55 protein-coding genes and 1 pseudogene (2 of these 56 running past the window's edge) are annotated in these 57671 nt (G+C 42.0%); 22 read left to right on the top strand and 34 right to left on the bottom strand.

From position 1 onward, the window contains the following. On the top strand, nt 1–465 hold the 3' portion of the coding sequence (locus ACLFKQ_RS19705) for a CHAD domain-containing protein (RefSeq protein WP_449001455.1). It extends 459 nt beyond the left edge of the window; 465 of the gene's 924 nt are visible here — the last part of the coding sequence; its start codon lies beyond the left edge, outside the window; it ends in the stop codon at nt 463–465. Here the strand turns inward: ACLFKQ_RS19705 and ACLFKQ_RS19700 are convergent. After that, a complete protein-coding gene (locus tag ACLFKQ_RS19700) occupies nt 458–1675 on the bottom strand; it encodes an NAD(P)/FAD-dependent oxidoreductase (protein WP_449001454.1) in 1218 nt (405 codons plus the stop codon). The two genes, ACLFKQ_RS19705 and ACLFKQ_RS19700, sit on opposite strands and share 8 nt — an antisense overlap. Before the next feature lie 328 nt (nt 1676–2003). Between ACLFKQ_RS19700 and ACLFKQ_RS19695 the strand changes: the two genes are divergently transcribed. Next, entirely contained in the window at nt 2004–2690 is a 687-nt protein-coding gene (locus tag ACLFKQ_RS19695) for a hypothetical protein (RefSeq protein ID WP_449001453.1), read from the top strand. A 47-nt stretch (nt 2691–2737) separates the two neighbouring features. On the opposite strand, the gene priA is transcribed toward ACLFKQ_RS19695, so the two are convergent. Beyond that, nucleotides 2738–5224 (bottom strand): primosomal protein N', encoded by a 2487-nt coding sequence (gene priA, locus ACLFKQ_RS19690; RefSeq protein WP_449001557.1) that lies wholly within the window; start codon nt 5222–5224, stop codon nt 2738–2740. Nucleotides 5225–6296: 1072 nt separating this feature from the next. Here priA and ACLFKQ_RS19685 point away from each other — a divergent pair. From ACLFKQ_RS19685 to ACLFKQ_RS19650, 8 genes are all read left to right on the top strand, one after another. Beyond that, nucleotides 6297–7412 carry an RNA polymerase sigma factor, RpoD/SigA family gene (locus ACLFKQ_RS19685; RefSeq protein WP_449001452.1) on the top strand — a complete coding sequence of 372 codons (1116 nt, stop codon included), beginning with the start codon at nt 6297–6299 and terminating at the stop codon, nt 7410–7412. Between the two features lie 138 nt (nt 7413–7550). Further along, nucleotides 7551–7754 carry a hypothetical protein gene (locus tag ACLFKQ_RS19680; RefSeq protein WP_449001451.1) on the top strand — a complete coding sequence of 68 codons (204 nt, stop codon included), beginning with the start codon at nt 7551–7553 and terminating at the stop codon, nt 7752–7754. A 400-nt stretch (nt 7755–8154) separates the two neighbouring features. After that, nucleotides 8155–8502, top strand: coding sequence for a rubredoxin (locus tag ACLFKQ_RS19675; RefSeq protein WP_449001450.1), 348 nt, complete (start codon nt 8155–8157; stop codon nt 8500–8502). 163 nt (nt 8503–8665) lie between these two features. Beyond that, nucleotides 8666–9670 (top strand): photosynthesis system II assembly factor Ycf48, encoded by a 1005-nt coding sequence (locus ACLFKQ_RS19670; RefSeq protein ID WP_449001449.1) that lies wholly within the window; start codon nt 8666–8668, stop codon nt 9668–9670. Between the two features lie 374 nt (nt 9671–10044). Then, the gene (psbE, locus tag ACLFKQ_RS19665) at nt 10045–10290 is read left to right on the top strand and encodes a cytochrome b559 subunit alpha (RefSeq protein ID WP_449001448.1); all 246 of its coding nucleotides are present in this window, start codon (nt 10045–10047) and stop codon (nt 10288–10290) included. A gap of 29 nt (nt 10291–10319) precedes the next feature. After that, the gene (psbF, locus tag ACLFKQ_RS19660; RefSeq protein ID WP_036477048.1) at nt 10320–10454 is read left to right on the top strand and encodes a cytochrome b559 subunit beta; all 135 of its coding nucleotides are present in this window, start codon (nt 10320–10322) and stop codon (nt 10452–10454) included. A gap of 12 nt (nt 10455–10466) precedes the next feature. After that, the gene (locus ACLFKQ_RS19655) at nt 10467–10586 is read left to right on the top strand and encodes a photosystem II reaction center protein L (protein ID WP_449001447.1); all 120 of its coding nucleotides are present in this window, start codon (nt 10467–10469) and stop codon (nt 10584–10586) included. Between the two features lie 59 nt (nt 10587–10645). After that, nucleotides 10646–10765 (top strand): photosystem II reaction center protein J, encoded by a 120-nt coding sequence (locus ACLFKQ_RS19650; RefSeq protein ID WP_449001446.1) that lies wholly within the window; start codon nt 10646–10648, stop codon nt 10763–10765. Nucleotides 10766–10874: 109 nt separating this feature from the next. On the opposite strand, the gene ACLFKQ_RS19645 is transcribed toward ACLFKQ_RS19650, so the two are convergent. Further along, nucleotides 10875–11351 (bottom strand): CRR6 family NdhI maturation factor, encoded by a 477-nt coding sequence (locus tag ACLFKQ_RS19645; protein WP_449001445.1) that lies wholly within the window; start codon nt 11349–11351, stop codon nt 10875–10877. Nucleotides 11352–11480: 129 nt separating this feature from the next. Here ACLFKQ_RS19645 and ACLFKQ_RS19640 point away from each other — a divergent pair, with 129 nt between their 5' ends. Continuing rightward, nucleotides 11481–11939 carry a Fur family transcriptional regulator gene (locus ACLFKQ_RS19640; RefSeq protein ID WP_449001444.1) on the top strand — a complete coding sequence of 153 codons (459 nt, stop codon included), beginning with the start codon at nt 11481–11483 and terminating at the stop codon, nt 11937–11939. 235 nt (nt 11940–12174) lie between these two features. Here ACLFKQ_RS19640 and ACLFKQ_RS19635 read toward each other — a convergent pair whose 3' ends face one another. Next, nucleotides 12175–13371 (bottom strand): HhoA/HhoB/HtrA family serine endopeptidase, encoded by a 1197-nt coding sequence (locus ACLFKQ_RS19635; RefSeq protein ID WP_449001443.1) that lies wholly within the window; start codon nt 13369–13371, stop codon nt 12175–12177. A 404-nt stretch (nt 13372–13775) separates the two neighbouring features. On the opposite strand from ACLFKQ_RS19635, the gene ACLFKQ_RS19630 reads away from it, so the two are divergent. Then, complete coding sequence (locus ACLFKQ_RS19630) at nt 13776–15197, top strand: hypothetical protein (protein WP_449001442.1); 1422 nt, start codon at nt 13776–13778, stop codon at nt 15195–15197. On the opposite strand, the pseudogene ACLFKQ_RS19625 reads toward ACLFKQ_RS19630, so the two are convergent. After that, nucleotides 15164–16434 (bottom strand): annotated as a pseudogene (locus ACLFKQ_RS19625) (IS701 family transposase). The gene ACLFKQ_RS19630 and the pseudogene ACLFKQ_RS19625 sit on opposite strands and share 34 nt — an antisense overlap. Nucleotides 16435–16512: 78 nt before the next feature. Between ACLFKQ_RS19625 and ACLFKQ_RS19620 the strand changes: the two are divergent. Next, entirely contained in the window at nt 16513–16884 is a 372-nt protein-coding gene (locus ACLFKQ_RS19620) for a hypothetical protein (protein WP_449001441.1), read from the top strand. Between the two features lie 116 nt (nt 16885–17000). Then, nucleotides 17001–18482, top strand: a complete 1482-nt coding sequence (locus ACLFKQ_RS19615; protein ID WP_449001440.1) for a translocation/assembly module TamB domain-containing protein — start codon at nt 17001–17003, stop codon at nt 18480–18482. A gap of 95 nt (nt 18483–18577) precedes the next feature. On the opposite strand, the gene ACLFKQ_RS19610 is transcribed toward ACLFKQ_RS19615, so the two are convergent. From ACLFKQ_RS19610 to ACLFKQ_RS19545, 14 genes are all read right to left on the bottom strand, one after another. Then, nucleotides 18578–19552 (bottom strand): DMT family transporter, encoded by a 975-nt coding sequence (locus ACLFKQ_RS19610; protein WP_449001439.1) that lies wholly within the window; start codon nt 19550–19552, stop codon nt 18578–18580. 130 nt (nt 19553–19682) lie between these two features. Beyond that, nucleotides 19683–20345, bottom strand: a complete 663-nt coding sequence (locus ACLFKQ_RS19605) for a Na(+)/H(+) antiporter subunit B (RefSeq protein WP_449001438.1) — start codon at nt 20343–20345, stop codon at nt 19683–19685. Next, nucleotides 20345–20959, bottom strand: coding sequence for a DUF4040 domain-containing protein (locus ACLFKQ_RS19600; protein ID WP_449001437.1), 615 nt, complete (start codon nt 20957–20959; stop codon nt 20345–20347). The genes ACLFKQ_RS19605 and ACLFKQ_RS19600 overlap by 1 nt, the downstream gene beginning before the upstream one ends. Next, the gene (locus tag ACLFKQ_RS19595; RefSeq protein WP_449001436.1) at nt 20949–21230 is read right to left on the bottom strand and encodes a monovalent cation/H(+) antiporter subunit G; all 282 of its coding nucleotides are present in this window, start codon (nt 21228–21230) and stop codon (nt 20949–20951) included. The genes ACLFKQ_RS19600 and ACLFKQ_RS19595 overlap by 11 nt, the downstream gene beginning before the upstream one ends. Next, nucleotides 21227–21478, bottom strand: coding sequence for a hypothetical protein (locus ACLFKQ_RS19590; protein ID WP_449001435.1), 252 nt, complete (start codon nt 21476–21478; stop codon nt 21227–21229). Before ACLFKQ_RS19590 ends, ACLFKQ_RS19595 begins: the two co-directional genes overlap by 4 nt. A 33-nt stretch (nt 21479–21511) precedes the next feature. Then, nucleotides 21512–21949: a Na+/H+ antiporter subunit E gene (locus tag ACLFKQ_RS19585; protein WP_449001434.1), complete on the bottom strand. Its 438-nt coding sequence runs from the start codon at nt 21947–21949 to the stop codon at nt 21512–21514. Then, the gene (locus ACLFKQ_RS19580) at nt 21922–23379 is read right to left on the bottom strand and encodes a cation:proton antiporter (RefSeq protein WP_449001433.1); all 1458 of its coding nucleotides are present in this window, start codon (nt 23377–23379) and stop codon (nt 21922–21924) included. The genes ACLFKQ_RS19585 and ACLFKQ_RS19580 overlap by 28 nt, the downstream gene beginning before the upstream one ends. Before the next feature lie 231 nt (nt 23380–23610). Continuing rightward, a complete protein-coding gene (locus ACLFKQ_RS19575; RefSeq protein ID WP_449001432.1) occupies nt 23611–25047 on the bottom strand; it encodes a cation:proton antiporter in 1437 nt (478 codons plus the stop codon). After that, entirely contained in the window at nt 25044–25379 is a 336-nt protein-coding gene (locus tag ACLFKQ_RS19570) for a cation:proton antiporter subunit C (RefSeq protein WP_449001431.1), read from the bottom strand. The genes ACLFKQ_RS19575 and ACLFKQ_RS19570 overlap by 4 nt, the downstream gene beginning before the upstream one ends. Nucleotides 25380–25424: 45 nt before the next feature. Beyond that, nucleotides 25425–25643, bottom strand: a complete 219-nt coding sequence (locus tag ACLFKQ_RS19565) for a hypothetical protein (RefSeq protein WP_449001430.1) — start codon at nt 25641–25643, stop codon at nt 25425–25427. 136 nt (nt 25644–25779) lie between these two features. After that, the gene (locus ACLFKQ_RS19560) at nt 25780–27186 is read right to left on the bottom strand and encodes a cation:proton antiporter (protein ID WP_449001429.1); all 1407 of its coding nucleotides are present in this window, start codon (nt 27184–27186) and stop codon (nt 25780–25782) included. 163 nt (nt 27187–27349) lie between these two features. After that, the gene (bicA, locus tag ACLFKQ_RS19555; protein WP_449001428.1) at nt 27350–29044 is read right to left on the bottom strand and encodes a bicarbonate transporter BicA; all 1695 of its coding nucleotides are present in this window, start codon (nt 29042–29044) and stop codon (nt 27350–27352) included. A 648-nt stretch (nt 29045–29692) separates the two neighbouring features. Next, entirely contained in the window at nt 29693–30310 is a 618-nt protein-coding gene (locus ACLFKQ_RS19550) for a nucleotidyltransferase family protein (RefSeq protein WP_449001427.1), read from the bottom strand. Beyond that, nucleotides 30294–31349: an XdhC family protein gene (locus ACLFKQ_RS19545; RefSeq protein ID WP_449001426.1), complete on the bottom strand. Its 1056-nt coding sequence runs from the start codon at nt 31347–31349 to the stop codon at nt 30294–30296. The genes ACLFKQ_RS19550 and ACLFKQ_RS19545 overlap by 17 nt, the downstream gene beginning before the upstream one ends. Before the next feature lie 379 nt (nt 31350–31728). Between ACLFKQ_RS19545 and sppA the strand changes: the two genes are divergently transcribed. Both sppA and ACLFKQ_RS19535 read left to right on the top strand, forming a co-directional pair. After that, on the top strand, nt 31729–32679 hold the full coding sequence (gene sppA, locus ACLFKQ_RS19540; RefSeq protein ID WP_449001425.1) for a signal peptide peptidase SppA: 951 nt from the start codon (nt 31729–31731) through the stop codon (nt 32677–32679). Between the two features lie 3 nt (nt 32680–32682). Next, the gene (locus ACLFKQ_RS19535) at nt 32683–33204 is read left to right on the top strand and encodes a Yip1 family protein (RefSeq protein ID WP_449001424.1); all 522 of its coding nucleotides are present in this window, start codon (nt 32683–32685) and stop codon (nt 33202–33204) included. A gap of 260 nt (nt 33205–33464) precedes the next feature. Here the strand turns inward: ACLFKQ_RS19535 and ACLFKQ_RS19530 are convergent, their stop codons facing one another. The 7 genes from ACLFKQ_RS19530 to ACLFKQ_RS19500 all read right to left on the bottom strand — a co-directional run bounded on the left by ACLFKQ_RS19530 (nt 33465) and on the right by ACLFKQ_RS19500 (nt 41453). Further along, on the bottom strand, nt 33465–34283 hold the full coding sequence (locus ACLFKQ_RS19530) for an ABC transporter ATP-binding protein (protein WP_449001423.1): 819 nt from the start codon (nt 34281–34283) through the stop codon (nt 33465–33467). A gap of 18 nt (nt 34284–34301) precedes the next feature. Beyond that, entirely contained in the window at nt 34302–35093 is a 792-nt protein-coding gene (locus ACLFKQ_RS19525; protein WP_449001556.1) for an ABC transporter permease, read from the bottom strand. A 141-nt stretch (nt 35094–35234) separates the two neighbouring features. Then, a complete protein-coding gene (locus tag ACLFKQ_RS19520) occupies nt 35235–36719 on the bottom strand; it encodes an ABC transporter substrate-binding protein (protein WP_449001555.1) in 1485 nt (494 codons plus the stop codon). A 624-nt stretch (nt 36720–37343) separates the two neighbouring features. Continuing rightward, nucleotides 37344–38375: an Mrp/NBP35 family ATP-binding protein gene (locus tag ACLFKQ_RS19515; protein ID WP_449001422.1), complete on the bottom strand. Its 1032-nt coding sequence runs from the start codon at nt 38373–38375 to the stop codon at nt 37344–37346. After that, nucleotides 38372–39340, bottom strand: coding sequence for a HEAT repeat domain-containing protein (locus ACLFKQ_RS19510; protein ID WP_449001554.1), 969 nt, complete (start codon nt 39338–39340; stop codon nt 38372–38374). The genes ACLFKQ_RS19515 and ACLFKQ_RS19510 overlap by 4 nt, the downstream gene beginning before the upstream one ends. Before the next feature lie 45 nt (nt 39341–39385). Next, the gene (locus ACLFKQ_RS19505; RefSeq protein ID WP_036479668.1) at nt 39386–39613 is read right to left on the bottom strand and encodes a 4Fe-4S dicluster domain-containing protein; all 228 of its coding nucleotides are present in this window, start codon (nt 39611–39613) and stop codon (nt 39386–39388) included. A gap of 130 nt (nt 39614–39743) precedes the next feature. Beyond that, nucleotides 39744–41453, bottom strand: a complete 1710-nt coding sequence (locus tag ACLFKQ_RS19500; RefSeq protein WP_449001421.1) for a fumarate reductase/succinate dehydrogenase flavoprotein subunit — start codon at nt 41451–41453, stop codon at nt 39744–39746. Between the two features lie 219 nt (nt 41454–41672). Here ACLFKQ_RS19500 and ACLFKQ_RS19495 point away from each other — a divergent pair, with 219 nt between their 5' ends. Then, nucleotides 41673–43610, top strand: a complete 1938-nt coding sequence (locus ACLFKQ_RS19495; protein WP_449001420.1) for a LysR family transcriptional regulator — start codon at nt 41673–41675, stop codon at nt 43608–43610. Between the two features lie 49 nt (nt 43611–43659). Here ACLFKQ_RS19495 and ACLFKQ_RS19490 read toward each other — a convergent pair whose 3' ends face one another. Beyond that, a complete protein-coding gene (locus ACLFKQ_RS19490; protein ID WP_449001419.1) occupies nt 43660–44676 on the bottom strand; it encodes a YeiH family protein in 1017 nt (338 codons plus the stop codon). A 123-nt stretch (nt 44677–44799) separates the two neighbouring features. Between ACLFKQ_RS19490 and ACLFKQ_RS19485 the strand changes: the two genes are divergently transcribed. Beyond that, complete coding sequence (locus tag ACLFKQ_RS19485; RefSeq protein ID WP_449001418.1) at nt 44800–45714, top strand: LysR substrate-binding domain-containing protein; 915 nt, start codon at nt 44800–44802, stop codon at nt 45712–45714. Between the two features lie 151 nt (nt 45715–45865). On the opposite strand, the gene ACLFKQ_RS19480 is transcribed toward ACLFKQ_RS19485, so the two are convergent. Further along, complete coding sequence (locus tag ACLFKQ_RS19480; RefSeq protein WP_449001417.1) at nt 45866–46333, bottom strand: DUF72 domain-containing protein; 468 nt, start codon at nt 46331–46333, stop codon at nt 45866–45868. Next, nucleotides 46305–46787 (bottom strand): ZIP family metal transporter, encoded by a 483-nt coding sequence (locus ACLFKQ_RS19475; protein WP_449001416.1) that lies wholly within the window; start codon nt 46785–46787, stop codon nt 46305–46307. Before ACLFKQ_RS19475 ends, ACLFKQ_RS19480 begins: the two co-directional genes overlap by 29 nt. Before the next feature lie 196 nt (nt 46788–46983). Here ACLFKQ_RS19475 and galT point away from each other — a divergent pair, with 196 nt between their 5' ends. Then, a complete protein-coding gene (gene galT, locus ACLFKQ_RS19470; protein WP_449001415.1) occupies nt 46984–47982 on the top strand; it encodes a galactose-1-phosphate uridylyltransferase in 999 nt (332 codons plus the stop codon). A gap of 124 nt (nt 47983–48106) precedes the next feature. Here the strand turns inward: galT and ligD are convergent, their stop codons facing one another. The 4 genes from ligD to ACLFKQ_RS19450 form a co-directional block, all read right to left on the bottom strand. Beyond that, nucleotides 48107–48391 (bottom strand): non-homologous end-joining DNA ligase LigD, encoded by a 285-nt coding sequence (gene ligD, locus ACLFKQ_RS19465; RefSeq protein WP_449001414.1) that lies wholly within the window; start codon nt 48389–48391, stop codon nt 48107–48109. 161 nt (nt 48392–48552) lie between these two features. Continuing rightward, a complete protein-coding gene (locus ACLFKQ_RS19460; protein WP_448998085.1) occupies nt 48553–49896 on the bottom strand; it encodes an IS701 family transposase in 1344 nt (447 codons plus the stop codon). Between the two features lie 73 nt (nt 49897–49969). Next, nucleotides 49970–52723: a molybdopterin-dependent oxidoreductase gene (locus tag ACLFKQ_RS19455; RefSeq protein WP_449001413.1), complete on the bottom strand. Its 2754-nt coding sequence runs from the start codon at nt 52721–52723 to the stop codon at nt 49970–49972. Nucleotides 52724–52804: 81 nt separating this feature from the next. After that, nucleotides 52805–53641 (bottom strand): FAD binding domain-containing protein, encoded by an 837-nt coding sequence (locus ACLFKQ_RS19450; RefSeq protein ID WP_449001412.1) that lies wholly within the window; start codon nt 53639–53641, stop codon nt 52805–52807. A gap of 148 nt (nt 53642–53789) precedes the next feature. Between ACLFKQ_RS19450 and ACLFKQ_RS19445 the strand changes: the two genes are divergently transcribed. The 3 genes from ACLFKQ_RS19445 (at nt 53790) to ACLFKQ_RS19435 (ending at nt 57231) form a co-directional block, all read left to right on the top strand. After that, the gene (locus ACLFKQ_RS19445; RefSeq protein ID WP_449001411.1) at nt 53790–55205 is read left to right on the top strand and encodes an NCS2 family permease; all 1416 of its coding nucleotides are present in this window, start codon (nt 53790–53792) and stop codon (nt 55203–55205) included. A 133-nt stretch (nt 55206–55338) separates the two neighbouring features. Then, a complete protein-coding gene (locus tag ACLFKQ_RS19440) occupies nt 55339–56364 on the top strand; it encodes an adenosine deaminase (RefSeq protein ID WP_449001410.1) in 1026 nt (341 codons plus the stop codon). 33 nt (nt 56365–56397) lie between these two features. Beyond that, nucleotides 56398–57231 carry an aldo/keto reductase gene (locus ACLFKQ_RS19435; RefSeq protein WP_449001409.1) on the top strand — a complete coding sequence of 278 codons (834 nt, stop codon included), beginning with the start codon at nt 56398–56400 and terminating at the stop codon, nt 57229–57231. Nucleotides 57232–57271: 40 nt separating this feature from the next. Here ACLFKQ_RS19435 and asnB read toward each other — a convergent pair whose 3' ends face one another. Then, nucleotides 57272–57671, bottom strand: partial view of an asparagine synthase (glutamine-hydrolyzing) gene (gene asnB / locus ACLFKQ_RS19430; protein WP_449001408.1) — the 3' end only. The gene runs 1610 nt beyond the window's last position; the window shows 400 of its 2010 coding nt (coding positions 1611–2010); its start codon lies off the right edge, out of view; its stop codon occupies nt 57272–57274.

The raw sequence follows: 57671 nt of genomic DNA, 5'->3' as shown, positions 1-57671 counted from the left end.
TCGTTAGATAATGACTGGTCGGTCTTAGGACAGGGTTTAGAACGCGTTTACCAACATGGTTATCAAGACTCTCACACCATCTTCAAACAACAGCCGACTGTAGAAAATTTACATGAATGGCGCAAACAAGTGAAATATCTTTGGTATCATCTCAAAATCGTGCGTCCCATTTGGTCGGATTTACTCAAACAATGGATCAAACAAAGCCATCAGCTAGCCGATTATTTGGGAGATGACCACGATCTCGCCGTACTGGCTCAGTTTATTGGCGATCGCGAGGAAAAATTAGCCAACAATACTGAAATTGCGGTGTTAACTTCCTTGATTAATCGTCGCCGAGAACAACTACAGCTATCGGCTAAATGGTTGGGACAAAGAATCTATGTCGAAAAACCCAAAACATTTGTGGCTCGCCTCGGTGATTACTGGCAGATTTGGCAACAGGAACTCCAGTCAGCTAGTTAGACCGATTGGCTGCCGCTAGCAATTCTACCAGAGGTTGAGTAATCCAACTCAAACCTACGGTTAGTTGATGTTTGAGAGTAGGCAGACGGGAGAGATAAAGTAAACGGCGGGTTATATAAGCTAGAGAGCCATCGAGCGTCAATCCTAAGCCACTTAAGGTAGCGTTATCCATACCGAGAGTCATCATTTCTCCCAAATTTTGATAGCGAAAATCTAATAAAGGTCGATCGGTAATCGATGCCCAAAGATTCCAGGCACAATAGTCCGATTGTTGAAAAGCCACCTGTGCGGTTGCGGGTAGGGGATTGCCTTCCTTATCGTAACACTCGACAATATCTCCCAAAGCATAAATATCGTCTCGTGCTGCCACTTGTAGAGTCGGTTTGATTTTTAGTAAACCGCGACTGTTTTTTTCTAGAGGAAGATTTTGAATTAATTCTCCTACCTGATTGCCGATAGTCCACATAACTATATCGGCAGGGATTGTATCTGTCTGTCCTTTATAGGTCAGGGAAACTGTATCGAACTCGACTTTAGCGATTTCCGTTTCTAAATCCAGCCAAACTTGGCGTTGTTCTAGAGCCTTAATAGCGGCTTCGCGGTTAAATTCGGTGCTGTCTTTGAGAATTTTATCGCCGCGATCGACAATTCTAATTCTGCCTTTGGCTCCCAGGCGATGGCTTATCTTACAAGCTAATTCTACTCCACTGTAGCCACCGCCCACGATGACCACGCGAATCTTATCGGGATCGAGTTCTTCTAATAATCTTAATTTTTCTTTGAGGCGATAGGCATCATCGATGGTGCGAAACGGAATAGCGTAATTCGCTGCCCCAGAAACTATTTCTGTTGGGGTTTTGCCTCCAGTAGAAATAACTAATTTATCGTAATCGATTTCGCGATCGGTATCTAGTTTTACCTGTTTGCTTTCGATGTCGATCTCCCTCACTGCAGCCTGCTGAAAGATAATTCCCGTATTTTCTAAAATTTCGGCAAATGGAGGGGCAATTTCCCAGGTTTGCATTTCATCGGTAATCAACTCATAGAGTAGAGGGGAAAAAAGAAAGCGATCGCTTTTATCGATCAGAGTTATTTCTGGTTTCGGTGCCGAGTCCCAAGGTAACTCACTAAGCCGTAGGGCGGTATACAAACCACCAAAGCCGCCGCCAATGATACAGATACGCGATCTTTCGGTCATAAAACTAGCCATCTTGAAGGGATGGAAAATTATTTGCTATTTTTACTCTGATTGTAGCGAATAGCTCAGATCTGTAGGGCAGGCAACGCCCGGCTTTCTAAAAAATCGTCGGTAGAATTGAAAAATTCGCTCTAATTGGCGATCGCTTGAAAACTAACTTCATTGGTTGTCAGCAGGTGCCATTGTCTTCTTCGTTTGATGAGATTTAGCTATTATGTGATGGAGAAAAGAATAAGAAGCAGTTAAAGATTTGACCGACGGTTAGAGATTACTCCGCTATCTGAGCGCGGAATCTACTTATTCTAAGGGTCGCTAGAACTAGCCAATAGGCAAAATAAATATGAATAGAAAATTGCTCCTCTGGTTGCTGTGGGCGAGTTTTGTCTATCTTCTGACACTCGCACCTCCTTTTCACTGGGAGGAAACCAAAGCACTAATCCTCAAGTTACTAACTTTCCAATGGAACGCGCTCAATCCAGTTATCTTTTCCTTGTTTTCTCTCGTGGGGGTTTGGATTCTCATTTACAGTTGCTTGTTGTTTTTTGATGGCAGAATGCAGTCAATTCCCTTTTGGCCGTTTGCGATAATTTCTTTGGGAACGGGTATTTTGGGGCTTCTTCCTTACTTAGCTTGGCGCGAACCCAAAACGGAGTTTAGCGGCGCCAAAGATATTTGGTTGCAAATATTAGATTCCCGTTGGACTGGAATCGGGTTACTGCTATTTACTCTTGGTTTACTTCTATATGCCGCGCTCGCTGGAGATTGGCAAGAATTTTGGTTGCTCTTTCAAAGCGATCGCTTTATTAACGGCATGAGCTTGGCTTTTTGTCTGTTTTACTTAGTGTTTCCCACTATCCTGGGCGACGACATGGCTCGCCGAGGTTATTTAAGCAATTCCCAGTTATATTGGCTAATCGCCCTGGTGCCTTTGTTAGGTCCTCTTGTCTACCTCTGTTGGCGACCTCCCTTAAGGGCAAGGGCTGAATCAACCAGTTTAGGGCTCGATTTTAGTTCCAAAAATACCTGAAAGCTTTGTTTTTTAAATATTGCAATTGTGGAGGATTAAAAATTTCTTTAATCCATATTTAGCGGATCGACATCGATAGTCATGCTGACAGACTTAGGACAAAGCGATCGCAATTGATTCAAATCTGGTAGATTTTCTTTGGCACCTAATTCTAGCTTGAGTAAAATTTGCCAGCGATAACGGCGCGCCACTCGCATGATACTAGCAGGTGCGGGACCTAAGATTACGCAATATCGTCCCAAGCGATGGCGACACGCCTCGGCTAAAATTTCGGCAGTCCTTCTTACTTCTGATTCGTCGAGACTGCTTAACTCGATCGAAATCAGATTGCCGTAGGGAGGATAATTTAACTCTGCTCGGTGTTGCAGTTCGGCATGACTAAATTTATGGTAGTCGTGGTTGGCTACGGCTTTGATTACGGGATGCTCTGGGGAATATGTTTGTAGGATAACTCGCCCTGGTTCGTCTCCTCTGCCCGCCCTACCTGCTACTTGAGTTAGGGTTTGAAAAGCTCTTTCGGCGGCGCGGTAATCGCTTCGATGTAATAAACCGTCAGCAGCTATTACTCCGACTAAGGTTACGCCCGCAATATCTAAGCCTTTAGTGAGCATTTGTGTACCTACCAACATATCTGCCTCTCGATTGATAAACCTAGCGAGCGCCTCACGATGGGCATTTTTGTTTCTAGTGGTATCGCTATCAAAACGAATTGCTCTAAGCTTGGGATACAGTTTGCCCAATTCCTGAGTTACTTTTTGGGTACCGCTACCAAAGTGTTTGAGATAGGGCGAACTACACTCGGGGCATTTGTCGGGCTGCAGACTGGTATAGTTACAGTAGTGACAGCGTAATAGTTTGACAGCACCTTCTGTGGCGTAGTGATAGGAAAGAGATACGTCACAGTTGGGACAATCAATAACGTACCCGCAATTACGGCAGGAAACAAAAGTGCTATGACCCCGGCGAGGAATAAATAAAATTCCCTGTCCGCCTCGTTGCTGCATCTGGGCGATTGCACTCTGTAGAGACTGGCTAAAAATCGAGCGATTACCTCTACTTAATTCCTGTCGCAGATCTACTATTTCTACCTCAGGTAAGGGACGAGAACCGATGCGTTCGGGTAAAGCAAGGCAATGGTTATTAATCGATCGGTGCTCGCTCTCTCGATCTCCACTACCTTGAGTTGCAGTCAAACTCTCCAATGAAGGAGTAGCCGATCCCAAAACCAAAGGACAATTTTCTAGTTCAGCACGCCAGTTAGCCACGGTTCTGGCATGATAGGTAGGTGCGGGGCGGTCTTGTTTGAAACTAGAATCGTGTTCTTCATCTAAAATAATTAAACCCAGATTGGGTAGGGGAGCAAAAATAGCCGAGCGCGTGCCGATGACTACCTGGGGTTCACCTTGAATGGTCTGTCGCCAAGTATCGTAGCGTTCCCCCACGGACAGTTTACTATGATACACGCAAACGCGATCGCCAAAACGGGCACCAAAGCGATCGCTGAGTTGGGGAGTTAAACCAATTTCGGGGACCAATACTAGTGCAGATTTACCCCGGGCTAAAATCGGCGCGATCGCCTGTAAATATACCTCGGTTTTACCCGAACCCGTTACTCCGTGCAAGAGAATCCGAGCGTAGCCCTGCTGGCGGTTAATTACGGCTAAAGCTTCTCTTTGAGCCGAGTTTAGCTGCTTGGGTCGATCTGCTACTGCCCCGATCCCGCCAGCTTTTCTTAAAATTTCTCGCTGGTTCAAGCTAAGGTAGCCTTTGGCTGCTAGCTTTTTAATCGTGGCAGAGGTGGTGCGAGATAACTGAATTAATTCCTGTAGCCATAATTCTCCACCTTGACTGCTCAAAATTTGTAAGATTTCACGTTGCCTGGAACTGAGATCGCTGCCAAAGTTTTGGGCAACTAAAGTCACTGCAGTTTTAAGTTTGGGTTTGGCGTGTCTGGGGGGTTCGAGATAACTTTCAATCCAGCCGCGCTTGCTTAGTTCTCGAATTCCGCGATTTACTCCCCGAATCTGGCTGCGCAGATAATTAACGCTATAGTTGCCATCTTTTTGCTGGCTTAATAGTTGCAAAATTTTTCCTGCTACAGGACTACAAAAACTTTCTGCCCCTGGGGGAATTGCTGCAAAGTTAAGTCTAATCCTTCTTTGCGATCGCCCCAATAAACCAGGAGGTAGAGCTACGGCGATCGCGCTCATTAAGTCGCTACAGTAGTAGTCTGCAACTCTCCCTAACAGTTGCCAGTAGGTAGAAGGGAAAAAACCAGAGGTAATAATTTCTTCTATGGGACGAATTCGCTCCCTTTCCAAATCTGCCGGAGGAGATGCTAAGAAACCGATCGCAATTCCTCCAGTAATTTGCATTCCAAAGGGCACGCTGACAATATCTCCCGAGCGCACCTTTAACTCTGGGGGCACACTGTATGTATACAATCCCCTCACTCCAGGACAGTCTACTAATACTTCTACCCATTGAGTAGAGTCTGGTTCCGAGCTATAGACTACTTTGGGTTCGGCGACCAAAGAAGTAAATTGAGCTTGTTCGAAGTAGCCACCTCTGGCAGTGGAACTGTAAATGGTTGCAGATTTTGCATATTCGAGAGTTGAGTGAGAATCTGGTTTCACTATCGCTTCTGGAGTATTGGCGTACTAAAATACTATTTTACACTTCCGTAGACTTGAGTGAACCAGGCTGGGTTGGTTGGCGACGGAGTTAGCTATCAGCCAAAGTTCGAAGTGTTACGGCAGTAACTTGCAACCATCTCCTTTTGAAAGGTAGCTTTTCATGATTTTATCTTCCTGGTGTCCCCTCTTAATGAGATCGCCAGCAAAAATCTAAACAGCAATATTTGTTAACGTACTTAACTTTTCCAGAAAGCTTAACTTTTTAAAATTATTGTCTCTAGTTATTTACACTGAATGATTAATGTTAAACGGTTACATGAATTCTAGAAATTTAATTTCACGCTCGCTCAAAGGTGAGAGATTACTCTCCTGTAAAACTAGTACATAATCTCTGAGTTTAACAATTTATAAAAAGCCATCTCAAAGGCGATCGATTTTAGTTAGTTTAATAGCAATCGAAGCTCGATACTGCCCGAAATACTTATGAATCTAATTCAGAGCGAATAATCCAATTCTATAAAAATTGTAATAATTGATTAATTGTAATTGAAACGTCGATTTACTACTTTGGTAGCGATTATTACTTTGAAGTATAATTGTTTTTTAAAAATTATAATATATTTAATTAAGTTTGTAAAAAAAATTCATGACAATTCGGTAACTGACAAAACAAAAACAATTGAAACATCTGGTACCCTATTTATAAGAGTTTTAATTTTGTTTGAGTAGTCAAGGAAGATTGAATAACTTACATCATAAAATATTTAGAAAATTTGAACGACATACAATAATATTCAAAATCTAACTGCAAGTTTAACGGTAAATCTTTAGCGAGCGCATTTTACCCTCTATATATTTACGATCGCTAAAAAAGACTACCAGACTATGTGGTATTTAAGTCGATCGCTCACAAGTTATCGCTCTACCTCAAATTCATTACCAAATCTAATCTAAAGAGGATCCAAAACCCATGACCACCGCCAAATTAACCGTTCGAGACAACTGTAGTTTTGCCGCTATGGATCTAAAGATTGAGGAAGAATCTCCAACTATTGAAAATATAAAACTGGTAGAAGCCGAATATTCTGAAGAAGATAACAACAATTTTTATTTAGTTGGTAATCGTCGCCACAACATCGAAGATAACATTGGTGCTTTTTTCAAGGAAATGGCTCGCTATCCCTTGCTGACAGCAGAAGAAGAAATACATTTAGCCAATGATGTCAAGTTGATGGTTCGAGTTGAGGCGACACGCCAACAATTGACCGAACAGCTAGCTAGAGAACCGAACCGGACAGAATTAGCACGAGCCTTAAATTTAGAATCAGAACGTCAGTTAAAGCTGATTTTATATCGCGGTAAGGTTGCCAAACGCAAAATGATTCGCTCAAATTTGCGTTTAGTAGTTTCTATTGCCAAACGCTACCTTAATCGGGGCGTTCCTTTTTTAGACTTAATTCAAGAAGGCGCGATTGGTTTAAACAGAGCCACAGAAAAATTCGACCCTAATAAAGGATATAAATTTTCTACCTATGCTTATTGGTGGATTCGTCAGGCAATTACCAGAACCATTGCTAATGATGCTCGTACCATTCGTCTTCCGATTCATATAGTTGAAAAACTCAACAAGTTAAAAAAGGCACAGCGACATCTCAAACAACAACTCAAGCGCAATCCCAATGAAGCCGAATTAGCTGAAGAATTACAAATTTCTCTCTCGCAACTGCGCCAATTACTCGAATTACGCCGTCAGTCTCTATCTTTAAATCATCGAGTAGGAAAAGCCGAAGATACCGAGTTAGTAGATTTGCTAGAAGACAGCGAACTACAGCTACCAGAAGAACGGATGAATGAAGCGATGATGCGTCAGGAAATTACCGAAGTTCTCAATGACGTACTCACCGAAAGAGAAAAAGATGTTATCTGTTTGCGTTATGGATTATCATCCAATCAGTCCTATACTTTAGAAGAAGTTGGTAAAGTATTCAATCTTTCCCGCGAACGAGTACGCCAAATTCAGAGTAAAGCCATGCGTAAGCTGCGCCGCCCTCAAGTAGCCCGACGCCTAAAAGGATGGTTGCAGTAGCGATCGCAATTTAAGCAAATCTCAACTATTCAACTATTGGCTCGGTCCCGACAGTCTTTTACTCTTCAAACGACCGAGCTTACATCGATCGTTTAAGATCGATCTATGTCTTGCTAAATGCGATCGGAGTAAAAAATCATGGGTAGAAAAGCCAAACTCAAACGACAACGACAACAGCAAAAAACCTCAGGAAGCAGTTCGAAATACGATTCTACTCAGTTTGTCAAGCAATTCAAAACAATGGGCTATCAGTTAAACACTAACCAGCTATCTCAGAACCAAGCCGATAGACTAAATTCGTCGCCAGAAATTCCGCAAGACAAAATCGAACCACAACTATAGCAAATCTCAGTTTAACTTCGGCAGCGATCGCTACTGATACCAATTCTTGAAAAGGCATTGATAAATGCGCAATGCTATGGCATCTAAAATAAAATAGTTCAGATTGCTGGTCTTTAGCTGATGCACTGTCCCAAGTGTAAATCTTATCAAAACAAGAAAAACGGTTTTCTCCGTGGAAAACAGTCTTGTAAGTGTAAAAAAAAATTGTGGTTGTCAGTATGTAGCTCATCCTTCTTCTAGAGCATACTCTCCACTCTACCTTCTGCTCTTTTTTAACTTTGTCGTTTTAACTTTGTCGAACTCACGTTTCTTCAATGTTCTTTACTTGCCGTTCGCTGCCCCCGTACTTTTTGTGCGATAATTCTTAGCAGATATTTTAATATTTGCTTAACATAAAGCAATGAATGAGCCAGCTCAAGAAAAAACTCTAGCAGAACAAGCACCGCCAAGTTACGAATGTCGTTCTTGCGGTTACGTTTACGAACCAGCTAAAGGAGATAGTCAACGCCAAATTTCTGCAGGTACGCTATTTAAAGATCTGCCTGATGATTGGCGATGCCCAGTATGTGGAGTTCGTAAAACTCAATTTACCAATATTGGTGCTAAAGGTGCACCTTCGGGATTTTCTTCTAACCTCGATTATGGTTTTGGAGTCAACCGTCTAACTCCCAACCAAAAGAATATCCTGATTTTTGGTGGTTTGGCTTTAGGTTTCTTATTTTTCCTAAGCCTATACAGTCTAAATTAATTAGCCATTAGCCAAAAAAATATCACAGCTACTGCTAGCCCCCAATCTCTTGGTTGGGAAGTTTGGGGTAGCTGGCTAGTCTTTTTTGCTGTTATTAATTGTATATTTATCCTCGGTAAGTTACGGTCGTTCCATCTTACCCAATAAATAAGTAAGGACGTTTATGAGATTATTGTTTCAAAAATTAAAACAGGTAGCAATTTTGGTGGCTGTTTGTGTATTTTGTATTAGCTGTAACGAAGTGGTTTCCACTAGCGTTAATCCTTGGAAAGTTTTAACTTTGCCTAGTGAAGCAATTTTTGCCGATATCGCTTTTACCGATAATCCCGATCGCGGTTGGTTAGTCGGTACTCAAGCCACTCTTTTTGAAACCAACGATGGTGGCAATACCTGGGAAAAAAAAGCACTAGATCTGGGAGAAGAAAAAGTCTCTCTGACTTCAGTTAGCTTTAACGGACGAGAAGGCTGGATCGTCGGCAAACCCTCAATCTTGCTTCACACTAAAGATGGTGGTACTAGCTGGTCGCGGATTCCTTTAAGTGCCAAGCTTCCCGGTTCTCCCGATGGAATTGTCGCTTTAGGAGATTCTACAGCCGAAATGGTTACAGATTTGGGTGCGATCTATAAAACTACCAACGGCGGTAAAAACTGGAAAGCTCTAGTGGAAGGTTCGGTAGGAGTCGCCCGCAGTATTCAGCGTTCGGATGATGGCAAATACGTAGCAGTCTCGGCAAGAGGTAACTTTTATTCTACCTGGGAACCAGGACAAAGTGAGTGGACACCCCATCAAAGAACCTCATCTCGCCGATTGCAAAATATGGGCTTTAGTAGCGACGATCGCCTGTGGCTGCTAGCTCGCGGCGGTCAAATTCAATTTGGCGAACCGGAAGATTTTGACGAGTGGCAAGAGCCGATTTATCCAGAATTCTCTACTAGTTGGGGCTTACTCGATGTAGGATATCGTACCCCAGACGAACTTTGGGTTTCCGGTGGCAGCGCCAACTTACTAGTTAGTACTGATGGCGGTCAAACCTGGGAAAAGGATCGAGATGTAGAAAACATTCCTTCTAACTTTTATAAAGTAGTTTTTCTCAATCCTGAAAAGGGATTTGTTTTGGGAGAAAGAGGAGCTTTGCTCAAATACGAACCACAAACCAAAGCAATTTGATAAGGTAAAAGAAAAGTTAAAAGTCACCAGTAGCAAGTAGTAAGGTAAGAGGTAACAATTATTATCTCAGTCTCCTCTACTCTTTACACTTAGGCAAGTTAAACCAGAAAAGATCTGGGCTTTCTCTCCTCTTTGTGCAGATGTTACATGGTAGGATATTAACAATTAATAAAAATTCAAAAAATTGCTCGTGGCGATCGCGCTGATTGAATTGGCAATCGCTGTGGTTGATAAGATAACCCGAAAGAGCTTTAAATAGTCTTACAGTCTGGCTAGTGCTGGCATATTGCCTCACGAAGTCAAAGTACAATCTCTCGAGCGCTTTGACAACTGTATGTCGATCGAATTTTGATTTTAATCTGGAGATAGGTCAAATGGCAGGTACAACTGGAGAACGTCCATTTTCTGATATTATTACCAGCGTTCGCTATTGGGTAATTCACAGCATTACCATTCCGATGCTGTTCATTGCTGGATGGCTTTTTGTTAGTACTGGACTAGCTTATGATGCGTTTGGTACTCCTCGCCCTAACGAGTATTTTACTCAGGAAAGACTGGAGCTACCAATTCTGAGCGATCGCTTTAAAGCAAAAGAACAGATCGAAGAATTTAATAAATAAAAGTTTCAAGTAGAATTAGGCAAAACACGATGACAAGTAATAATCCCAATCAGCCGGTTTCTTATCCCATTTTTACGATTAGATGGCTGGCAGTTCATACATTAGCAGTTCCTACTGTGTTCTTTTTAGGCGCGATCGCTGCTATGCAGTTTATTCAAAGATAGGAGACTTTAAACATGGACAGAAATCCCAATCCCAACAAGCAGCCAGTAGAACTAAATCGCACTTCTCTCTATCTAGGCTTACTTTTGATTGCAGTTCTCGGGATCTTATTTTCCAGTTATTTCTTTAACTAATTACGTTTAATGGTTTAATTAATAACGGCAAGTAGGTGATAAAAACGGAGATAAAAACAATGTTTGCAAACGGAAAAATTCCTTTGTGGATTGTAGCGACAGTCGCAGGTTTAGGTGTAATTACCGTCGTCGGTATATTTTTCTATGGTTCTTACGCTGGTGTCGGTTCTGCAATGTAGAACGGTATAACGCTAAAATTACGCCTTAACAAAATTAAATCTGAAAAAAACCGCTCATTTATTTGGCTAGAGCGGTTTTTCATTACGAAAACTGCTGTAAATAGCCTGCTTAGCGAATCATCTCAAAAAAAGCATCGTCAATTTCATAACCAAAAGTTTGCGCCAAAGATTTTAGGCGAAATTGAGGAGAAATTCCCTGCTTGAGCAACCAATCTGAGAGGATGAAAATCTTACTCATCACAAAAATTTCTAGAGCTTCTGGATTGTAAATAATTCCTTCGCTACGACTAAATTGATGGGGAACTAGCATTGCTCCATAAAGAGCTAGTTCTCCTGCTTTCCAATCGAGCAGAAAAGGCAGCCAAGGATAAACTGCATCTAAACGCACGTACCAGAGTCTAATCGCAGGAATTTCTGAGAGTTCCCGAGGATCGGTTGCTTCTCGCTGATAGTCGATTTCTAGCCGCAATTGTTGTTCGTAACTCGCAATGCGATTGTTTTCCAGTAGCGGTGCGATCGCTCTATGAGCGGGGGACAAATCTAAGCTGTCGATCTTTTGATTGTCTAGAGCAATTTTTAAAGTCATTAAGCTGATTGAATCGGTAAACTTTATCCGAATAAACTAGCCCTGCTGGATGAGATTGGACATTTACCTCTATTTTAAGTTAAAGTGGTAATGATTATGTATTAAGTCGAATTAAACAGAGCCTCACCTATGAATACCAATATTCCAGAGGCAAGTCTACAACCAATTAATTCTTTAGATGACGCGATCGCTCGCTGCCAGGCACTAGGAATGCGAGTTAGTAGTCAGCGTCGCTATATTTTAGAATTACTCTGGGAAAGAGAAGAACACCTTTCAGCCAGAGAAATTTACGATTTGCTCAATCAGCAGGGAAAGGAAATCGGACACACGTCAGTTTATCAAAATTTAGAAGCATTATCGAAAAACGGCATTATTGAATGCGTGCAGCATTCTGACGGTAGACTATATGGCAATATTAGCGATTCTCACAGCCATATCAATTGCCTAGATACCAATCAGATTATCGATATTCGCATTGCCTTACCAGAAGAAATCATCGAACGAATCGAAAGACAAACAGGGGTTAAAATTACCGACTACCGTATTGATTTTTACGGTTATAAGAACGGTGTGGCTGGAGATAAGTAGAACGAAAAGATTATATTTATCGGCTTAAACCTGAAGATAATCGGATAATGCGATCGTTCTTAGTCAATAAATACGAAATTACTATTCTTTTGCTCTATCGAAATCGACCTATATTGCAATACCTATTATAATTACCTCTTGGGAAGTGACCTCGAGCAAAGTTAAAAGAAAAAGCGGCAAGTGTCTCGATAGCACTTTACCGCTTCTATGTGGTGAGGAAAACTAAAAATGTCGCTTATCTCTGAGTCTGAGGTGCGGGTAAAACTCCGACTTCGACATTAAGATTTACTTGCTCCCCATCTCGTTGTAGTCGAATTGGTAATTCATTACCGACTTCAGTTTTTTCTACTGCCTGTTGCACTTCATCTGGCTCAGATACCGATTCACCATCAATTTCTTGAATTACATCGCCAGCAACAATGCCAGCTTTATCGGCAGGAGAACCAGGAACTACATCGACGATTAAAATTCCTTCTTCTTCTGTTACTTTCAACTCTTGGTTACTTTTAAGTTGCTCGGTTAATTCTGGAGTAATTGCTGCCATTTGAATACCGAGGAAGGGATGTTCTACTTTGCCGTTAGCAATCAGTTCTTCAGCAACATCTCTAGCGGTATCGATGGGAATAGCAAAGCCCAATCCTTGAGCATTTTGAATAATTGCCGTATTGATGCCGATTACTTCGCCGTTGGCATTGAGTAAAGGACCTCCAGAATTACCAGGGTTGATGGCGGCATCGGTTTGAATAAAGCTAACTCGTTTATCAGCTACCCCTACTTGAGCACTACTTCTACCAGTAGCACTAACGATGCCTGTAGTAACGGTATTGTCTAGACCTAGAGGGTTGCCAATAGCGATGGCATATTCTCCAGGCTGTATTTGTTCGGGATTGGCAAAAGCAACTGCGGGTAATTCATCTGCTTCAATTTTAATTACTGCTACATCAGTAAAAGGATCGGTTCCCATTACTTCACCCTCAAAGGTGCGTCCGTCTTTTAAAGTTACTTCTACTTTATCGCTACCTTCTACGACATGAGCGTTAGTAAGAATTAAACCATCGGAACTTACTATAAAACCCGATCCCATGCCTCTTTGAATTCGTTCGTTGGGAATATTGGGCATCTGAGAACCGAAGAATCGACGAAAAAAGGGGTCGTTAAACATATCTGGCACGTTAGTAACGACTGTTCGTGTCGCATCGATACGCACTACTGAATCACCCACTTGATTGACGACATTGCTGACGTAGTTTTGGGGAATAGCGATCGCTGTTTGGTTATTTTTTGGTTCGGAAACTAAAGAATCGCTTTTTGAATTCTGGGCAACACTTTGAGGACTATTAAGTAGATAGTTACCACCAACAGCGATGCCACCACCGAGTAAAACTAAAGATAGGGAAGTAGTTGCTTTCTTTAAAAATGTAGATTTTTTCATCGACTAAAAATTACCTCGTTTTTAATGCTTCGTGTAGCAATAAATATGATTTTGTTTGAATAGCTTTAGTTTTAAGAAAGTCAGTTTAAAGCTGGTGTGGGGAACTCGATTTTTTCTAACTTTAAACTGACATTTTCAATTTAGATAAACGGTATGACTTTGAAATGACAATCTTATGAATCTTTAATGGTATTTGAGTTGAGGTTCGGTATGTGTGACGTTTACCGTATCTACACTACAACATTTTTCAATTTTCAAACAGCACTGAATTTACATCTAATAGTAGAGGTTAGATGATTTTTTATTTAATTAGTATGAACTTCTGTGCGAAATAGTCTATTCCGCATTTTTTTAATAGTTGTTAAAAGATTTTGACATTTTACCAAAAACCTGTAAAAAAGTGAATGTCAGTAGAGCAAAAGAATTCCAATACATTTTGGCTGGAGCGATTAAAAAAACCATCAACTATTGCTGTTGGTAGTGTAGCGATCGCTTTTGGGGTGTTGGGCTATATCGGAACGAGGTGGCTGGTAACCGAGAAACTTCCACCTTTTTTGGAACGGCAGTTGAGTCAAACCTTGGCATGTCCCGTCGATCTCGGAGAAGTCATAAGTTTTTCTTTCAACAGCATTACCTTCGCTCGCTCTACTGTTTCCGTCGATGACGACGATCCAGATTACGTCATTGTAGATCGAGTAAAGGTTGGGTTCAATCTCTTGCCAGTTATTTTCCGCCGCGTTTTGCCCCTAGAAGTTACTTTAATCGATCCCGATATTTATTTAGAACAGGATGAAAATGGTTCCTGGTTAGATTTACCTGCTGGTTCGGAACAAGGGGGAGGACTGCCGATCGATTTTGACATTACTGTAATTGCTGAATCTGGAGACGTGGCACTACTGCCTAACGAACGCGATGCACCGGTTAACTTAGAGATCGATGGTAGCCTTAATTACGATCGGGCTCAACCGCAGTATATTGAATACGATTTAGATACTAAAATCGGGGAAGCTATAGCCAACGTTACAGGTGAAACGGATTTCGAGACGGGTAAGACAAAAGCACAAATTTTGGTGGAAGATTTAGCTCTACCAAAAGTATTATCTTTATTGCCAAACGAGCCACCAGTCCAACTGCAACGAGGGGAACTAAACGCCGATCTAGAGGTAAACTTTCCTTCTTTTGAAGAGATCGACGATACTCGCATTGAAGGAACGCTTAGTTTGCAACGGGTGCAAGCCACAGCCGAACAATTACCAAAACCTCTAACGGCGCGATCGCGATTGCGTTTTAATGAAAAAAAAGTAAATATTAATAATACTCAAGCTAGCATTGGCGATATTGTCGCTCGTGTAGACGGGCGAATTAACTGGGAAAAAGGCTATGACGTAAACATAAACCTGCCTTCTTTTGCTCTAGAGGAGCTATTGGCGATCGCTCCAGTTCAGTCTCCAGTAGACGTTTCGGGAAAAATTAGAGCCAATTTGCAATTAACCGGAGCGATCGCCAAACCCCTACTTCAAGGAACTATTAGCAATACCCAACCCATTACCATTGCCGAAACTAAATTAGATGAGGTAGAAGCCGAACTAGCAGCGAGTTTAGAACGAGTCGTTTTAGAAAATCTCAGTCTTATTCCCGCAGTCGGCGGAGAAGTTACGGGACGAGGTTTAATCGGAACCGATCTAAGTAATACCACTCCCGAATCGACAGCTATACCGTTGTCGTTTGAGTTCCAAGCAGAATTAACAGCCGAAGAACTACTCCAGCCCTATTATCGGTACTTAAACAAAAATCAAGCCCAAACAAAGCCCAAACTAGCTTTATAAGCTACGAATACGTCGCGATTTTGGTTCAACCATTGGACAAAACGATAAGATATACCTGTACGAAAAGCTTCTAATGCTTCAGGAAATGTCTCCAAAGGTTTGTTCGCCCAACGTCTTCTTAAACCTCCAGTAAGCTTATGCCAAAGGATAAAAGTATAGGCACAAAAAACTAGAATAAAATGTCTTTCCAAACTCTTCTTATCTCTAACTTGATACTCTTTTAATCCTAACCATCCCTTGGCTTCTCGATAGAAAACTTCTATCCAGTTTCTCTGAGCATAAGTTTGAACTATCCATTGCTCGGTTACTATTTCTCCCTCAACATTTGTGAGTAAGTAGTCAATATCTTCAGCATCTTCAAAGATTGGTGCACTCATGACGATAGCTATTTTTCTGATTCCTTCTAGCCTTGATATTTCTGCTTCTATTATTGCTACCCAGACGGTTCTAGGTTTTTCACCCTGGATTTGAATCTCCTTAAATTCCTCATCAGATAACCATTGAGCATATTCATCTACTCTGATTTTTTCTAATTGATTTGATGGAGTTTTAACCAAAATATTACGATTTTTAGCGATTCCTCCTATATACTTTAATTTCTTTTTTTCCAGTTCGAGTAAAACAGTTGTGTTGTTACCATAGGACGAATCTATTAATACTAGTCCTGGTCGATATCCCCTCTTCAAACTTTTATCGATTAATTCTAAGGCTAAGGTGGGTTTTTTCTTGAATTCTCTGTCTTTCTTTCCTTCGGGCAACGAATTACCATGTTGATATAGTTCTATGTCTAAAGGTAAGCTTTTTTGGCCATCATATAGATGAGTTGTTACTACAACATTGCCATTATCTGTTTTCCCAATTTCCCCAATATATTGACGACCTACTGCTGCGGTAAAGTTACCACTTTTTCTATGCCCAGAGTCATCAACAATTAGACTAAATCCCTTACTGATTCTCGTTTGATTACACTTGTTCATCACTTCTAAGCGACGTTCATTTATCTTGTTCGCTGACCAAGTTGCTTCAGTTAAGAAATGGTGTAATTTGTGGTATGTGACCTCTACTGCGTCTTTAGCCATTTGAGATACATTTTTTCGCTCACTTTCCCCTAATAATCCTCCTAAATAATGTCTGAATTCCCTTTTTTGCGCTTTAGTTCTCAGTAAATCATCAAACTTTTGACACCATCTCATCTATCGAAACAGGGAGGCATGGCTGCGGGAGTAGTTTCTTTCATAAAGTAAGTGCGATCGGGCTTTAGAATAATGTTAAAGTTAATCAGCAAAGGTATTCTATCTTATTTTGTCTGTTTAAATTGTTTAAGTACCGTTATGCTACCGACGTGCCGTTTAATGTCGGTACGGTTACTGCCGTAGCTAAGGTAGACGGTACTATAGCAGAACCAGAGGTATTGGTTAATTGGCAAGCACCTTCGGTGACTACAACTGCCGAAACCGATATCTCGGGAACGGGAGAAATTTTATTTGACGATTCGATTTTAACGATTCGCGATACCAAACTAAATATCAATTCGGGGGAAATAAATCTCAGGGGTACTGGTAATTTAGCCACTAGTAATTGGCAAGCCGTTCTAGATGCTAGTAATGTTCCCTTGAACCCCTTTTTACAACCATTTGCCACAGAACAACTACAGCTAGAAGAAGCGATCGCCGGCTACCAAACATAACTGGGGAATACATCTACGATAATGCTCGCTTAGAACTAGACACTACCGAAACCCCCTCCGCTCAAATCCAAGCTAGCATTCCCTTTCCCATCGAGCCGGAAAACGACCGAGTAAGTTTGATAGCCGATCTAGACGAAGGTGGAATTGCTCTGATTGATGGTTTTACTGGAGGTGCGCTCGAATTCGAGGGTGGTGAGGCAGAAATCGCACTCGATGCCAACGGACGTATAGATTTAAGCCAAGATTTTCCCCTTCAAGACCTCGATGTAGTTGGAGAAATTATTCTCAATAATACTATTCTGGAAACTACTGTTTTCGCCGAACCTTTAAATGTTACTGCCGAAATTGTCATCGACGAAAGTTTGTTACAAGTAGAACAACTGGTGGGAACTTTTGCCGATAGCGAAATCTCGGCGGCAGGAATTTTACCCCTCTTTGAGTCGAGAGAAGGTATCGGCGAGCCTCTAACTCTAGTTTTCCGAGAAAGCGAGATCGATTTAGACCAACTCTATGAAGGTGGTATCGAAGGCGAAGTTATGATTACGGGTAATGCTGTTAGTCCGACAATTGGTGGCGCGATCGAATTATTTGACGGACAGGGATTCGTACCCGAAGGAGAAGAACAAGCAGAAACAGAAATAGCCTTGGATGAGACAAACGAAGACATCGATACTGAAACTGCCTTTACTCCCAGACTCCAGGATTTTGCCATAGTTTTAGAAGACTTTAGGTTTCAACAAGAACCCCTATACCAATTTGCAGTTAGTGGGGATTTGATTTTAAACGGTGCGGCTGACAACGTCACAGAAATTCAAGCTGACGGAACGCTGGAAGTAGAACGAGCCGACGTAGATTTTGTCAGCAGTGAATTTAACTTGCAACAGGCATACAATAATGTCATTATTTTCGATCCTCAAGAATCCATTCTCAATCCTTTTATAGATATCAGGCTAGAAACTGAGGTATCCGAACTTGCCGATATTGATCGCGGAGTAATAGATGATAATGAAATTCCCGATCCGATTTCTCAGGTAGGCAGAAACGAAACCATTAACATTACTCTAAACGTACAGGGAGAGGCAGAGCGTATCGTTCCTCGAATTGATGAAGACCCCGACAATCTTTGCCTTATCGAACCCCCCTTAGAACCTTTATTTGCCGAAGAAATCTATACTCAAGAGGAACTAACCCAGCTAGCAGAATGTATCAATGCTAATGCTTTTGCAGAAGGCTCGGTTAGAGAAATCTTAAATTCTCCCGCAGTAAGTCTAGACAGCAATCCGCCTCGCAGTCAGGGAGCAATTCTTTCCTTGTTGGGTAAACAGTTTATCGGTTTAGCCGAGGAACTACAAGAAAGTAACGAACAACAGCTATTTGAATTTGGCGTAACTCAATTTGTAATTACACCCCTAGAACGAGAAATTTTTAATTTTGCCGACCAAACAATTATCGATATTGGAGAAGAAATAAACTTAGATTACTTGCGAGTTTACCCAGCAATCGAAGGAACTTATCGGCTGAGTGACGAATCTTCAGTGAGTGCTACCTACGATTACTTTTTCAATGAATTTAAGGTTAGATATCAAATGCAATTTTGACCAACGGTCAGAGGAGGGCGTGTCACCTGAGGTTTCCGCAGTAATTTCTGACTTCGTTATTTGACATTCCCTACCAAACTGTTGGCGTATTGCCTTTACAAAATCGATCGCTCGACGGACAATTCAGAGTTACTATTCTTTGCCGATACCGATAGATAAATACCGAATAAAACTACTAAAAATGCCAACCAATTATAGAGACTTAACTGTTCGGCAAAAATTAGCAACGCCAAAACTGCCGCAATTACAGGAATCGCTAACATCGATACTGCTACGAATCCTGAAGAAAACTTAGCCAAACTATAGGTAAGCAATCCCTGTCCTATCGCCTGAGAAATCGTACCCAAACCAATAACTGCTAACCAACCAGTGAGTGAAACTGGTAATAATTGACCATTACTTAAAAAAACTAGTGGCAGAACGAATAGACCTCCTACTAGACTCGTCCACTGCATAATTATCGGAGTAGAAAATTGTATTCTAAGTTGCTCCAAACTTAAAATACTGACAGCCGAAAACACTGCCGCCACTAAAGCCGCACCATCTCCAGTTAAATTACTCTCTGCCAACTGCAAGTCTTCAATGCCAATTGCGATTGCACCACCAATTGCTACTGCCATTCCCAATAAAAAGCGTAGAGAAAATCGTTGACCAAATACCAGCCAACCACCCAAAGTAGTAAAAATCGGCATCATGTTATTTAACAAAGTAGAATTGGCGATACTAGTTTGAGTCAAAGACCATGCCCAAAGTGACAGAGAAATAGCAAAACTGATTCCGGCTACGGACATTAAAATAGTAGCTCGTTTGGTGTATGGTTGAAACTCAGAGTCTGGCTCTCGGTGGAGATTGAAAGAAGCTTTGAGACTATTCCAAGCACCAAAAGCAACTGCGGCTATTAATAGGCGATCGCCAGTAATCGCGTAGGGTGTAAGTTCTCGTTCGGCGATCGCGATTAAGATTGAAGCCAAGGCAATTCCCAATAGTGCCAAACCTAAAGCGATTGCTGCCGTCCAATTTCTAGCCGATGCCGTTTCCCTAGCGAGCGTCCCTAGCCGAAATTGGTACATGATATAAATAAATGACTTCAAACTTACATCTACTGTGTCTAGTAAAAAGTCAAATCCAAAAAATAAATGCGATCGACGCTACATTTTGCCAAAAAGACCGCTCTAATCGCAATAAATCGGGATGGGACTTTTAAAGCAATCCGCGATAACGAATAAACAAGACGATAACCGCCCACGAACCCAGTGCTACTTTAATCGCCACCAGAATATTGAGTAAAGGAATCATGCCACCACTAAAGAGCGCACCTAATTGTCCCTGTGGTAATTCCCATCCAGCGAGAGTAATCGCTGCCAAGACGATAAAGATTAGTACGGAAACTTTTTCCCAGGTAGCAGCCTGCCATTTTTGATAAATTGCTTCCATCCACTGCGACGACGAAGTAATTGCAATTAAGCCAATTGCCGTTCCACCAGCCACCCCAGCCGCAAAACCACCACCAGGACTTAGGTGTCCTCTAATTGCTAGTTCGATACTGACGATCGCCGCAATAGTTGCCCCCAAACGCGCCAGTACGATTGAAGGGCGATCGCTAAATTGATAGATTATTTCTGTAGGTTGTTCGTCGGCAAGCAGAAAACCCACGCCTAAAATAGCAATTGTAAATACTACCACTTCGAAGATCGTGTCATAGAGCCGATTGCGAAAAATAATCCCTGAAACTGCATTCGGTACGCCACTATCTTTTACGATCGATTCTACTATCGAAACGTCCTCCCAGTCGGCTGCTGGATTGGGCATAACCAGCATTTTGACGAACAACGCTATTCCCGCCGCAATATAGACCCATTTCATTAATGTTTTTCCTCCACAGTTGGTACAGTTACATAGGTCAGACTGGTGTCTGGTAGGTGAGCTTCGGTTTGCACGATCTCAAAGAGACGGCGCACTCTAATGGCGGTTTGATAGAGCTGGCGATCTGTCAAAAGGCATTGGCTATGTCCTCCGGACGAACTATGAGAAGGGCGATCGCTATCTGGTGCTAATTGTTTTGTTTTGCTACAGATAGCATGAACTTCTCTAGCCATCAATGCTCGTTCTAAAGCTGTCAGATTGGGGTATTCGATTAATTCAAGACGCAGATGATGTTTATTTACGACTTTTCTGAGATTAGCGATTAATTCTTGAAAATAACTTTCTTTTTCTGCCTCTACTTCCTTAATTATTCCCAGACGCATGACCATAGAGGAACGAACTGCAACCACATACAGAGTAATTGCTAACATCGTTCCTACCAAAGCTTCAGTTAAAGCTACATCTGCCGCCCCCAAAACCGCATATACTAATGCTGCTACTGCTCCTAAAATGGCTCGGACTACTAGAGCATGATAGGGATTGACCTGAAATACCAGCATTAAAGCCGCTAAAGGAAGCAAGGCGATGATGATATAAACATACTTATCGATCATTTTTTCCTCCGCTGCTAGAACAATAGGCTATAACATACCCCAGCACTGTATTCCAGATTGCTAAGGTAATAATTGCTAGAAGCAACAGCGACCATTCTCTAGGTATCTCGAGCAGTAAACCGATAATAATACTCATTGAGCCAAGGGTATCGGCAACCGAAAGACTATGGAGTTTAAATAAAACCGACCGGTTTCCAATTAGGGGCAAGGTTCCCCAAAACCAGAAGATAATTCCGATAACTATACAGCTATAACTTAAAATGTCGATCATACTTCATTCAACCGTTTAATTAAATGTGCCAGTAGCATTAATCCCGCATTGCCCACACTTAAAATGATGACTGCAACTACCCCAATTGACCAATCATCGCGAAACACTGAAATCGCCAGCATCATAATTGAGGTTTTAGTGGCAATACTGGCAAAGGCGAGCATTTTTTGCCAAATATCATCATCCTGACAAGCTTCATAAATCGGTATGAGTAAAGCCAAAATCATGGCAATTAAAATTGAGTCCATCTTTATTTACTTGAGAATGTTAGTAGTTAGTCGTTAATTGTCTCCCCAAGCGTTCCTACGCTTCTTTCCTCTGCTCCCTCCGCTTTTTCTCCGTATCACCCGATGTACTTCGTACCAGCCTCGTTCGTGGTATTTCAAGACAATGGTTTTGGGGGTAAAGGTAATCAAAAATATATCCAGAAATATAAGTCCTGGTGTTCGTTGGGGTTTGACTCTTTCGCAGACGATCGCTTCTTGATTATGAGGACGAAGCATAATTTGGATCGCTTCTATATATGCCTGGGGAATGGCGACCACGATTTCCCATAACACCCGCAGCCAATCTTTTAAGGCTCCTGGGGAGGTATAGCTGCGGGGCAATAGGAATGCGATCGCCACACCGATGATGATATTTGCCAGACTGAGATCGGCGGTGAGTAAAAACCAAATTGCCAGTCTGAGAATTATATTGAAATATGCGGTCGCGTCCATACTATCCAGAAAAGTAAAATTAACATTACAGCCATAATTCCGATTAGATGATCGAACTGTTCGCTCGCCCTTGGTAACTTAATTACCGATCTCTTAAAAATAACCAGATATGCCAGCCAGCCGAGAGCAATAGTAAAGAGCGGTTTAATGATATTGGTTATGGTGTAAGCTTGGTAATAAAACACATTTGCTCCAACCAATCCGCCGAGTAAGATTGCCATCGCCCACCAAAAACCGGGTTGTAACTTTTGAAGAGTCTGGGGAGCTCTTTGGTGGGGGAGAAAGATGAATTTCGCAAAGGAAATGGCTGTTCCCAGGGCGGCAATATTCATCCCAATTACCTGCCAGGGTAGTAAATTTTTACTAGTCAATACCTTTGCCCCAAACCCAGACAGCAGCGGAAAGCCAGAGATCGAAAAACTGGCGATAACTAAAGCAATCCAGATGCGGCTATCTAGGGGCTGATGGTGTAATTCCTTAAAGTTACGACTTGGTAAAATACCAGCAATTAAAAACAGGGCAGATTTGACTAATCCGTGAGTTAGGGCGTAAAAGCCTCCTACCTCTGGCGCGGCGAGGACAAAACCTAACTGAGAAATGGTACTAAATGCTAAAGTCCGCTTGGTATCTTTTTCAAACACGGCATAGCCCACTCCTAAAAGTGCCGTACCGACACCAAAAAACCTCACGATCGGGTTGAGTTCCTCTAATAGCAGGGCACAACGCACTAGGGGAAATACCCCCGCTTTGACAACAACTCCAGAAAGCATTGCCGACACTGGGGATTGTGATTCAGAATGGGTTAAAGGCAACCACAAGCCCGAGACAAAAATACCTCCCTTAACTAAAAGTCCCAAAAAAATCAGGGCAACTGCTTCTGGAGGTGAACCCCGCAAACCAGCAAAATTAAAAGAATGGTGTGCCTGATATACTAGTACTGCCCCCACCAGATAAAATAACATCGCCGTATTGCTGACAAACAGGTAGCGCAATCCCACCCAAATCGAGCGATCGCTGCGAGGATAGGCAATCAGTAGAAACGCGGCAATACTAATTACTTCTAAGGCGACATACAAACTGATAAAATCCGCACAGATAAAAGTAGCATTGACACTGCCGTGCAGAATAATCGTCTGCATATAAAAGAAAGCCGTTTTGCTACTGTTCCAACAATAGATAATTACTGCGGCCGTTACTACGGCATTGGTTAAGATGAAAAAGCTACTCAACTGGTCGATAGCCAAACTAACGCCGAAATTATCTAGTAGCTGTATAGTTAAAGGCGATGGCTCTAAAAATATCTGCAAGGCATAGCCAGCCGAAACCAAAGCCATTGCTACTGCCAGCCAGCGACTGACTCTCGGTAGCAGATAGATAATAAACCCGATAAAAAACGGTATAGCAATCCAGGCAATGGTAATCTCGGTCATGGTGTTGTATTACTTATTTCTCTTTGCTCGCGTAGCGTCTAAGAATTAGAATCGCCCTAGTTTCCAGAGTGGGATTATCTGTTGTCAATTCGATCGCACCCACTAGGGTTATTGACTGGCACATAATTTTTAAGAGTAAGTTATATAAGGTATTTAAAGCAAGCCATTAGTTTGCCCTCGGGCTGGTTAACAGCAAAATTATTTAGCTAATTATCAAATTAAAATGTGCGATCACACCTTCACCATCCAGAAAACTAGAATTAACATTACAGCCATAAACCCAATTGAATGCTCCAATTCCTCAAGTACACGGGGTAACTTGAGAACTAACTTGTTAAACACAAAAAGATATGCTAGCCAGCCAATGGCAATTGTCACTAGTGGTTTGACAATATTACTTATGGTATAAGCCTGGTAATAAACACCATTTGCCCCAATCAATCCGCCGAGTAAAATAACCATTGCCCACCAAAATCCCGATTGTACTTTGGATCCTTGGGGGGATTTCCTATGGGGAAGGAAGATAAACTTGGCAAATACAATTGTGGTTCCTAAGGTTGCAATGTTCATCGTAATAACCTGCCAGGGTAATAAATTCTTACTAGTCAATACCTTGGCTCCAAACCCAGACAGCAGCGGAAAGCCAGAGATCGAAAAACTGGCGATCGCTAAAGCAATCCAGATGCGGCTATCTAGGGGCTGATGGTGTAATTCCTTAAAGTTACGACTTGGTAAAATACCAGCAATTAAAAACAGGGCAGATTTGACTAATCCGTGAGTTAGGGCGTAAAAGCCTCCTACCTCTGGCGCGGCGAGGACAAAACCTAACTGAGAAATGGTACTAAATGCTAAAGTCCGCTTGGTATCTTTTTCAAACACGGCATAGCCCACTCCTAAAAGTGCCGTACCGACACCAAAAAACCTCACGATCGGGTTGAGTTCCTCTAATAGCAGGGCACAACGCACTAGGGGAAATACCCCCGCTTTGACAACAACTCCAGAAAGCATTGCCGACACTGGGGATTGTGATTCAGAATGGGTTAAAGGCAACCACAAGCCCGAGACAAAAATACCTCCCTTAACTAAAAGTCCCAAAAAAATCAGGGCAACTGCTTCTGGAGGTGAACCCCGCAAACCAGCAAAATTAAAAGAATGGTGTGCCTGATATACTAGTACTGCCCCCACCAGATAAAATAACATCGCCGTATTGCTGACAAACAGGTAGCGCAATCCCACCCAAATCGAGCGATCGCTGCGAGGATAGGCAATCAGTAGAAACGCGGCAATACTAATTACTTCTAAGGCGACATACAAACTGATAAAATCCGCACAGATAAAAGTAGCATTGACACTGCCGTGCAGAATAATCGTCTGCATATAAAAGAAAGCCGTTTTGCTACTGTTCCAACAATAGATAATTACTGCGGCCGTTACTACGGCATTGGTTAAGATGAAAAAGCTACTCAACTGGTCGATAGCCAAACTAACGCCGAAATTATCTAGTAGCTGTATAGTTAAAGGCGATGGCTCTAAAAATATCTGCAAGGCATAGCCAGCCGAAACCAAAGCCATTGCTACTGCCAGCCAGCGACTGACTCTCGGTAGCAGATAGATAATAAACCCAGTAAAAAAGGGTAATGCCATCCAAGCGATTGTGATCTCGGTCATGGTGTATTATTCTCTTCGATCGCTCTAGTATCTAAAGTGGGATTGTTTTTAGCTAACTTCATTATGCCTACCAGCATCAACGCCTGAATGGAAAAACCAATAACAATCGCTGTCAAGATAACTGCCTGGGGAACGGGATCGGCGTAAGCAACATTATCTTTACCAGCCACAATTGGCGTAAATAAACCATCTCGCGATGCCACCAGCACGTAATAGGCAATAACTCCCGTACTCATGATGTCCATCGAGATAATTTTCATCACCAAATTTTTCTTAAAAATGATGCCAAAAAAACCACATAATACCGTGGCAAAAACACAAGCTTCTAACATTTACTAAGAACTTAATGACTAAAGACTAATGACTAATGACTAATCTCAAATGAGATTTTTGATTATAAACACCATAGGAAAAATTAAAGCGATCCGGAATATAAGTCGCGAAGCAAATTGTAATGCTTTTCTATCGCCATAAGCCATGGATATAGTTGCAGCATTAGTTTTGGTGCGGTCGGGTACGATGAATAGGGCAGATACTGTATAAACAGTAAAACAAAACCAGACCCAAGTATTTTTATCCGATACAAAATAATCCATAATTTTTTTCCTGGCGACGATTAAAGTTAGTTGAGAAATTAGTTAGATTTGGGGCGATAAAGCTTCTGAGAGCCTAATAATACTTAAGACTCTTCAGAATTCGCCCTCAATTTTGAGTTTTAAATTCTTGGAGCGATTAATTTTCTATAGCTAAATCCGGTTTTTCTACCAGTTCTGATTCCTCTTCTTGGAAAGCAAAACGTAATAGAGGAGGAGCAATAAAAGTAGTCAGAATGACCATAATAATAATTGCTGCCTGTAAGGGTTTATCTAAAACGCCACTTGCCGCACCAATACCAGCAAAGACCAAACCCACTTCACCACGAGGAATCATACCAATTCCAATTGCCAAACGGTTGATTTTTTCCTTACCGAAAATCGCCCAACCAGTAATAATCTTACCGATAATAGCGACCGCGATTAAGAAAGTGGCAATAATCAATCCCTGACGATTATCGGCATTAGTAGGATTGAGAACGCTGAGATCGACTTTGGCACCGACAGATACGAAGAAGATGGGAACTAAGATATCTGCAATCGGAATAACTTGTCGGTCTAACTCTTTACGTTTGTCAGTTTCATCTAAAACTAAACCGGCGGCAAAAGCACCTAAAATTGCTTCTAAATGAATGGCATTAGCCAAAAACGCCATCGAGAAGGCAAAGATTAAAGCAGGGATGACTAACTTACCTCTAGTTTGCAATTTCTCTGCGATCGCTACGAAGCTTTTATTAAAAAATTTACCCAAAAAGATCGAACCTACCAAGAAAGCTGTAGCACTAACTATGAGATAAACCAAGTTGAGAACATCGACATCTCCAGTTTTTGCCAGACTAGCTACCACTGCCAAGACAATGATACCGAGAACATCATCGATAACCGCCGCGCCGACAATAATTTGACCTTCTGTCGATTTAAGCTGTCCTAATTCTGAAAGTACCTTGGAAGTAATACCGATACTGGTAGCAGTTAACGCCGCACCTGCAAATACCGCAGGAATAGTTGGCATCCCAAAGATTAAAACTAGTCCTACCGTACCAGCAACAAAAGGAGCGACAACTCCCACAAAAGCAACGATCGCGGCTCTGACACCGACTTCTTTCAGTTCTCTGATATCCGATTCCAAACCGATTTCAAATAAGAGGATAATTACTCCGATTTCGGCTAAGACAGAGATAACTTCACTTTGAGTTGCAAATACCTCTCCAATACTTTCGGGATTCAAACCCGCAATCTGCTGCAAAATAGTAATAACGACTGAATCGCTGGCAACTGCACCCGTTTCGGGAAATACTAGTAGGTGCAATGCCGAAACTCCAACTACTACACCAGCGATTAGTTCGCCTAATACGGGAGGTAAATCGACTAATTTAGAAAGTTCTCCTCCTAACTTGCTCGCCAAGTAGATGAAGACGAGACTGAGTAAAACCCCTGCTAAAACCATCGGCGCAGTTTCAGAACTGGGTGCAGTGGCGACTAATGGAGAAGTAAAGACAAGATCGGGAGCTAACCCTTGAGGAAATATTGATGCTAAATTTATCATGACAATCTTTTTGATGAAAGGACGATTTAAATTTGAGTTCTAATTAATTTGTTGTTTGTTATTAGTCATTTGTCTTCGTCTTTTGTCTTTTGTCCTTTATTCATTTGACCTTTGTTCTTTGTAGTTCTTAACTAATGACTAATGACCAATGACCAATGACTAATTATCCAATTGTTTGAGGAGGAATTGTACTAGGCTCGAAACCTGAAGCGTGTTCGTCAAGGTAATTTGCTGCCTGTCTGAGTGCTGTAATGCGATCGCGAACGATATTGCGAGAGGGAATTTGAGTCATTACGCCTATTTTTCTCAGACGTTTTTCCGCCTGTCCGCTAGCACCGACGATAAATACCTGACGACCTTTTTCTACAGCTTCGGTGATGGCATTTTCTAGAGCTAGGGAAGAAGTAACACCCAAAATCGGTACTTCAGATAAATCTAAAACCAAAGCTTCATAATCATTCATTAAGTTATGTTCGCGAGAAATAGCTTTGGCTACGCCAAAAATCATCGGACCGCTTAGATAGAATAATAGTACGCGACCATTGGCGCTTTCCAGTAGCTGTTTTTCTTCCTCCTTAAGCTCGATTTCTTCATCGTCATAGGTAACCGCTTTAACTTTATCGGCACGATGATTGGAAAGACGTTCGATGGTTAGAACATTAGCGACAAATACTCCAACACCGACAGCCACAATCAAATCGACAAACACCGTCAAAATGATTACCCCATACATAATGAATGCTGCTTTGAGGGATATTTTGTGAGCGCGTTTGAGGAAACCCCAGTCCACGATATCGATACCAACTTTAAGGGCAATGGCAGCTAAAACTGCAAGGGGAATGCCTTCGAGATATTGACTCAGTCCTAAAACTACTACCAGTAAAAGTAGAGCACGGGTCAATCCAGAAAGAGCAGTTCTTCCACCAGTCTGAATGTTAACTACAGTACCCATGGTTGCACCAGCACCAGCAATACCGCCGAATAAACCTGAAGCCAAATTACCCAAACCTTGACCGATTAATTCTTTGTTGGAGTCATGTTCGGTGCGAGTTAAACTATCTGCTACTAAGGAAGTGAGCAAAGCATCGATACAGCCCAACATTGCCAAAACCAGAGCGTCAATAACCATTTCTCTTAATTGAGTGGCACTAAAAGTAGGTAGTTGTAAGCTAGGCCAACCGACTGAGATTTCACCGATACGGCGAATATCTGCATTACCAAAGAAGAATATAGCAATTAGAGTTCCGAGGACTAATGCTAGTAACTGAGGCGGCATATATTTTTTCAACTTGGCAGGATAGAAGAAAAGAATTGCTACAGTTATAGCCGCTAAGAGAGTTTCGAGGGGATTGATGTTGGCAATTAGCGTCGGTAGATTTTGTACCGTACCGACTACCCCACCTTTTGGGCTAGCCTGTCCTAAAAATGGGGCAATTTGCAAAATAATCAGAATTACCCCAATACCCGACATAAAGCCAGAGATAACGGTATAGGGCATCAGAGTGACGTATCGACCGAGTTTTAGAAATCCAAAAATTATTTGGAAAACCCCAGCTAGCATGACTACGGTAAATGCCATTGCCAAACCATTTTCGGGGTTGGCAGCGGTAAGACCGGCAATTACGGCGGTCATAACAACGGTCATTGGACCTGTCGGTTCGGAAATAAGTGTAGGAGTTCCACCAAACAGTGCCGCGAAAAAGCCGACTAAAATCGCGCCCCATAACCCAGAAGAAGCTCCAGCACCAGAGGCAACCCCGAAGGTTAGAGCCATTGGTAAGGCGATAATCGCAGCAGTGATACCACCGAAGATATCGCCTTTGATGTTCCTAAAATGAATCCTATTAGTAATTGACATGGTGACAAACTAAAATGTTATGTTCGGAAATTTTACTATTTTTTAAAATTTTATTGTTGACAAAAGAGAGAAATCTATGCCATGCAAAGGACTAATAGCAATTATTCAACTAGAGAAATATAGATTTGGTAAGCACCCAAAATCAAAATTCCACTGAGCCATTGAAATAAAGAGGGACTAGAAAAATATCCCCAACTTAGAGAAACAAGACCAGCAGAGGCCAAAGCTATGCTATGAACTTCTTCTGCTGTTTTCAGACCAGCCCAAAATGTTATTAACCCCAAGAAAAATAAAATGCAGTATGTCATTAGATTGAACAGGCTAAAAGTCTCTTCAATACAAATCAACTATTGAAGTAAATCTATTATGATTTTTTTATAATTGGTTTGTGTCTATGTAAACATCCTACAGTAAGAATCGAAAAAGGCAAAATTTACAGCTTGAACTTTTTAAATTTCACTATTAAGCAAAGCTTATGAGTCGGATCGTTGTTTGAGTATATGTGAGTATATGTAGGTTTGACAGAGGCTCAAAGCCTGATACTTTTGTAAGCTGAAACCTATATTATTTAATTTCGCTAAAATTCATTTTGTAGATTAGCCTTTTGGCCAAATTCGAGCTGATAAGTTCGGTAGAGCCAAATATTGTCTATTCCAATTCCGAACGACTACTTTTTTGTAACTCTAGTCGATATTCGGCTGGGGTATTGAGATCGATTAAAATTTCTGGAGTCATAAATTTTATTCTATGTAGTTGGCAATAAAATTTATGGATTACCTGACGCAAGCCAAAAGTAGCTTCTTCGATTTTCTCTAGTTCGGGTAATATTTGATGAGAAAACAATATTGGATGACCTAACTTTTCTCGATAACAAGGTATGGTAATTAAAGCTTTTTTACTTCGATAAGCTTGTAATAAAGCCATATAAACATGAGTAGATCGCGGTTGGTCTACCGCAGAGATAGTAATCGTTGAGACTGTTTGGGGAAGAGATTGCAAGCCAGTTAGAATCGAACTAGTTTTACCGCGATCGCCTTGCTGATTGATTACAATTCGACTACCGTGAGGGCAATCTGTTTGAAGATGGGCATTGTGAGTACCGAGGACGATGATTGGCATGAAGCCAGCCTGCAAAAACTCTTCGGCTTGATAACGTAGTAAAGATCTACCGTTATGCCAAGGTAAAGTGGCTTTACAAGTTCCCATGCGGGTAGAATAGCCTGCCGCTAGAATTAGAGCAAAATCTCGATTATAGCGCTCGCCCATGAGACAATTTTCCTAAATGAACTTTTGTAGGGGCGACTTTGTCTTGTATTCGTTCGGCGAGAGATAAACCCGTACCGCCACGACGCACTTTGATTAATTCTCCGCAGATACTAACGGCGATTTCTTCGGGAGTTAGCGCACCGATATCCAAACCGATGGGTGCATAAAAATTTGGTAAATTTGCTAAAGTTATGCCTTGCTGTTGTAGTGTTTGGCAGATCTTGCTAATGCGTTTCTGACTGCCAATCGCGCCGATATACTTATAATCTAGAGAAGATCGTACCAGAGCCTGTAAAGCTTGGAGATCTTGGATGTAGCCTCTAGTTACTAAAGCCACGTAAAGTTCTGAATGGGAGGCAAGTTTGTCTAAAAAAATACTAATCGATGCAGACAATAGGAAGGCTTGAGGAAATCTTTGGGGAGTAATAAGTTCGGGGCGGTCGTCCTGTACGGCGATTTGAAATCCTGCCAAGCTAGCAATTTGAGCTAGAGATACTGCTACATGTCCGGCACCAAAGATCGATAAAATGGGTGGCGGTGCGATCGATTCGATAAACTGACGGTGAGGTGAACTTGCTATTTCACTAAAAAAGTCTCTTTCACGAGCAAAGTCGCGATCGCTAATTAAATAAGGTCGAGTGTATTGAGTAAAAGAGGTAATTAACTTGGCAGATTGTCCCGATTGAAATAATCCCAGAATTTCATCGACTAAAGAAATCGCCCACTCCGACCATTTTTCTAACCATACTCGTACCTTACCGCCACAAATTCCCCGAACATCTTTTCCTGGATTACCAGTTAAATCGATTTCGACGAGTTGCTTTTCTCCTGTTTTTAACACCGTCAGTGCTTGCCGAATTACTTTGTCTTCTCCAGCACCACCCCCAATAGTACCAATGATGCTGCCATCGTCACAAACAGCCATTTTGGCACCAACTTCTCTGGGTGCAGAACCAATAACTTTAACCACGGTTGCTAAGACTACAGGCTCTCGTTTGATGATACTTTTTAGTTGTCGATAAAAGCTTTGGTCATTCATTAGGTTTGGTGGTTAGTGGTTAGTAGTTAAAGGATTTGCAAATAGAGTGGAAAAAATTATAATACCAATTCTCAAAAAATTATCCTTGGTAGTCTTCCGAAGTCGCTAATCGAGTTTTGGAAATACAAATATTAGATTTCTCGTACGAATCGTCGTTAACTACTCTTTTTTAAGATACAACGGGAAGGCGGTAGTAATGATTTCTGCATCACTCATTCATGTAAACATGACATTTTTGTTGGTATTCGATGGCTTTGAATAAGTCTTCGACCCAGTCAGCAATATCCCTCGCCAGACGGATTTTAGCTCCCTCGTTTCAGATTAGAGTTGACTAGACTGCGTCGCCCGACCGACAAAAGTATCAAAAGAGGAAATCTGCGTGCGTTTGGATCGAGTTTTTGCTCTAATATTAATTGTCCTTTGCCTTATTGCCGCTTTGGGCAACTGGCTTGGGGATACTACCCAGTCGCGAGAGGTTACTACTGAGGGAATTAAAATAGGTGCTCGAGCCGAAGTTGCCTTACTAGAAATTTATGGTCTAATTAGTGACCAACCCACTACCACGCCACTGAGCGTGACTAATACTTCTAACTCCAACGCTTTAATCAAAGCGATTCGTCAAGCTCGCCAAGACGGCATCAAAGCAATATTACTCCATATCAACAGTCCTGGAGGCACTCCTGCCGCATCTCAAGCTATTTATCAGGAACTGATGCGAACACGCCAGGAAACAGAAATTAAAATTGTAGCTAGTCTCGGTGATGTTGCTGCTTCCGGTGGCTATTATGTTGCCAGTGCTGCCCATCATATTATGGCAAATCCCGCGACTGTAACTGGTTCGATTGGAGTTATCGTCCGCAGCCAAAATATCTCTCCTCTGCTGGATAAAATCGGCGTTCAAACCAATAATATCCAAAGCGGACAATATAAAGATATTCTTTCTCCCTTTGACGAACTCAGCGAAAGCGAGCGCTCTCTCTTAGAAGGAATCGTGACTCAAACATATCAGCAATTTCTTGATGCCATTGTTGCCAGTAGAAACATCTCTTTAGAAGAGCTTAAACCCCTGGCTGATGGGCGCATCTTTACAGGCGAGCAGGCAAAACAAGTTAACCTAGTAGATTCTTTGGGTAATTCCTACGATGCTCTCCAAAAAGCAGCAGAGTTAGCCAATATTACCAGAGAACCAAGGGTTCGTAACTATACATCTCCCGATTGGCGGGAATCTTTAGGTATTTTCTTGTCCTCATCTTGGCAGCAGTTACTTTCTGATTCTCAATCAGCCCAACTGATTCGCTGGAGTAGAAATCAATTAAATTTGATGGAGTAGATCGTGCTTGATTCAGTTTACGCCGCATTTTTTCGTCCAGGCGAAATTAGATTTCCTACGCGAGCGGCAATTGCGATCGGATTGCTAGTCGTTTTGGTGCTGGCATTGAATGCCGCAGGTAAGACTAACTCAGACCTAGGTAGCATTATTGGCTTTGTCCTACTGTTTCTCTTTGCCGGAGTACTAGGCTGGTATTGGCTGGCAGCTTCAGTCAACTTAATCGCTCAGTTGCTGGGGGGTCAAGGAGATGGACGGACAACCTTGGAAGGGATAGCTCGCGGTCTTTGGCCGTTACTATTTACAGGACCAGCACTTGCTGCTGCTAACTGGTCTATCATCTTGGGGCAATTGTTTTCCTTGGCAGTCACTCTGGGAGTTTTCATCACACTTATTATTGCCATCCGTCACATTCATAGGTTGAGTTGGCTAAAGGCGAGTCTCTGTTTGGTTATCACCCTGATTTTATCGGGGTTGGCGCTATCGGGACTGTTCTTGTGGCCTCTGATGATTATCTTGGGAACTTGAAGTTGAGAAATACTTAACTTTGTAAAATCACTTTATCATTCTTGAATTAAATTCAAGCTGGAAAGCAGTTTAGACAGTATTTAGGGGGATTATTGGGGGAAAGTGAGCGAAAAAATGTGTCTCAAATGGCTAAAAACTATGTTCTGATTTACATTCAGGACATTGCATGACTACTTCTTCACAAATTCATATCTCAATTATGCAACGCCGTTTTTTGTTCCGTTGCTATCGGATCGCCCTTTAGGTAATCGCTGTCGTGATTATTCCATACTTTTTAGAGTCTCTTCGCGAATAACTTCAAATACTTGACGATTAAGTCGAGTAAATTCTGGGGTCATAGTGTCATCAATATGACGCGGACGTTTGAAGTCTATTAAAATATCTTCTTTAATATGTCCTGGATTTACGCCTAGAATCAAAATGCGATCGCCTAGAAAAACCGCCTCTTCAATATCGTGAGTCACAAAAATAACGGTAGTTCTTAAATCGCTCCAAATCTCCATTAACAGTTCCTGCATCATATGTCGCGTCTGTGCATCTAGCGCGCCAAACGGTTCGTCCATTAATAAAACCGAAGGAGAATTAACTAAGGCTCTTATAATACTGGCTCGCTGCTTCATTCCTCCCGAAAGTTGGTGGGGATAACAATGACGATGCTTGTACAAACCGACTCGATTGAGATATTCATCGACCAACTCGCGTCGCTGTTTTTTAGCAACACCTTTAATCCGCAAGCCAAATTCGACATTTTGTGCGGTAGTCTTCCAAGGAAGCAACGAATACTGCTGAAAGACAAAACCACGATCGGCTCCTGGTTTGCTGACAGTTCGCTTGTCTACAAAAATATAGCCCGTGGTAGGACGAATAAATCCCGCGATCGCATTGAGTAAAGTTGACTTGCCACAACCAGAGGGACCGAGCAAACAAACAAACGAACCAGGTTCGACTTGAAAATTGAGATTATCTAATACTTTTATAGTACGACGGTGTACGCCAAATGAAACCGATAAGCCTTCTACTTCAACAAATCCTTTGGTTAATTGTGCCGTAGTTGGCGTTTTTACTGCGATATCTTGCATGTCTTTGTTCCTAATTCCTCAACGATCTTGTTTGTTAATCTGTCTCCAAGGCATCAGCGCGGCGGTCAAACGACTTACTGCCCAAGAACTAAAAGCACCCATCAAACCAATTAACAACATTCCCATGACAATTGGTGGATAGTTAGAGGTAACATAAGATTCCCAGGTTATATAGCCCACGCCATAACGTCCTGCCAGAATTTCTGCCGTTACCAAACAAAACCAAGCATTACCCATCCCGATAACCAAACCACTGGCAATGCTGGGCAATGCTCCAGGAATAATGATATCTAAAAAGGTATGTCGGGGTTTTGCCCCCAAGCACTGACCGACGCGAATTAAGACCGTGTCGTTAAGGGTACCTTCTACTCCTTTAATAGTGCTAATTAGAACGGGAAAAAAGCCGCCAATAAAGGTGATAAAAATCATTCCAGCTTCGGCTGTGGGAAACATTAAAATAGCCAGAGGAATCCAAGCCACTGCAGGAATTGGTCGCAACAATTCCAAGGGCGGCGATAAAAAGTCGTCGGCTTTTTGAAACGTACCGATAAAAATCCCTAGAATAATACCCAAACATGAAGCGATCGCATAACCGATTAGCACCCTAGTAATACTGGACTGAAAATGAACCCAGGGATCGCTAGTAAAAAATTTCCAGGTAGCTGCGACCACTTCTATAGGTGAAGGTAAAAAGTCAAAATTGATAATGAAATTAAACTGTATTTGGCATAAAAACTGCCAAAGTCCAAAAAAGATAACCAAAGATAGAATACGTCGCCCCAATTTATGGGAGCTAGTGCCTTCAAACATTTGGGCGATTAGCTGACGACAACTTTGAAGCAAAGGGGTTCTAGTAAATTTAGTCGAGCTAGCCATCGAATAGCCTTTGAATTGTGATTAATAGAAAATAGCAAAATATTCCAGCGAAAGTCGATCGCAGCCAAGAGCAAATTATTCGCTACTGGCAGCACCGACTAATGCAGGTGGAGTTTTCCGAGCTAAAGTTTGCTGTAGCTCTTTAAATGCCGTTACCTGACCGCCAGAGGAAGCCGCAAACTGGTCGGCATCTTGTTTGAGCAAGAAAGCCGAAATTTCCTTACCATCGTTGACATAGTAAGAATTTTCGGCAAATAGCTTCCAGCCATTTTTGCGATCGTGTACAAACATGACATCAGCGGCTTTACCCTCTTCTTGTAACTGTCCTAGCATTTTCATCATGTTGCCAATTGAAGCAAAATTAGTCACAGTTGGTTCATCTTGAATCCATAACTGAGCCGCCATGTTGGGATCTTTTATTGGTTCACCCGTCAGGGCATCTTTACCCTTAATTTTGTAGCTTTCGGCTGTTTCAATTACCTGCTGGTAATCGAGTTCCATTTCCTCCATCGCGGTTTTTAAATAGCTTTCGTCAACCCATTCGGGTACCTTTTCTGGATCTACTTCTCCTTCTACTTTGCCCAATTCGGTCAAAGTAGTAATACTGTTTTTAAGCGCGTCTAAATGAACCTGGCGAATTGTCGGATCGAGAGGCTGTAAGCCAGAAGGACCGAGAAACATATAAACTACTTCTTTTTCAATTCCCGACCATTCTTCAATTTTGGCTGAGATCTCTTCGGGCTTTTCTCTAAAGGTTTGGTTAGCTTCTAACACGGCTTCGAGATAAGCTACTACCAGTTCTGGATATTTTTTAGCAAAGTCCGAACGGACGACAATACCATGTAAAGTCGGTACGCCTGTTTGCGCTCCATCATAAATTTTTTTGGCAAAGCCTCGGAAGGGAAATAGTTCGCCAAAAGGTACAAAATCAGCATGAGCATCAATTTGACCGGTACGCAGGCTCGTGCCACCTACTTCGGGAGCTTGTGAAATTAACTGAACATCTGTTTCGGGATCGACTCCATTATCTTTCAAAGCTTTTAGAACCATGCCATGAGCTGCCGAACCAAAAGGAACCGATACCGATTTGCCTTTGAGCTGCGCTAAAGAAGTCACTTCGCTATCTTTGGGAACGACTACCGCATTACCCGCACCGTTGGGACTGTAAGCTAGGGTACCGATATAGGTGGATTCAACCTCGTCTCCTGCTTGGCGAAACTTAATTAAATTAATGGCTGCGGGAAAGTCACCCATCAGACCAATATCAATTTGATCTGCCAGCATTTTGTTAGTAATAGGTGGTCCCGATGTATAGCTCGACCACTGAATGTCGTACTTAACATTGGCATATTTACCAGTATGAGGTAAATGCTTTTCCAATAGTTCTAATTCTCTGACTGTAGCTCCGCCTACGGCAGTATTAATTACTTGATCTTGCGTACCAATAGAAATCCGAATTGTTTCTTGGTTACCAGAGCTAGTGGATACATCTGCTGTTTCTGATTCTGATGTTGAAGACTCTGCTGAAGGACTATTACCAGCACATCCATTAGCTAACATTGTGATGCCAAAAAATAGGAAAGTAATAACTACCTTCTTTTTCCAGGAGCGATACTTTAGAGTAACCATAAGTGTTTTTTCTATTTATTTTTTAACAACTTCATTTAATATTTGTTAGTTAGTATATTTTGTGATCGAAGATACATAATATTAGAGCAATTATAAATAAATTTACTGGAATGATATATTTTTTTTATTGATTTATCAAAAAAAATCTAATGCTTATATGGAGATTTAAAACTGATAAATTAATTGCAAAATAATAATTCTTAATATAATTGAGAATTACTATTTTTTAATTAAATTTCCTTTAGTTACAAGTATGTCGAGCGTTCAATTATTTAAAAAAAATCAATACCGATAAATAGTAAAATTAAACGAAGCGTTTTGTTTTTAAGATTCAACAAATAAAAATTATTAATACAAAATACAAAAAAAGCATAATTACATCATGAAAAAGGGAAGCAGAAGATCGAGCTACCTATTACCTATTACTTTAAAAAACAGCTTTATCTGTGGCAAACATATAATTATTTCATATAATATATAGTCTCTCAAGAACATGAGAGACTACTTTATATAATTTCCGATCGCCTTAAATTTTTGCCCTCGCTTGTCCTCTTTTCAGACTTTTGCCAGAGATTTAGTTGTCTGATTCAAGGGTATTTTAAAAGTGTGACCGAGAGCGAGCGCAATTCGATCGAACATTCGAGTAGCTAAAGAATCGGGTTGACTGACGCTAATGGGAGTTCCCTTATCGCCACCGCTACAGATACTGGGTTCGAGAGGAATTTGTCCGAGCAATGGTGCCGATAATTCTCTGGCAATTTGTTCGCCGCCACCGCTACCAAAAATCGGCGTGCGTTTTCCCGTTGCATCTTCTAGATAACTCATATTCTCGACGATACCTAAAACGGGAATGCCTACCTGACGAAACATATAAATTCCCCTGCGCACGTCAGATAGAGCTACTTTTTGAGGAGTCGTTACCATTACTACACCGCAGATAGGACTTTCTTGCACGATGGTAATTTGAGCGTCTCCCGTACCTGGAGGTAGATCGATTAACAGGTAGTCCAATTCACCCCATTCTACATCGTTAAGAAACTGAGTAATAAGTTTGTGCAGTACGGGACCGCGCCAAGCAAGAGGACGTTCTGGTTCGACGAGCGAGCCTACAGAAATTACTTTGATTCCATGAGCTTCTAAGGGAATAAATTTTTGTCCGTGTGGAGTATCGCTCGCCCGAACCCCTGAGTGTTTTAAGCCCAACATTTGCGGGATATTAGGACCGTAGACATCGGCATCGAGTAAGCCAACTTTAGCCCCAGACTGGCTTAGTGCCATTGCTAAATTGACTGAGGTGGTAGATTTGCCTACCCCTCCTTTGCCACTCGAAATTGCTAGGGTAATTTTTACTCTAGCAATAGTACAAACCTCGATATAGGCTTTTTTGCACCACTCAAGCGGAGACAAGGCAGCCTGCACTTTATCTTTGAGATCGGATTGATGAGAACCTAAATACAGCTTGAGATAAATATAATCTTCTACCACTCTTAGATTGCGTATCATGCCCAAACTCACTAGGTCGTTATTGAGATTGGGTTCGATAATTTGTTTGAGTAGTTGAATAGTTTCTCTTTCTTTTTCCTTCATGATGCAACGCCCTGTTGTTTGCAAATTTTATCGATCGCTCGTTGTGAGAAGATCCGCACGTCGGCATCGGGGTCGTCTAAGGTTTGCTGAAGAGCATTTAAGACATCGGTATTACCTATATTGCCCAGCGCGATCGCCGCATCGCGACGGATATCGGAGTATTCATCGGTAAGACATTTGATTAAAGCGGGGATAACGCTTTCGTCGGCAACTACTTGTAGAGTTCGAGTCGCAAACTTGCGTACTTGCCAACGATCGTCTGTTAGAGCTTTGCATAAAGACGAGACCGAACTAGCAGCTTCGTGTAAAGCTAGGGATTGAGCCGCTCTACGACGTACTTGCCAGTCGGGATCTTGGGTTAAAGCTTGACAGAGTAACTCAACTGCCGACTCATCTTTAAGATAACCCAAGGTTAGAGCAGCTTCCCGACGTACCTTGGGGGCTTTGTCGTTCATTAAAGCTAAAGCAGGTGGACAGTTTTCTACTTGATTAAGATAGCGCAGGGTAGTAATAGCTGCTTCTCGTAGTTCTTCTCTTTCCGATTCAAAAAACGGCAATACATAAGGTAACGCTTGCGCGTCGTGAATCTTCCGCAGCAAAATCAACACGTTTAGCTGCATATAAAAATTCTCTTCTTGTATCGCATCGAGCAACATCAACAGATCGGCAGGGGCAATTAATTCTTTTAATGCCGATAATGCTTCCTCTCTAACTTCTACTTCTGGCGATCGCAAACAAGCCATCAATGGCTTTACAGCCTGGGGATTATTTAGTTCCCAAATACCGATAATGGCAAGTTTCTGAACCGTGGCATCTTCATCTTGTAAAGCCTGAATTAAAGGCGCGATCGCCCCTTCGTCTCCAATATGTTGCAAGGTCTTGACTGCTACCAAACGATCTTCTACTTCTGGAGACTGAAGCATTTCCACCCAAGGTTTTAATTCGTCATCGATATTGTCATACATGAACATAATCCTAATTCTTATTGTGGTTAAAACTAAATTCCCTCTTTATCTCAGTAAAAAAGGAATTTGTACCGTAATTGCATTGGTCGGACATTCTTTTTCGCAAGGCAAACAAAACCAACATTCGTCATATTTCATGTATGCTTTGCCCGTTTCGGGATTTTTTGCTAAGACATCTAAAGGACAAACTTCAATGCAGGCACGGCATTTTTCCAAACATTTAGATTCATCAACTATTACAGGAACATCAGCTCGTTGAGTAGTTAAAGCCATATTTTTTTATATTTTGTGTTTTGCTAGTGGCAAACAGGTGTTTGCGCAATGAATGATGGTTGCGTTATTGGTAGCTCTATAGGTGCGTAGATAATCTGCGATCGCACCAAATTATTAGCGAGCGACTTCTCTAAGCTGTAGTCACTTTTACGTCATAGACTTCTTTCTCTAAATTGACATCGACAATATAAGGTTCGACAGGACGCTTAAAGAGAGTCATGCTGTCAGCTTCTTTCTTGAGATTGACGTGACAAAACCACTCGTCATTGTTTTTCTCTGGATAATCGATGCGGTAATGATACAGTCCCCAACGGCTTTCTCTACGATAGAGAGAAGCTCTAGCTGCCATTTCCGCACAGTCGCGAATAAAATGAACTTCCATACAGCGCATGAGTTCGTGAGGATCTCTCGCGCCCATTATGTTTAGAGAGTCGTAGTAGTTAACGAATTTATTTAAGCCAATGTTCATTCTGTGAGGATTTTTTGGCGGTTGTAAATAGTCATTGACGATGCGGCGCAGTTTGTATTCAACTTGAGTATGAGGGACACCATCGGGATTTTGTAGGGGTTTATAAATGCGCTCTTTTTCTGCTGCCAACCAATCGGCATCAGGTTCTAAATGTTCTACATCTGCTACGTATTTCATCGCATTGGTGCCAGCAAGACGACCGAAGACAAAAGCTCCAATCATATAGTTGTGAGGAACGGAAGCCATATCTCCCGCAGCATACAATCCTGCTACAGTAGTTTCGGCTTTTTCATTGACCCAGACTCCCGAAGCACTGTGTCCGCTACACAAGCCGATTTCAGAAATGTGCATTTCTACCCCGTGAGTACGGTAGTTTTCTCCTCTGTTTTGATGAAATCTCTCTCGACTGGGACGCTCGTTCGACCACAAGATGGTTTCAATTTCGGCGATGGTATCTTCATCTAAATGGGTCATTTTCAGTTGGATCGGACCTTTGCCAGAGTGTAACTCTTTCCAAATTTCTAGCATCATTTGTCCGCTCCAGTAGTCACAATTGACAAAGCGATGTCCTTCAGCATTCGCCGTGTATGCTCCAAAAGGACTGGCAACGTAGGCACAAGCAGGACCATTGTAATCTTTGATCAGGGGATTGATTTGAAAACATTCAATGTTAGTTAATTCTGCGCCTGCATGATACGCCATCGAATAGCCGTCACCAGCATTAGTTGGGTTTTCATAAGTGCCGTATAGATAGCCTGATTCTGGTAGTCCCAATCTGCCGCAAGCTCCTGTACTGAGAACCACTGCCTTAGCTTGAATGACTACAAAATCGCCATTGCGAACATCAAAACCCACTGCTCCAATGGCTCTACCATCTCTAACCACGATCCGTGTAGCCATGACGCGATTGGTAACTTTGGCTTTGTGTCGTTTGACCTGACGGGCGAGAATTTTTTTGAGGTCTTTGCCCTCTGGCATTGGCAGTACGTATTTACCGACGCGGTGAACTTGTTTGAGATCGTAGTTACCATAGGTGTCTTTTTGAAATTTGACTCCCCAACTATCTAATTCTTTGATAACTTCGTAGCCTAAATTTCCCGTCTGATAGACTGCTTTTTGATTGAGGATTCCGTCATTGGCGATGGTAATTTCGCGGACGTACTGTTCGGGTGTAGAGTTACCTGGAATGACGGCAGTATTAACTCCATCCATACCCATGGCAATGGCACCACTACGACGAATATTGGCTTTTTCTAAAATTAGTACTTCGGCTTCGGGGTTGGCTTGTTTGGCTTTAATCGCTGCCATTGTCCCTGCCGTACCTCCGCCGATTATCAGAACGTCTGTCTTGAGATTCTGGGTGTTCGTCATGTACTGTTCTCCGTTTGAAAGTGAGGTTTGATAAAGACAAATAGAGTAGAGATGCAAAAAGCCCGACAAAACTAGGTAGATTAGATTTTGCTGAAGTTTTTTGTTATTTGCCAATATGAAATTTGAAATTCCTTGTTTAAATTTTGCCTTATTTACATCGAATCATTTATCAAACTTTGATATCGATCTATAAATTTTTTTGATGAGTAATTTATTAAAATGGAAATATATCAATTAAAAGTTTTTTTAGAAGTTGCTCGCTGTTTGAGTTTTACCGAGGCTGCCGAAGTTTTGAATCTAACTCAACCGGCAGTTAGTGCCAAAATTAAATCTTTAGAAGCAGAATTGAAAGCTCCTTTGTTCGATCGCCAAGGTAGACAAATACAGCTTACTGAAATTGGCAGTTACTTAATTAAAGAAGGAAAAAAGTTAGTCGAATTAGAAACTGAAATTGCCAACAAAATAGAAAATTTCAAACAGCAAAAAACATCACATTTGACCATTGGTAGCTCTCATAGTCTAGCTAACTGCTGGCTACCTCAATTTATCTATCAATATCGACAAAAATATCCTCATATTAAAACTCAATTAAAGTTGTTTGGCGATAGCAAATTACTATATCAAGCTGTTAGCCGAGGTATTATCGATCTCAGTTTTTCCGAAACTCAATTTATCGATTGTCCTGAAATTTGGCAGCAGGAAATCGCTCTCATTCAATATAGTTTATTAGTTGCATCCAGTCATCCTCTAGCTAAAAAAAATTGGCTTACTCTTACCGAGATTAAACAAAAACCCTTGGTATTATTAAGCGATCGCTTTGCCAGCCGTCAAGTTTTTGAATCTCGACTTGCAGAATTGGGTTTAAAACTAGCAGATTTTACTTACCTAGAAATTGTAGATACGATTGGTTTGATGCGAACCTATCTCACTCAAGGCAATTATCTAGGATTTGCTTCCGATCTAGAATTTCAAGCGGAGTTAGATTCGCAAACTTTAACTGCGATTACTCTGCAAGAATTTGCTCTAGAAGCAGAGATATATGCATCTTTGTCACAACAGAGCAAAAGCTATCGAGACAATCCCGCTAGTAAATTTCTGTCTTTACTTTCTACTCAGATAACCCCAAAAAATAAGCTCGAGTGTTCCTTGTCGGTTCCCAAAATGAGAACGCCAGTTTATGCTAAGCGCAGACAATCTCAAGAAACTATTGCGATCGAGCTTGGCGTTCAAAACTTTACAATTCCCACCGTTACGGCGGGGTTAATCGTGCAGCGTTTGGGATTACTCGAACACTTTTTACCTCGTACTGGACGCTTCAGTCAGGTCAAATACGAGCTTAACTGGCATAATTTCTCTCTGGGAACGCCAATTGTCAAAGGCTTACATTCGAGAAAATTAGATATCGGCATCTTAGGAGACTATCCCCTACTTGAGAGTGCGACTCAAGGCAATAACGAGCAATTTGAACCTACACTTTTAGTTAGCTTTGTTTCTATCGCTCCCGACGGCGAAGGCAGTGCGGTTATCGTTCCTCAAAAGTCTAAGCTCGAAACTATTGAAGATTTACAGGGACAAACCGTGGCACTTCCTTTTGGTTCTTCCGCTCATGGAATGTTACTCAGAACCCTTTACAATCTCAATTTACTCTCGGAAGTACAGCTTTTTCCCCTGAAAAATTCTCAGATCGAAGCACCATTAGAGTCAGAAATAGCGGCAGGATATGCTTATTTTTCGCCATTTCACCAACTAGCAAGCGTTCGCGGTAATTTTAAATACTTGTATAACGAAAATAACAGCGGTTTACCAGGTTTTTATGGTGTCGTAGTGCGACAATCTTTTGCCGAGGCATATCCCGAAATAATAGTTGGTTATCTCAAAGCTTTGATGGCTGCTCAATACTGGTTAGCCAATACCCCTTCTGCGTTTTTATTAATAAGCCGGTGGACGAAAATCAAGCCGCAAATTCTCGGAAGTATTCTCAGTCCTACACAAACCAAAGCTTCGAGTCTGTTTGTAACAGATTGGCAAATCCGGCAAGATTGGCTAGAAAGTCATATCGCTCAACTTAAATCGATTCCTACAGTCAAACATTTGGGGAAAATTTGCTTAAATCACTGGATCGAGCCAGAATTTCTGCAAACAGCAAGACAAAACTGAGGAGCAAATAAGGTTGTTTTTTTGGTGGCGAGCGCTCAACATAAGGTGTTTAGTGAATCATCCACCAAATAAAGCCAAGTGAACTGATACTCATCATAATCCACAGCACCATCCCTTGTGCGATCGCTTGCCAACCCACAACTTTCAATGCCCGTATCGATAGCCCCGTTCCAATTAAAAATAGCGTTAGCTTTAATCCAGCTTCTGAGAACTGCGTTAAGATAGGCGACCAGTTTGCGACATTGGGTACGAGCGATCGCATGAGAGATGCTAGTAAAAATAGACCGATAAACCAGGGGATTTGAATAGTAGGGGCTTTGTGTGATTCTGTTGCCCGTCGGCTCTGAAATATAAACGAAAAGAAGAGCGAAATCGGTACAATCCAAAGTGTACGAGATAGTTTGACTGCCGTTGCCGTGTCTAACGCTGTCGTCCCGAAATGCGATGCCGCACCCACAACGCTAGAAATGTCGTGAATCGCGATGCCTGCCCAAGTACCAAATTGCTCTGGCGTTAAGTGTAAGAGGTGTCCTAGCATTGGAAAAATGTATAGTGCAGCAGCATTGAGGAGAAAAATTGTGCCTATTGCCAGCGAAATTTCTTGTTCTGCCGCACCAATAACTGAAGCAACTGCTGCGATCGCCGAACCGCCACAAATCGCAGTTCCCACGGAAATTAATACCGATGTTTTCGCGGGAATCTTTAACCACTTACCGAACCACTGTCCTAGCAACAATGACATTCCAATGCCAATTGCCGCAAACAAAGCACCTTTTCGCCCCACTTGTAGCACGACCGCTAAATCCATGCCAAAACCAAGCAGGATGACGCAGATTTGTAAAAGCTGTCGAGCCATCCAGCGACTGGTGCGCTGAAACGGATTTTGAATTGTCAATGCAGTTCCCATTCCCAATGTCAGAGCTATGGGTGGCGAAATCCAGGTTGTTAGAGAAAAACTTGCAATACTTAGAAATAACGCTTGTTGAAATGTAAACTGCAGTGTTATAGAACGCTGTAGTATGTCCTGGATCGCTAAAGAAAGTTTTGATTCTTGTGAAGTCTTCATAATCTGTAGCATCGTAAGGGATCGACTTCACCGTAAAAAGTTTTATTCATTGAAGCAAACGGTCTTTTCTGTCAATTCAATCGGTAAAATCGATTAATAGTTCTCCCCTAATGTGGTTAGACAATGACAGGTATAACAATAGATCGACTCCGAATCTTTCTTGCTGCGGCAGAGCAGATGCATTTTACCTGTGCTGCTGAAGTACTCTATATGACCCAATCCTCTGTCAGTTCGGCAATCCAGAATTTAGAGGAACACTACGGATTGAAGCTATTCGATCGCATTGGTCGCCATATTGAGATCACCGCAGCAGGTAGATTACTAAAAATTGAGGCGCAAAAGATTTTAGAGCAGGTCAATTTAACCGAACGCGGCTTGCGGGAACTGAATAACTTACAAAGAGGTGAACTGAAATTAGGCGCGAGCCTTACCATTGGCAACTATTGGCTTCCCAATAAAATTAGCGAATTTAAGCGTCAGTATCCTGGTATTGAAATTTACTGTACATTGGGGAATACCGCAGAAATTATTACGGGAACGGTCGATGGACAATTCGATCTGGGCTTTGTTGAAGGAAAAGTAAATTCCTCGGCGCTCGAGGCTCTAGATATAGAAACCATTGGTAGCGATCGCCTTCTTATTGTTGTCGGTCAATCTCATCCTTGGTTTTCAACTGCACGAGTTTCTCTAACAGCACTGACTCAAACCCCATGGGTGATGCGCGAACCTGGCTCGGGAACCAGATCGGTATTCGAGCAGGTTCTAAGAGAATGGGGAATCGATCCTAGAGACTTGAATGTCGTTCTGGCAATGAGTAGTGGTGAAATGGTTAAGGCTGTTGTTGAAGACGGTGTTGGCGTAACAGCAATTTCTAAACTAATGATTCAAAAAGAATTGCAGCTAAACAGACTTCGTTCAGTTCAAATTGAAGACTTAGAAGCATCCACTCAAATTACTCGTTCTTTTTTTCAGCTAAAACATCGCCAGCGATTTCAAACTCTTATTTCTCAAGCGTTTACACAGTTATTAATTTATTAGTCGCTCCTGGAAATAAACTAACGAAACTACTAAATGGCGATCGCTTTAAACATAGATACTTGAGAGCTATAAAACACATACAGTGCTTAGTTTGGTAGGTTTGTCTCCTTGTCAGCGTAATGTGGTAATTTTTATTTTTCTAAAACTACAATTAGGAATTGCTCTCAATCATCTGTTGTAAGTTCAGGGCATCCTGAGGAGCATATCCACATTCATCATTGTCGAAATAGCAATAAATTTCTTTTCCCTGACTCTTCCAAGTCGAGAAAGCATCCGCCCACTCAGATAGGGTTTGAGAATTGTATTGACCTTGATAAGCTCCATTCGGACCGTGTAGCCGCAAATAGATAAAGTCAGTAGTAATTTGCCACGGGGAAATTTGTCCCGCTAATTCATAAATACAAAAAGCTATTTTCTCGGCAGCTAAAATTTCATAAACTTCCTCGTTAAACCAACTGCGATCGCGAAACTCAAAAGCATAGCGATAATCTTTGGGTAAGATAGCCACAAAATCCTTCAGTCGTTGGGCATTACACGACCAACGGGGCGGCAATTGAAAGAGGATCGCGGCTAATTTTGCTTCTAATACTTCAACCAGAGTAATTTTTAGCCACGTCAAACTTATGACTGACCATCATCAGCAAAAAACCTGTGGCAATAATCGTTCCAGTTTCACTGCGACGATTCCCTTCGAGACCTTCAGGAATCAGTTCCGTAAAGACTAGAAAGCCCATCGCCCCTGCAGCAAAGGCTAGGGTATAAGGCAATAGCTGCTTAAATAGGGAAACTGCCAGTAAAGCAGGTATAGCAGCTAAAGGCTGGGGCAAGCTGGAAAAAATTGCCCAGAGAACACAGCCTGTAACTGGCAATCGTTCGGCACGCAGAGGTAGTACCACAGCCAGTCCCTCGGGAATATTCTGCACGGAAATTGCCAGTGCCAATAAAGATCCCAATTGAGGAGCAGTTTTACCCGCCCCATACGCCAATAGCCACCTCCTCTGGAAAGCTGTGAAAAAAAAGCCTACCCAGAATAAGCAGAACTCGACGGGCTGACGCGCCACGAATTTTGCCAATTTCGATATCCTTGTCGCTGAGCCACATTAAAAAATATATAAGCGATCGAGAAGAGCGAACGGCAATAGAGCTGAAAAAACTCAAGCATACTTTGAAAAGACGCGGTCGCCTTAGCTAGCGGTTAAAATCTCACTAGATAGCAACTACACCAAGTCTTAGAATATTCATTACTGTTAGTATAATTATTTTCAGTCGATGCAAAAGGGTCAGATTAGACTTAATAAAATAACCAGAGAGTGGGTAATTTTCGCACCTGCGAGACAACAGCGTCCACAAGATTTTCAAAAAAATAGCAAAGAACAACGACCCTCGGTCATTCCCGTACGGGACTGTCCGTTTTGTCCCCATAATGAATCTCAACTGACATCAATTACCTTGGAAATGCCAAATCATCAGCACCCCAGTTGGCAAACTCGGGTAATTCCCAATAAATATCCAGCCTTAACCAATGATGGAGATACACAGAGATTGTCTGAAGGGATTTATGTGATGATGGCTGGTTACGGACAACATGAAGTGATTGTTGAAAGCCCCGACCACGATTGCGATCTTGCCACTATGTCACTTACGGCAGTAGAAACGATCGTCGAAACTTATCATCAACGGTACATTGACTTGATGCGATTGCATCAAAATATGCTCGTCATCATGTTTCGCAACCATGGGGAACGTTCTGGTGCTTCTTTAAGCCATCCTCATTCTCAAATTATCGTGACGGGTATCGTCCCTCAACATATCCGTTGGCAAGAAGAGGAAGCTCAAAGATACTTCGATCGCTGGGGAAAATGTGTATATTGTGACATTCTAGAATTTGAAATGCAGCAACGCCAGCGAGTCGTTCTAGAAAATTCATCGTTTCTCGCCTTCGTTCCCTTTGCCGCAGAAGTTCCTTTTGAAATTTGGATCGTACCCAAGCAACATCAGGCAGACTTTGGCAATATTTCTGAAGAGGAAAAATCTGATTTTGCTCGAATTCTGCAGAGGGTCTTGAATAAACTCTACAAAAAGCTGTACGATCCAGATTATAACTACGTTATCAACACCGCACCACGCTACAAAGCAGACGAGCCTCAGTTACATTGGTATTGTCAAATTCGCCCACGACTCACGACTCGTGCGGGTTTTGAAATTGGTTCGGGTATTAGTATCAATCCATCGTTTCCAGAAGTAGATGCCGAATTTCTCAATAGTTGAGTGGAACTCGTCCAGACTTTTTTGCCTCGCTCTTGATAATTTTTTCAAGTCACTGTTGGGAAAGCAAAACATCCAATTGCTGTCGCGATCGCTCCAGGGAATGGGCGTGATGCTGAATCTGCTGTCAGGGGTCTGGTTTCTGACCGAGACGGCGGAAAGTATTACCGATAGCATAGGTCTGAGAGTGGAGGTGACGATCGCTCAGTTCTTCCCAGTCTAAAGGTGTGGCAATGGGCGCACCGGGTTTCATACGGACTGCATAAGGGGGGACAGCAGTTTGGGCATAGGCGTTGCGCTTGGTATCCAAAATATGGGGGGTAATACAAGCTTGATTTGCTAAATATACCAGGGTCGCCTCGCGATCGCAAATTGGATGAGTGACGCGCCCATTTTGCTTTTCTTCTGCCAAATCTCGACTAATTTTTTCTTCTAGTTGACGAACGATTAGATCGATGTAGCCCGGGCAATCGCCAAAGTAGGGAATATGAGTTCTGGGGTTGATTTTGCTGCCACCAAGCCATTAACCCTCTTCTGTCACTCTCCGAAAATAAAAAATAGTAGAAACGTAGTTTATCCACTGAGAAAGTATGGTGAAAATTGATTCATCAAGGCAATTAGTTGATGAAAACCCAACAATAACTGACGATTGGGAAAAATGTCTAACCAGGGAACAATTAACCAGAGTAAAGTAATTGGTTGAATAATTAAACGAAGGTTATTTAAAGTAGTTTTCCATCCACCTTGATTAGACCACTGTTGATGACGAGTAAAATTTGCCTCAAACTCATCTTTACCATCAGAAAAATTCGAGTGAGTTGCTGAATAATTGAGACTACAAAGCACTTTTGTTTGAGAGCTAATCATCCAGTAAGCTGAGAAAATAATTTCCCACCACCTTTCAATTTGTTCGAATTTAGTGAAACGGTAATCTGTCCAACCTAACTCTTGTTTGCACTGTCGAAATCCATATTCAACCCAGGTTCTCAATCCATAAAGATTACCAAGACGTTGCTTAATTTGACTTCTTTTGTCAGTAAGATTAGTCATAACAAAGGATGTAGAATTCTCTGGCATGGTTTCGGGGTTAGTAGTTAATTCCCAGTAGGTTCTCCAACATCTGCGACCAAAAACAATTTCTCTAACATATCTGATTTCTGAATTTTGATTACTAAAAATTCTTTCAAATTCACACCATTTATTAGCTCTAACTTTTTGATTATGAGGCATCCAAACCCCGTGATTATTCCTAATTGCTAAGACCCAAGGCAATTTAGGTTTGTCTAATGTCTGTATGAAATAACTGCTTTCTCCATACAAACTGTCTGCTAATACTAATTCAATCTCAAACTCAAAATCTATTAGTTCTTCGATTATTTCGGCAGCTAATTCAATCTTGGTTTGATATTTATCCCCTGGTTTTAATGTTCCTTTCGGTTTAAAAACTTTCAACATTAAAGGAAAAGTAATATTGTCGTATATCCCATAGCTATTTACTGTAACTATCCCCTGGTCTATCTTGCCAATACTTCCTAAGTATTGCCGCGCTACGTAGTCGGTTTTTTTTCCTTTCTTTCTATCTCCTGTTTCATCAATGACTACTGTTATTTTCTTCCCTGATAATGCCGAAAGTGTTTTTGATAATCTTCGTTTTCGAATCTCAATTATTGACCAAGGGGACTTAGCTAAAAAATGATGTAGTGATTGCGCTGAATTAATACCTACTATTTTCGCTATTTCTGGGAGTGATTTTCTCTTAATTGGTGAGACAATTCCTAAATGTAAGTACTTAAAACACTCGTAACTTCTTACTTCAGGGAATAAGTCTTTGTAGCTGCTACAATATTCGTCAATCACCGATACTGTCGGTCGTGCATCTCTGGCTAAATGTTTGAGAATTTGTAACTCTACATCCATTGCACTATGTACTCTCTAGCAATTTTGTTTTTCTAGTCCTTTATTTTACTACTCGGAGAGTGACATAAGAGGGTTAAACAATTTCTTCTCCTTCTGCTTTTTGCATAGCTTGCCAAACTCGTTCGGGAATCATCGGTAATTGCCGCATTCTTGCTCCTGTAGCGTGGGCGACGGCATTGGCGATCGCTGGCGCACTGCAGTTAGTGCCAATTTCACCAATACCTTTAGCACCAAACGGACCGTAAGGATCGGCTCGTTCGATTAAAAATATCTCCATTGGTGGGGCATCACTAGCCGCAGGAATACGATAGGTACGTAGGCAGGGGTTAAGTATTTTGCCACATTCGTCAAAGCGCAGTTCTTCAGCCAAAGCATAGCCTACACCCATAACTATACCGCCTGTAGCCTGTCCTTCACAAATACGAGGATTGATCGCCTTGCCAATATCGATCGCCTCAGCACAGCGTAAAACTTTTATCCTTCCTGTTTCCGTGTCTACTTCTACTTCTACACCCATAAAGGCAAAGGTGAGAGAAGAACTATCTGAAGTATGTTCTAACTCTATTTCTAGCTTTACCCCTCGTTCGGCTGCTGTTCTGGCTAATTGCTGGAGAGTAATCGTGTCAGACGGACTAGATATTTTATCTTCCTCCAATTCTAGATTTTCTGATTCGACTTTGATGATTTCAGCGGCAGTGGCGAGCAGGTGCGATCGCATTTTTCGGGCGGCGAGATTTACAGCTTGTCCTGAAATAAAGGTGGTTGCGGAGGCATAAGAACCAGCATCAAAGGGAGTGTCATGAGTATCGGCGGTAATAATGTTTATGTTCTCTACTGTCGTTCCCATAACTTCGGCAGCTATCTGACGCAACGAAGTATCCGAACCCGTGCCTACATCTACCGAACCCGTTCTCAATTCGTATTTTCCGTCTGAGAGCAAAGACAGCTTTACGCTGGCTAAATGAATCCTAGCTAAACCACTGGCTTGCATCGTGGCAGCGAAACCCACACCGCGTTTTATATGTCCGTTTATTTCTAGCTGTTTGTCTGGCTGGTAGTTTAATGTCCGAGTAACTTTCTGGATACATTCATCGAGAGCATAACTGCCAATAAGATGAAAATGTTCCTCTCTACCGATGAGAATTTCATCTTCTGCAGTAATGAGATTTTGCCGACGCAGTTCTATGGGGTCGATGTTTAATTTGGTGGCAATTTCATCAAGCTGTGATTCCATGGCAAATGTGCCTTGAGTCGCCCCGTATCCCCGAAATGCACCTGCGGGCATGGTATTGGTATAAACTACCGTTCCTTTATAAGCTTGATTGGCACAGCGATATAAACCCAGAGGAAAACAACCCGTTAAGAAAGTTACCGCTTCTCCATGATTGCCATAAGCCCCCGTATTAGCAATTGCCGCCATCTCTTGAGCGACTATCGTGCCATCATTTTTGACTCCCGTTTTTAGGTGAATATTCATTGCGTGACGACTGTTAGTAGCGGTAAATTCTTCCTCTCTGGTAAACCGCCACTGCACTGGCTTACCCGTTTTTAGTGTTGCCAATACGCACAAGTCTTCGGTCAAGATTTCTTGCTTATTACCGAAGCCTCCTCCTATCTGTGGCTTATAAACCCGAATTTTTTCTTTGGGTAGATCAAACAGTTCCGATAGTAATCTCTGACAGTGAAACGGCACTTGAGTACTGGAACGAACCACCAAAGTTCCATCTTCGTCAAACCAGCTAATACTAACGTGAGGTTCTAAATGAACGTGCTGTACTGCTGGCAAAATGTAGGTATTTTCAATAATTAAATCTGCTCGAGCAAATCCAGTTTCTAAATCTCCTTTGTTCAGAACTATCTCCGCTGCAATATTATGTGCCACATCGTGAATTTGACTCGATTCTGGTTCGTCGTGAATGACAGTTTCTCCCCGCATCGCTTCAACGGGCTCGATCGCATGAGGCAAGATTTCATAATCGACTTCAATTAACTCACAAGCTAGGGCTGCTATGGCTTCGGTATCGGCAACCACCGCCGCCACGCGATCGCCGATAAACCGCACTTTGTTGTCTAATAAATAATGGTCGAAAGGATCGGGTACTGGGGCGCCATGTCCTGCAGTACTGTAGGCGCGTCGGGGAACATCTTTATGAGTAAAAACAGCATGAACTCCTTCCAGGGCTTCGGCTTTTGCCGTATTAATCTTGCAGATACGGGCATGGGGGTGAGGCGATCGCAATACTTTCAAATGTAACTTCCCAGGGGGCGACCAGTCGGCAGTATAGACTGGTTTACCTGTAACTAAATCGGGTCCATCTTGTTTGGGAACGTCTTTTCCTACCTGTCCTTCTTTAGCAGTTATGGGTTTAGCAGAACGATCTTTACCACATTGCAGAATACTATCGATAATTGATTGATAACCAGTGCAGCGACAGAGATTGCCTTCTAATTCTGCCCGTAACTCAACTTCTGACTCGTAATCTAGCTTACTAGCGGTCATAATCATCCCCGGAGTACAGTAACCACACTGAAAACCTTGTTTATCTAAAAAAGCCTGTTGCATCGGCGATAGACTGACTGACCGCTCGTTTGCCAATCCCTCAATCGTAGTTACCTGATGACTATCTACTCGCATGGCAGGATAAATACAGCTATGAACGGGCTTATCGTCGAGCCAAACCGTACAACTACCGCAGTCTCCCGACTCACAAACATGATGCACTCCTGAATAACCTAAAGATCGCAGCAAACTCAATAGGCTGGATCCTGGATCGCATTTAGCGGTGTGGTTTTGGTTGTTGACCTGGAAATTTAATGAATCTGGCATAATTTTTGGTCATTCTGAAAAATTTTAATTCTCGATCGGGATAAATAACCATTCGACCCTACACAAAAACGCACCTATGAACTAATATCGGCGTTTCCCGTTTATTCCTGCCCTCAATTCGGCAATACCACGCTGCATCAATACCTCAGTAATGTGGCGACGATAGGCAGCACTACCTCGTTCGTCTTCGATGTATATCTGTAAAGGCAGTTCGCTAACTACTTCTAAAATTTGTTCGGGAGTTGGTACGGTGTCGAATTTAAATAGACGCGGCGATTTAACACTTCCAGCAATGCCAAATCTTACCTGCTGTGTTGAAGGATGATAGGCAGTTACCACAATGGCGATCGCATATCCTGCCGTAGACACCGCCATGCGTTTGAAGCTGGTTTGCCATTTTAAATTTACTGCGGGAATTAGAATACGCCGCAGTGCTTCCCCCGGTCTTAAAAGCGTCTGTTGAGGTGCGGTTTGAAAATCTACTGCGTCAACCAAATATGCTTCGCCATCGGGTCGCCAAATTTCATAACTGGCACCCAATGCAATCATTACTGGAATGAAAGTACTGGCACTTAATGCCAAACAAATATTTCCTCCCACAGTAGCGGCATGGGACAATTTAAAAGAAGCTAGTTCTCTTACGGCATCTTTGAGTGCCTCTGTTGCCGTCAAAGCGGCGGGAAAGGTAAAGTCTAGCAAGTCGTTTTGAATACAGGTCGCACCGATGACTAAACCTTCTGGGGTAATTTCTATTTCCGACCAGTTAAGCTGCCGCATATCCACCAGGGTTTTTACCTGGGGTTGAACTTGATTGAATAACCAGGTACCCCCAGCTAACCAATTCCAGTCCGATTGCCAATTTTTTACCTCCTGGAAAGAATTGGGTTGGAGATAGGTTTCAACACCATACAAATCCATATAAAAAAACGACTCAGATTGTATACGATTATTTATCTTGTTGCGGAATCATTCAGCATACTGTATGCAATGTTTCAGAATCAATATTTTATTGAGGATAGTTTAATTTAAATTAATTAATCATTATTAAAGGATGAGGCGATTTGCCATGAGTCGGAAACAATTAACTTCAACCGAGACAACTAATGATTCTCAGCCTTTATCATCAAACTCAAATGGCATCGCTGGTTTTTTTAACTTCCAACAGTTAGGAACTAGTTTTCGTACCGAAGTTTTGGCGGGAGTCACGACGTTTGTGACCATGGCTTATATTTTGGCGGTCAATCCCGATATTCTCTCCAATGCTATTTTTCTGCAAGAATCGGGAGATTTATTTGGCGAATTAATCTTTGCCACGGCAATTTCGGCAGCCATTTCTACCCTCATTATGGGTCTTTATGCCAAATACCCCTTTGCTCTAGCACCAGGCATGGGTATTAATGCCTACTTTGCCTTCTCAGTAGTTTTGGGTTTGGGAATTGACTGGCGGGTGGCTTTAGCGGCGGTATTTATCGAAGGACTAATTTTTATTGCCATGTCTCTTTCTAAAATTCGTAGTCGTATCGTTACCGCTATCCCCGACTGTCTCAAACACGCCACCGCCGCAGGTATTGGTTTATTTATTGCCTACATTGCCCTGACGAGTAACTCGGGAATTATCGTCACCAGCGAATCTACCACTACCACTCTAGGTAATTTGAGAGATCCTAACACTCTGATGGCGATCGCCGGAGTTTTAATTACTGCTGCTTTTGTCGCACGACGGATTAAAGGTGCGTTATTGATTGGCATCTTGGTTACGGCTTTATTAGGATGGATTTTAGGCGTTGCCCCTTGGCCTCAAGGAATTATAGGATTTCCCGAGTTTCCCGTACACATTGCCGGACAAGCTTTTGTGGGATTGGCAAATGTTTGGGAAAATAATATTTGGAATTTGCTAGCGGTAATATTCGTTTTTTTATTCGTCGATACCTTCGATACGGTAGGAACGCTTACAGGGGTAGGAGTTAAAGCAGGTTTTGTCAACGAGAAAGGAGAATTACCCCGTGCTGAAAAAGCGTTTATGTCCGATGCGATCGGAACGACAACAGGGGCAGTTTTGGGAACATCGACGGTAGCAACTTACATCGAGTCGGCAGCGGGAGTCTCTGAAGGAGGAAGAAGCGGTTTTACAGCGATAGTTACAGCTATTTTGTTTGCCCTAGCAATCTTTTTTACGCCCTTACTTTCAGCTATTCCTCCATTTGCTACTGCATCGGTGCTATTAATCGTTGGGGTTTTAATGGCGGGTAGCATTACCGAAATTAACTGGAACGATCCTGCAGAATCTATTCCTTCTTTTTTGACTATTCTCTTTATTCCCCTCAGTTTCTCGATCGCTGAAGGTTTAGCCGTTGGTTTTATCAGCTATCCTCTACTTAAAACTTTTCAAGGTAAAGCCCACGAAACCGATCTTACCGTCTGGATTTTGGCGGCGATATTTTTGCTGAGATTTGTCTTTTTAGCTTTAGAAATTGGCGCGTAACTATAGCAAGGGCAATAGATCGAGCCAACAGAAAAAATTAAAATTATAGTTATAACTAACAAAGGCCGAACTACCGTTCGCCCTTACTTGCGAATATTAAATTTGTCAGCACAATTTTTATTTAATCGACAACATGGACGAATTTATTCAAAACCTACCCAAAGCCGAACTCCACCTACATATCGAGGGTACGTTAGAGGCAGAGTTAATGCTCGAACTAGCTCGACGTAATAACATCAATCTACCTTATAAGTCGGTATCGGAAGTAAAAGAAGCTTATAATTTCCAAAATCTGCAGTCTTTTCTCGATATCTACTATCAAGGTTCGCAAGTATTGCAACAAGAACGGGATTTTTACGACTTGACCTGGGCTTATTTACAAAAAGCTGCCAGCCAAAACGTGCGCCACACAGAAATATTTTTCGATCCTCAGTCCCATACGGAGAGGGGTATTGCTTTTGAAATCGCCTATCAAGGAATTTACCAAGCCTTACAAGATAGTCGAACTCAACTCGGTATTTCCAGTCACTTAATTCTCTCTTTCTTACGCGATCGCAGTGCGGAAGAGGCATTTGCTACTTTAGAACGGGCACTACCATATAAAGATAATATAATTGCAGTTGGATTGGATTCTGCCGAACGAGGTAACCCTCCCTCTAAGTTTACAAAAGTCTTTGATAAAGCCCAAGCAGAAGGCTTTTTGACCGTTGCCCACGCAGGAGAAGAAGGACCACCAAAATATATTTGGGAAGCAATTAATTTACTTAAGGTATCTCGGATCGATCACGGAGTTCGTAGCATGGAAGACCCCAAACTACTCGCTTATTTGGCGGACAAACAAATTCCTCTTACCGTCTGTCCCCTATCAAACGTCAAGCTCAAAGTTTTTGATTCGATGGCAAAACATAACCTGAAAAAGCTGTTAAACTCAGGCATCTGCGCCACAGTTAATTCCGACGACCCTTCATATTTTGGCGGCTATATTGCCGAAAATTATCAAGCGGGACGAGAGGCTTTAGACTTAACCAAACAGGAACTCTATCAATTAGCAAAAAACTCTTTTCAAGCTTCTTTCTTGTCACCAGAAGCCAAACACGAAGCGATCGCCGAATTAAATGATTACTATCAACAATCCGATCTCGCTCAAACTTCGTCATAATCTTATGTAAGATGAAGTCCTCAGTTAGAAATAATGCTCACAAGACAATTACCATCAGGAAGAGACATTCCCATACTGGGACAGGGAACCTGGCGTATGGGAGAACGAGCCAGTCAGAAACAGGCTGAAGTAGATGCTTTACGACTGGGATTAGATTTGGGAATGAGTCTCATCGATACTGCAGAAATGTATGGCGAAGGTGGTGCGGAAGAAGTAGTTGCCGAAGCAATTTCGGGTCGTCGGGAAGAAGTGTTTTTAGTCAGCAAGTTTTACCCCTACAATGCTAGTTATGACAGAGTAATTAAGGCTTGCGATCGCTCTTTATCTAGACTTGAAACCGACTATCTCGATTTATATTTACTCCATTGGCGCGGCTCGATTCCCCTATCAGAAACTCTTAAAGGCTTGCGGCATCTCAAGCAAGCGGGAAAAATCTTAGAATATGGCGTGAGTAATTTTGATGTGGACGATATGGAAGAAGCCATGTCTTTACCAGGAGGAGAAGCGATCGCCACTAATCAGGTGCTTTATAATCTCAAGCGTCGCGGTATTGAATGGGACTTACTTCCTTGGCGTAAAGAGCGCGACATTCCCATCATGGCTTATTCTCCCATAGAACAAAGTGCCTTTGTCGGTAGTTCCGAACTTAAAGCGATCGCCACACGACATAACGCTACACCTACTCAAATCGCTCTCAACTGGTTATTGAGACAAGATAAGATTATTTCCATACCTAAAGCGACTAATCCCAACCACGTCAAGGAAAATCATGCGGCTTTAGAGATTAATTTAACCGAAGCAGAACTCGAAGAAATCGATCGCGCCTTTAAGCCGCCATCCCGTAAGATGTCTTTGGTAATTAGGTAATCGTTAGTTGTTGATGGTTAAATGGCTGAGCTCAGGAGAATTACGTCCAACCTAACTCTACAGCGCGATCGCGAGCGAGTTTGGGGACATCGGTAGCGATGAAATGTTGGTGCATCATCTGGACGCTGAGAAGGTGATTGATTACTGCATCTAACTGCACCCTTTGAGACACTGGAGTATTCTCATCTCCGTGACGCTGAAGAACTCGATTGACACCTTCGACATCCAGCAAACCACTTTCGGCGATCGCCTGTGGCGATAGATAGCTCTTGGCTAATCCCCGCATCGCCTTTTGCTTTTCTAAATCGGTATGAGAAGGAGGAGCCATAAAAGCAAATTTCTGACGTTCGTATAGGGCTTTTGGCAGTAGGGGACGCATCATTTCTCTTAAAATATACTTGTCCTGACGACCCCGCAAACGCATATTTATCGGTAGGGTA

This window comes from Myxosarcina sp. GI1(2024) (assembly GCF_053543375.1).
Note: the sequence above shows the minus strand (reverse complement) of the source record. Positions and strands in the feature narration are given on the sequence as shown.

Bases quoted from the DNA above. Each gene is read 5' to 3' on its own strand.
- ACLFKQ_RS19600 (WP_449001437.1), bottom strand. From the start codon at position 20,959: ATGATCGATAAGTATGTTTATATCATCATCGCCTTGCTTCCTTTAGCG.
- ACLFKQ_RS19695 (WP_449001453.1), top strand. From the start codon at position 2,004: ATGAATAGAAAATTGCTCCTCTGGTTGCTGTGGGCGAGTTTTGTCTAT.
- ACLFKQ_RS19575 (WP_449001432.1), bottom strand. From the start codon at position 25,047: ATGACCGAGATCACAATCGCTTGGATGGCATTACCCTTTTTTACTGGG.
- ACLFKQ_RS19635 (WP_449001443.1), bottom strand. From the start codon at position 13,371: ATGAAAAAATCTACATTTTTAAAGAAAGCAACTACTTCCCTATCTTTA.
- ACLFKQ_RS19500 (WP_449001421.1), bottom strand. From the start codon at position 41,453: ATGACGAACACCCAGAATCTCAAGACAGACGTTCTGATAATCGGCGGA.
- psbE (WP_449001448.1), top strand. From the start codon at position 10,045: ATGGCAGGTACAACTGGAGAACGTCCATTTTCTGATATTATTACCAGC.
- ACLFKQ_RS19550 (WP_449001427.1), bottom strand. From the start codon at position 30,310: ATGGGCGAGCGCTATAATCGAGATTTTGCTCTAATTCTAGCGGCAGGC.
- ACLFKQ_RS19525 (WP_449001556.1), bottom strand. From the start codon at position 35,093: ATGTTTGAAGGCACTAGCTCCCATAAATTGGGGCGACGTATTCTATCT.
- ACLFKQ_RS19700 (WP_449001454.1), bottom strand. From the start codon at position 1,675: ATGGCTAGTTTTATGACCGAAAGATCGCGTATCTGTATCATTGGCGGC.
- ACLFKQ_RS19460 (WP_448998085.1), bottom strand. From the start codon at position 49,896: ATGGATGTAGAGTTACAAATTCTCAAACATTTAGCCAGAGATGCACGA.
- ACLFKQ_RS19680 (WP_449001451.1), top strand. From the start codon at position 7,551: ATGGGTAGAAAAGCCAAACTCAAACGACAACGACAACAGCAAAAAACC.
- ACLFKQ_RS19560 (WP_449001429.1), bottom strand. From the start codon at position 27,186: ATGATAAATTTAGCATCAATATTTCCTCAAGGGTTAGCTCCCGATCTT.
- ACLFKQ_RS19685 (WP_449001452.1), top strand. From the start codon at position 6,297: ATGACCACCGCCAAATTAACCGTTCGAGACAACTGTAGTTTTGCCGCT.
- psbF (WP_036477048.1), top strand. From the start codon at position 10,320: ATGACAAGTAATAATCCCAATCAGCCGGTTTCTTATCCCATTTTTACG.
- ACLFKQ_RS19440 (WP_449001410.1), top strand. From the start codon at position 55,339: ATGGACGAATTTATTCAAAACCTACCCAAAGCCGAACTCCACCTACAT.
- ACLFKQ_RS19675 (WP_449001450.1), top strand. From the start codon at position 8,155: ATGAATGAGCCAGCTCAAGAAAAAACTCTAGCAGAACAAGCACCGCCA.
- ACLFKQ_RS19580 (WP_449001433.1), bottom strand. From the start codon at position 23,379: ATGACCGAGATTACCATTGCCTGGATTGCTATACCGTTTTTTATCGGG.
- ACLFKQ_RS19520 (WP_449001555.1), bottom strand. From the start codon at position 36,719: ATGTTAGCTAATGGATGTGCTGGTAATAGTCCTTCAGCAGAGTCTTCA.
- ACLFKQ_RS19595 (WP_449001436.1), bottom strand. From the start codon at position 21,230: ATGATCGACATTTTAAGTTATAGCTGTATAGTTATCGGAATTATCTTC.
- ACLFKQ_RS19590 (WP_449001435.1), bottom strand. From the start codon at position 21,478: ATGGACTCAATTTTAATTGCCATGATTTTGGCTTTACTCATACCGATT.
- ACLFKQ_RS19485 (WP_449001418.1), top strand. From the start codon at position 44,800: ATGACAGGTATAACAATAGATCGACTCCGAATCTTTCTTGCTGCGGCA.
- ACLFKQ_RS19455 (WP_449001413.1), bottom strand. From the start codon at position 52,723: ATGCCAGATTCATTAAATTTCCAGGTCAACAACCAAAACCACACCGCT.
- ACLFKQ_RS19545 (WP_449001426.1), bottom strand. From the start codon at position 31,349: ATGAATGACCAAAGCTTTTATCGACAACTAAAAAGTATCATCAAACGA.
- ACLFKQ_RS19670 (WP_449001449.1), top strand. From the start codon at position 8,666: ATGAGATTATTGTTTCAAAAATTAAAACAGGTAGCAATTTTGGTGGCT.
- ACLFKQ_RS19650 (WP_449001446.1), top strand. From the start codon at position 10,646: ATGTTTGCAAACGGAAAAATTCCTTTGTGGATTGTAGCGACAGTCGCA.
- ACLFKQ_RS19630 (WP_449001442.1), top strand. From the start codon at position 13,776: ATGTCAGTAGAGCAAAAGAATTCCAATACATTTTGGCTGGAGCGATTA.
- ACLFKQ_RS19655 (WP_449001447.1), top strand. From the start codon at position 10,467: ATGGACAGAAATCCCAATCCCAACAAGCAGCCAGTAGAACTAAATCGC.
- ACLFKQ_RS19445 (WP_449001411.1), top strand. From the start codon at position 53,790: ATGAGTCGGAAACAATTAACTTCAACCGAGACAACTAATGATTCTCAG.
- ACLFKQ_RS19570 (WP_449001431.1), bottom strand. From the start codon at position 25,379: ATGTTAGAAGCTTGTGTTTTTGCCACGGTATTATGTGGTTTTTTTGGC.
- galT (WP_449001415.1), top strand. From the start codon at position 46,984: ATGCAAAAGGGTCAGATTAGACTTAATAAAATAACCAGAGAGTGGGTA.
- ACLFKQ_RS19565 (WP_449001430.1), bottom strand. From the start codon at position 25,643: ATGGATTATTTTGTATCGGATAAAAATACTTGGGTCTGGTTTTGTTTT.
- ACLFKQ_RS19585 (WP_449001434.1), bottom strand. From the start codon at position 21,949: ATGGACGCGACCGCATATTTCAATATAATTCTCAGACTGGCAATTTGG.
- ACLFKQ_RS19495 (WP_449001420.1), top strand. From the start codon at position 41,673: ATGGAAATATATCAATTAAAAGTTTTTTTAGAAGTTGCTCGCTGTTTG.
- ACLFKQ_RS19505 (WP_036479668.1), bottom strand. From the start codon at position 39,613: ATGGCTTTAACTACTCAACGAGCTGATGTTCCTGTAATAGTTGATGAA.
- ACLFKQ_RS19610 (WP_449001439.1), bottom strand. From the start codon at position 19,552: ATGTACCAATTTCGGCTAGGGACGCTCGCTAGGGAAACGGCATCGGCT.
- ACLFKQ_RS19530 (WP_449001423.1), bottom strand. From the start codon at position 34,283: ATGCAAGATATCGCAGTAAAAACGCCAACTACGGCACAATTAACCAAA.
- ACLFKQ_RS19640 (WP_449001444.1), top strand. From the start codon at position 11,481: ATGAATACCAATATTCCAGAGGCAAGTCTACAACCAATTAATTCTTTA.
- bicA (WP_449001428.1), bottom strand. From the start codon at position 29,044: ATGTCAATTACTAATAGGATTCATTTTAGGAACATCAAAGGCGATATC.
- ACLFKQ_RS19515 (WP_449001422.1), bottom strand. From the start codon at position 38,375: ATGAAGGAAAAAGAAAGAGAAACTATTCAACTACTCAAACAAATTATC.
- ACLFKQ_RS19435 (WP_449001409.1), top strand. From the start codon at position 56,398: ATGCTCACAAGACAATTACCATCAGGAAGAGACATTCCCATACTGGGA.
- ACLFKQ_RS19490 (WP_449001419.1), bottom strand. From the start codon at position 44,676: ATGAAGACTTCACAAGAATCAAAACTTTCTTTAGCGATCCAGGACATA.
- ACLFKQ_RS19510 (WP_449001554.1), bottom strand. From the start codon at position 39,340: ATGTATGACAATATCGATGACGAATTAAAACCTTGGGTGGAAATGCTT.
- ACLFKQ_RS19645 (WP_449001445.1), bottom strand. From the start codon at position 11,351: ATGACTTTAAAAATTGCTCTAGACAATCAAAAGATCGACAGCTTAGAT.
- ACLFKQ_RS19605 (WP_449001438.1), bottom strand. From the start codon at position 20,345: ATGAAATGGGTCTATATTGCGGCGGGAATAGCGTTGTTCGTCAAAATG.
- ACLFKQ_RS19450 (WP_449001412.1), bottom strand. From the start codon at position 53,641: ATGGATTTGTATGGTGTTGAAACCTATCTCCAACCCAATTCTTTCCAG.